The following is a 57,671-nucleotide window of genomic DNA, read 5'->3' as shown; positions in this document are numbered from 1 at the left end:
CGGCTTTGCCTTTGATATATTAAACCACACACTTTTTTGCAATCAAGAACAAATCCCTTTAACAAAAAAAGAACTTCTATTTTTAGAACTTCTAATCAAAAACTCAAATCGTGCAGTAAAATATGATGAATTTAGTAACTATGTATGGGATGGATATATGAGTGAAGATGCCCTACGTTCTATTGTTAGGGAGATTAGAAAAAAAACTACAAAAGAGAGTATTAAAAATATCTCTGGTATTGGTTATCAAGTTAATTTGGGAAAATGAATATGTTAAAAAATTTAATTATCATTTTAAATCTAATCATATTAAATTTATATGGTTCACAACATATAACTCCAATACCTAAAGAGATTAAATTTAACAAACAAAAAGCCTTATTAGGGAAAAAACTTTATTTTGATACAGTTTTATCAAAAGACAATTCTGTTTCTTGTGCAAGTTGTCACAACCTAGAACGTGGAGGTGTTGATAATTTACAGTACTCATATGGTGTCGAGGGACAAGAGGGTGATGTAAACACACCAACTGTTTTAAATGCTATTTATAACTTTAGACAAATGTGGGATGGTAGAGCAAAAGATTTAGCTCACCAAATTCAATTTCCTCTTACAAATCCAAAGGAGATGGGAAATAGTTTTGATAATATCATCAAGGCTTTAGAAAAGGACACTTCATACAATAAAGCCTTTAATGAAATTTATAAAAATGGAATTACAAAAGAGAATATTGGCGATGCCCTTGAAGAGTTTCAAAAAACTTTAGTAACCCCTAGTGCATTTGATGACTATCTAAGAGGTGATGAAAATGCACTAACACCAAATCAAAAAAAAGGTTATGAACTTTTTCAAAAAAAAGGATGTGTTTCTTGTCACAATGGTATTAATCTTGGAGGAGGATTATATGCGCGTTTTGGTTTGATTGATAATAGTATCACTGATAATTTAGAAAATAAAATTTATGAAAATGATAATCCCCATTTTGGTCTTTATAACGTAACAAAAAATGATTTTGACAAATACTATTTCAAAGTACCAACTCTAAGAAATGTAGCATTAACAGCACCTTATTTGCACGATGGAAGAGTTAAAACATTAAAAGAAGCAATTGGCTCTATTGCAAAAGCCCAGCTAGGATTAGATTTAACAGATGAAGAGATTTTTTTAATTGAAGAGTTTTTAAAATCTTTAAATGGTAAAGTCACTATTATTCAATGAAACAATATCTAATAAAAAACAATATTTATATAGTTTTAGTAACCTTACTAGTAGTTTTTTTATTTATGATTTATATAATTATAGTTCATAAAAAAAACACTCAAATTTTCTTTAATCATAATGACCAAATAAATATCATTACTGCTTTGAACAATAAACTAAACAACTATATCAAAGGAAATAGCGAAATTAACAATTTTGATATTTTAAATGAAGATATAAATTATAGTTTAAACTCATTGGAAAAATTAAAGACCGATGCAGTTTCTACAAAGTTCAAAAATCAATATATAAAAATTTTAGATGAATTATTAATTCAATTTAATGAAAAAGTTATCTGGCTAGAAAGATTTAAAGCCAGAAAAGCAGCAAATAAAAGAATAATATCAATTATTGTAGATAGGTCGTATAAAGAATTAGAACAATTAGATCAAGAGCTAAATGATAAACTTAATAATATTAGAATTGATATTCTTGAAAGTTTAGAGAATAATGGGGTTTATGATAAAGATATTATCAAATATTATGATTTAGAGTTTGATATAGATAATATTTTTATTAAAAATTTTATCCAAAAAGTAAAAGCCTTACAAGAGAGTATAAATTTTCAGTTGAAGTATCAAAATATTGCAATAAATAGTAATATTGATATATTATTAAGAGATGCGAAAGAATCTTTATTAAAACAAAGAGAATTTGCACAAAATAGTGTATATTTATCATTAAATATTCTTTTTGTTTTGGTTGCCCTCTTCCTCTCTCTTTTTACGCTATTTTATAGAAAACTAATAGCTTCGCAAAAACAACTACAAAACTTAACATACCAAAGTAAACTTGCATCAATGGGTGAGATGATAGGTAATATTGCACACCAATGGAGACAACCATTAACACATCTTTCATTTCTTTTAATGAATTTAAAAACTGCCTATGAAAAAAAGATGTTAACTCCTGAATATTTTGATAAAAAAACCACAATGGCAAATGCACAAATAAAATATTTATCAAATACAATTGATGATTTTAGAGATTTTTTTAGAAATACCAATAATAAAGAGATTTTCAACCTAAGTTCTTCTGTAAATGAAGTAATAAATTTATTAAAAGATAGTTTTACTCACCATGAAATTGAGATTGAAACTAATTTAAATAAAACTATAGAAATAAAAGCTTATCGAGGGGAATTTTTACAAGTTATTTTTAATATTCTAAACAATGCAAAGGATGAGTTTTTAAAAAGAAAAACAAAAAATCCAAAAATCATAATTAAAACTCAAGTTTCAAAAAATGAAATCAAAATAGAGATTGGAGATAATGCAGGGGGAATAAAAAATGAACTTCTTCAAAAGATTTTTGAGCCATATTTCACTACTAAAGACAAAGGTTTGGGTATTGGTCTTTATATGTCAAAAATCATAATTGAAAAAAGTGATGGTAAACTAGAAGCAACAAATACAAAATCTGGTGCTTTGTTTATTATCAAATTTAAAAAATAGAATAAATTTTTTAGCTTATTTTTATTTTCCCAGAATTTCCACATTTTTTTTCTTTAAAATTGTAATTATATTTCAAAGAGGAGAAAGAAATGAAAAAATCTATAATTTTGGCATCTGTTGTTTTCGCATGCTCAAGTGTTTTTGGTGCGGGGGACACTGATTTATTAGACCAAGCTAAAAAAGCTGGACTAAAACCAATTCCACAATCAAAGTTAGAAGTTCTAAAACTTGTTGATAATCCAAAAAACCCTATTACTGATTGTAAGGTTGAACTTGGTAAAAAACTATACTTTGATCCAAGACTTTCTAAGTCTGGAATTATTTCATGTAACACATGTCACAACCTAGCAATGGGTGGTGTTGATGGAGTAGGAGCAGCAATTGGACATAAATGGACTCCAAACCCTGCTCACTTAAACTCACCTACTGTTTATAACTCAGTATTAAACAAAGCACAATTTTGGGATGGTAGAGATCCACACCTAGAAGCACAAGCTCAAGGACCAGTTCAAGCAGGTCCTGAAATGGCAGCACCTAAAGGATTAGTACTTGATAGAGTTACTTCAATGCCAGATTATGTTGCAGAATTCAAAAAAGCATATGGTCCAGATGTAAAAATCACTTTTGAATTAATCACAGATACAATTGCAGTTTTTGAAAGAACATTAATCACTCCATCAAGATTTGATGCCTTTATGCATGGTAAAACTTCTGCATTAACAAAAGAAGAGAAAACTGGCCTAAAAGTATTCATCGATAAAGGTTGTGCAAGCTGTCATAATGATATTGGTTTAGGTGGAACAATGATGCCATTTGATGCTTCAAAATATGACTTAAATGTTGGTGGATTTACAGGAACAAAAGATGGAATGGTTAAAACTCCAACTCTAAGAAACATTGAAGAGACTGCTCCATATTTCCATAATGGTAATGTTTGGTCATTAGGTCAAGCTGTTAAACTTATGGGTGATATTCAATTAGGAATGAAACTAACAGATAAAGAGACTTCTCAAATTGTTACATTCTTAAAATCTTTAACAGGTAAAAAACCTGAAATCTCATATCCACAGTTACCAGTTATAACTGAAAAAACTCCAAAACCAGATATGAACTAAAAACTAAGAAGAGTCTAACTAATAGACTCTTCTTTTTGAAAAATTGATACAAAAAGAGACTACTAATTTTAAACTATACTTATATAAGTTTTATAAATATTTTTTATCATTCTTTTTAAGTAGAGTTAATCTAATATTTTCCTTATAAACTAAAAAAGGGAGATGGGGAAATGTTAAAAAAACTATTAGCTTTAATCTTTATTGCTTCAATGTTCTTAACTAATCTAAACGCAAATGAAAAAGGGAAAGTTACAGGTGGTTCTTACCATGAGTGGCCAAGTTGGTTCAAAGAAAGTTTCTTAAATATTGGGGAAGATATTGAAGAAGCTAAGGAAGAAGATAAGCATGTGATTTTATTTTTAAGTCTTGATTTTTGTCCATATTGTACAAAAATGCTTGATGATAACTTCAAAGAGGGAGCAAAAAACCAAGAATATATCCAAAACAATTTTGATGTAATTGGGATTAATATTAAAGGTAGTAGAGAACTAGCTTTAAATGAAGAACAAAGTATGACTGAAAAAGAGTATGCTGATTACTTAAAAGTTATGTATACACCAACAATTATTTTTCTAAACCAAAATAATGAACAAGTTGTTAGAGTAAATGGATATAGGTCAGAACCAAACTTTAAACTTATACTTGATTATGTAAAAAATAAAGAATACAAAAATATGGAATTAACAACTTATTTAGAAAAAGTTAAAAATAAAACTTTTTATACTTTAAAAGATAATTCTATGTATAAAGATATAAGTGATTTATCAAAAATAGATTCCCCTTTAGCTGTTATTTTTGAAGATGGAAGCTGTACTCAATGTGATTATATGTATAACACAACTTTCAAAAATAAAGATGTACAAGAAGAGATGGGTAAATTTACAGTTATTAGATTTGATGCAACATCAAAAGAAAAAATTATAACTCCAGATGGTACAACTACAACACCATATGATTGGGCAAAACAGATTTCTTTAGATTATAGACCGGGAATTTTACTTTTTGATGATAAAAAAGAGATAGCTAGAATTGATGCACTTTTATTTAGTTTCCACTTTAAAGAGCTATTTAGATATGTAAGTGGTGAATACTATAAAGAATATCCAACGTTTTTAGATTATTTAGGTCCTAGACAACAAGAATTAATTAATGCAGGGATTAATATTGACTTATCTGATAAAATCTAATTTTAATTCAAAGGAAATTATTTCCTTTGAATTTTATTTTAACGTGTAAACAACTTTACTATCTTCTATTTTTATATATTTTTTATTTACTAATATATTAATAAATTTATCAACCTCTTCTTTTTTCAAAGTTCTCATAAATATCGAATTTATTGTATTGGCTAAAGTTTCAATTTTTCTAGGTTTTGCGTTACCTCTTTTAACAAGATAATCAACAATACTTTCAACTTGTTCATTTTTATTTCCAAATTTTTTTAAAGCAGGGATATCATTTACTTGGGGATATCTATTTATTAATACCTTCTGTTTTTTTAGATATTTAATTAACAAATCAAAACCTGTATCTTTTGAAATTATATGAAAAAATCCATCAGGATCCTTCTCCCAAAGCTTTCCAATATAACAAGTTATGTGAAAATCTAATGCATTTTTTCCACTCCCTTCAATAGGAATATATTCAGCATTCAAACCAAGCTTTTGAATTGAGGTTACTAATTCAATAGGGATTTTAGATTGATTCGCTCCAATAAAAATAAATACCTTAAAAAGATATTCTTCTGGTAAATTAAAAGAAGTAGGCTGTACATTTTCATAATCTACAAATATATAATTAATTCTAGTACTCATATAACCTCTTTTTTATAATGATTCATATTATAGTAAAAAAATTATTAAACTCTTAGATTTCTATTTGCTATATTTTCTATTAAAACAGTTGCATAAGAAGCTTTAGGAAGTGTAAATTTAACTTTACACTTTGAAGTTTCATTATCAAATTTAACACTTATATCTGTTGGATAAACGATTGCATCTCGCCTAAAACCTTTTTCTTGAATATACGTATCATCAAAATTTTCTTCAATTTTTCTTGCTTCACCAATAGCTCGAAAAGCTTGTCGTCCTGGAAGTAAACCAGTTGGAACTATTTTTTTATTTTTAAAATCTTCTATAATAACATCAGTTAAATTTTTAGGTGTAAAAAACTTATCAGTTTTATAAACTCTAAATACATCCCCAGATAATAGTTTAAACTCGTCCTTTGATAATTTTAATCTTTGAACAAGCCATTTATTAAAAAAATCACTTTGGTATTGAGCAACTAACATCTTAGAGATTTTTTTATCTTTAATAATCAAGTCTTCATAAATATATTTTCTTGCTTTATCAAGATTTTCATCTCCATCAAAGCCAAATCTTTGATAACCAAAATAATTAGGCATACCGATTTTACTTATTTGCTTTAATAACTTTTCAATTTTGTAAACATCCTCTTCCTTGACTTCATGTAAATTAATCTCAAATGAATTTGAGACTAAATCTCCTATATTTAGTTTAGTACTATGTAAAAAAGTCTCTAAAATTTCAATTTTTGGATGTTTAAATTTTTTTAAATCTTTAACATACTTTCTAGGAATTGAGATATATTGAGTTGTAGTTGCATTTTTATCTTTTAAACCTGCATAACCCAACTCACTTTCATAAACCTTTAATCCTTTTGCCAAAGAATCTAATAAATCCCAAGTTCCAAGATTTCTCTTTTTAATTTTCATAATAATAAAATTGCCACGATTTGTAAACCTAATTGGCTTTTCTAAAACTTTAAAGTCATCTTCATTTTGATAAAATTTAAAATCAATTGCTTTATGTGTTTGGGTAAATTCTCTTTTTGTCATCATTTTTCTTTAGTTCAATTTTCGCTATTATACAATCATACTATTTCAAAGGCTTTAAAATGGATATGGAAAAGATAGAAGGTGTTATCAAAAAATTCTCACAGCAGAGAGATTGGGATAAATTTCATAACCCAAAAAACCTTTCAATGGCACTTAGTGTTGAAGCTTCAGAACTTCTAGAAATATTTCAATGGCTTACTTTAGAACAAGCCTCATCTTTAGATGAAAAGAAAAAAGAACACGCAAAACAAGAGATTGCAGATATTGCTATTTACTTAATTAGAATTTGTATGGATTTAAATATAGATTTAGAAGAAGCAATATTAGAAAAAATGAAATTAAATGAAAAAAAATATCCACTTTTTGATGAAAATGGAGAAAAAATAGAATATGGTAAAAAAAAGTAAAAGTGAAAATAAGATGAAGAAAATATATTTAGCTGGTCCAGATGTTTTTGAAAAAAACTCAATTGAACTTGGGAAACACTATGTTAAGTTGTGTGAAAAATATGGATATGAAGGATTATACCCCCTTGACAATGTAGTTAATTTCAATCAAGAGAAACAAAAAATTGCACAAGATATTTTTTTGGCAAATAAAAAAATGATTGATGAGTGCGATATTGTAATTGCAAACTTAGACTCTTTTAGAGGAAAAGAGTGCGATAGTGGTACAGTTTGGGAATGTGGTTATGCCTATGCATTAGGTAAAGAGGTTTATGGCTATTTATCTAGAGGGAAAAACTATATAGATCAATTTAAAGAAGAAGAAAAAGTACTTGAAAACAATACATACTATGATAAAGATGGAAGAATCATTGAGGACTTTAATTACCCCTTAAACCTTATGCTTTCTTGTTCGATTTCTAAGATTTTTCATGGAGATTTAGAAGATGTTTTAAATAAAATTAGATATAATTAGTTTAATTATAAACAAGGGGCAATAATCGACTCTAAAACTGTCATAAAAAAAACGAAAATAAAATATCTTATCATTTTTTTAATTCTTAGTTTTTCTACCCTTTATTTTTTGGAATTTGTAAAAAATTTAAATAAAGAGAAGTTCTTGTATGAAAAAACATTTAATTATACAAAAGTTTATAAAATCATATATGAACAACATCAAGAATTAGCAAATATAATATTTTCTGGGATATTAAATAATACTAATCTTGATAAAAAACTTGATAATATCCAAGAAAAATCGAAAGAGGAAAAAGATCATTTAAGAAAACTTGTTTTTATTGAAACACTTGGAAGATTTAAAACTTTAAAACAAAAACACGTTTCAAATATTGAGTTTATGCTCAAAAATGGGACAATGTTTTTAGATATGAAAAACCCTTTAAATAATGATTATAAAATCTCTGAAAATAGAATATTGTTTAAAAAACTTAAAGATACTAATCTTCCACAAAGTACCTTTGAGATTAGAGATAATTGCTCAGGTTTAAAATTTGCTTTTCCAATAATAGAAGAAAATAAATTTTTGGGTGCAATTATTATTACTTTTAATGAGCAGGCAATAAGTTCTTTATTAATGAACCAATATGATGTTATAGCAAATATTATCCTAAGAGAAGAATTCTTTGACAAAGAGTTTTTAAAAGGCTCAAAATTATATAAAAATGCTCATAAGAAAGGTTTTTTACATAATACACTTATTTTAAAAGAGATTAAACATAAATTTTCAAAAAATGTTGATGTATTAAAACCCGAAGATAAAATTACCAATATACTTTATAGTATTGGGGGAAAAGAGATACCTAAATCTTATTATATTGAAGATAAAAAAACAATCGCAACAATAATACCTTTGATTAATAGTATAACGAATGAGAATCAAGGATTTATTTCAATTTTAACAAAGGGTTCAACAATTGGATTATTTAATGATAATTATGAAGCCTTTTCAACCCTTTTTATCTTATTTTATTTAGCATTAGTTTTATTGTTTTACCAACAAAAAGTAACAAATATTCTTGATAAAGAAAAACTCCGTGAGATGATGCAAAAAGATAAACAAATTTTAGAACAAGCTAAGTTAGCTCAAATGGGTGAGATGTTAGGAAATATTGCCCACCAATGGAGACAACCACTAAGTGCAATAAGTACTGTTGCTAGTGGATTAAAAATAAATTATGAATATAATATCTTAGATACAAAAGATATCCCTAAACAGATGGATTTAATAGTTGAAAACACAAAACATCTATCAAAAACAATTGATATTTTTAGAGATTTTATAAAAGAAGGAAAGGCTTTAAAAAATATTAATATTCAAGAAAAGCTTGATGAATGTATAAATATTGTTAGTGCTACAATCTCTAGTCATCATATTAAATTAATAAATGAAATAGATTATGATAATCCAGTAACATTAAAAATGATTAGCGGCGAACTTTCTCAAGTTGTTATAAATTTAATAAATAATTCAAAAGATGCAATAGTTCAAAATAAAATCAAAAAGGGATGGATTAAAATCATTCAAAAAACTGAAGCGGAACAATTACTTATAATAATTGAAGATAATGGTGGAGGTATTAGTTCAGATATAATGGCAAAAATTTTTGATCCATATTTTACAACTAAACATCAATATCAAGGGACTGGACTAGGGCTTTATATGAGTAAAACAATGATTGAAAAACACTTAAACGGTAAACTTGAAGTTAAAAATGGAAAAGAGGGAGCTATCTTTACAATAAGACTAAAACTTTCTTCATCAGCTATAAAATCTTAGTAAACTCGCAGTATAAATTATCACTTAAAGAGTTTTCCAATTTTAAAACAGTTTTTATAGGTTTATTTTCTTTATACTCTACACAATTTGCTAAACCTAAATAGATAAATGGTTGAACTTTTTTATCTACATGGGAAAACTTTCTAATAAAAATATGAAGCTTCACCCCATATTTTTTATTATCACATAACCTTTGACCATCACCTTTTTCTTGGGAATGGGAAGGTTTACTTACATATGAAAAGTGTTGTTTATCAAAAAAGGTATTTATATATTTTGATGCCTTTGAATATTTGTCTTTTTCTAAAGTTATAAATAAAAAGAAATCGTTATTAAACTTTAAAAAGCCACTTCCCCTAAAAGAACTATGTATTTTATTAAAATTACATAATTGAGCAATATTTAACATATTATATTTTTCATAAAGTTTTAAAAATGGCATCCCATAATCTTTTATCCCAAAAGACTCTTCATAACTTAATATTCCATAATTTAAACTATCTTCAATAAACTCTTTTTTTCTTTTATCTTTTAGTATCTCTTCAAACTCTTTAGTTTTAAAAAGTTTTTTATCTTTTAACTCTACAAGTTTTAAAAATCTTGAGATTTGAGCTGAATCAAAATATTCTTGATTTAAAAAAGAAAAAGCATGTTCAATTGTTTTTTTCGAAACTTTCTCTAAATATTTATTTATAAATTTACTTATATTTTCAATATCACATGACTCATTTGAAATCAGATACTTTAAAATAACAAATTCATATACCCTTTTAATCGGTAATAATCCTTGTAAAAACCTACTTGCTTTTAAAAAGTTTTCATCATCACAAAGTAGTTTAAAACTTTCATCTATTTCCACTTTTTTTAAAAACTCAATATATGATTTAGAATCACTAATAAAATTAAGAGGAGAAATAAATTCATCAAAATTTATATAATCAACTAATATAGGGATTTTATTTCCCAAATTAGCTTTAAACTCATAATACTGCTCTTTTAAATATTTTGAAGTATTAAAATTCTCTTTATTAATTTGTTCTAAAACCCTATTTTTAGAGATTTCATCCATTAAAATATGGGCATTTTTCATATTTGCAAAATCATTTAAAATAGAAAACTTTATACTCTCTTTATCAATTATTCTATTACCATTTAAAGCAATTGCTATTAAATATGCTCTATTGTGATTTCCTATAAAATCTAAAAGTGTTAAAAACTCTTTCCCCTTTGCTTTTCGTAAACCCCTTCCTAATTGTTGGGTAAAAACAATGGGTGAGTTTGTGGGTCTAAGCATTAAACATGTGTTAATAGAAGGAATATCTACACCTTCATTAAAAATATCAATGGAAAAAATCACCTCTAAAGAATCTTTTTCATCTTCTAATCTTTCAATGATTTTTTCTCTATGTAAAATATTATCATTACTTGTAAGATATGTTGAGTTTATCCCTTTTTTATTAAACTCTTCACTCATAAATTTTGCATGCTCTTTTGAAACACAAAAGCCTAAAACTTTTCTTTTTTCACCTGAATATCCATAAAAATTCATCTTTTCTATAATAAAATCAACCCTTGAATTTACCATTAAAAGTTTTGCTAAACTTTGGATATCATTTAAGTTGATATTTGAATAATCAATTGTATTTATATCACTTATTCCAAAATAGTGAAAAGGACTAATTAAATTAAACTCTAAGGCATCATTTAGTCTAATATCACAAGCAATATTTTCATCAAAGATTTCATATATTGAAGTTTTATCCATTCTATTTGGTGTTGCAGTTAATCCTAATAAAAATTTTGGATTAAAATAATCCATAACTTTCTCATAACTTGGGCTTGCAATATGATGAGCTTCATCAACAATTATATATTCAAATTCATCTTTTTTAAAATTTTTATAATATGTACTAAGGGTTTGTATAGTTGCAAAAAGATAATCGCTATTTTCTTTTTTATTTCCAGTAAATAAACCACATGAGAAATCACTTATCAGAGATTCAAAGCTTTGTTTTGCTTTTAATAATATATTTTCTCTATGAACAATAAATAAGATTTTTTTAGGCTTAAAAGCTTTTACATCAAGGGCAGAAAGATGAGTTTTTCCAGAACCTGTTGCCGCAATAGCTAAAGCTTTAGTTTCACCTTTTTTTCTTAAAAAATTTAATTTTACTAATGCCTCTTCTTGCATTGAATTTGCAAAAATCTGTTTTTTTGAACTAAAACTTTTAAAACTATTTTGAATTTGTTTTTTATAATCTTTATAGGAGTTTAAAAAAGTTTCATCAACCATTGTTGATTGTTGCCAAAGTTGATTAAACTCATTTAAAATCTCATTTGCAAACTCTTCATCTTTTTTTTGTATGGTTTTTAAATTCCACTCAATATTTTTTTTAAAGGCACTAGAGGTTAAATTTGAAGAGCCAAGAATAATTTTATATTCATCTTTAAACTCAAATATATAAGCTTTTGCATGAAAACCAATCTCACTATTATCATATATTTTAAGTTCAATATTTTTAAACTCTTTTAATTTTTCTAAGGCCTTTACCTCTGTAAAATTTAAATATGTAGAACTTAGGATTTTACCCTTTATCCCTTTTTTATCAAGTTGTTTAAAAATATCTAAAAGTAGTTGTACCCCTGAAAAGTTTATAAAAGCAACATTAAAAATAAAACTATCACACTCTTTTAACAAAGAAGATATATGTTGGTAAAAATTTGAGTTTTGATTATTTGTAATTAATTTCAAATATATTTATCTTTAAACTAATTTATCAAAGGCATATCTAGCACTACCAATTAAGGCTGTCTCTTGATTAAGGGATACTTTAAGTTCCATCATTCTAAGTAAATCTTCAAATCTACCTTTACTAAAAAAAGCATTTAAAAAATACTCACTTTTTATAATTGGTAAGATTTTTGGAGCAATACCACCACCAATATAAACTCCTCCCAATGACATAGATTTTAAGGCTAAATTTCCTGCTTCTGCGGCATAAATTTCTGCAAATATTCTTAAAGCTTCTAAACATAAGGGATCATTTTGTTCTAAGGCACACCGACTTACCATTGCACTTTTATCTACATCATCTTCTAAATTTAACATAGCTTGTGGTTGTGGTGCAAAATTTGTTTCAACTAAAAACTCATATAAAGTATAAATTCCTATTCCAGAAACAATTCTTTCATAACTTACATGTCCAGGATATCTACGTCTTAGCCAAGTTAGAAGTTCATCTTGTTGTGATGTAATTGGTGCAAAATCTGTATGTCCACCTTCAGTTCCAATTGGATTATAACCTTTTCCATCAAAATATAAAATCGCTTCTCCAAGTCCAGTTCCAGCAGCAATAACTGCTATATTTCCCTTTTTCTTTCTTCCTGTTGGATTTAAACTTATAAACTCTTCTTCCTCTAAATAAAGCATCCCATAAGCAGTAGATTCAAGGTCATTTAAAAGTTTAACACTACTTATTCCAAACTCTTGTTTTAGTTCACTTGCTTTTATATCCCAAGGAAGATTTGTAGTCCTACACCTTTCATCAATAATAGGACCTGCTATTCCTAAACATAAAGCATCTATTTTTTTAATAGAATGTTTCTGTTTAAAAGTTATGATTAAATCCATAAATTTTTCATAATTTTTACTAGCAAACTGTTCTTGAACAATAGTTTCTAACTTTCCATCAACTAACTCAAATAAAGCAAGATTTGTTTTAGTCCCTCCAATATCACCAGCTAAAATCACCTTTTATCCTTTAATGTTAGTAAATGCATAAAACTTTCAATAAAAAACTCATCTGTTTTTTTAGGTGAAAGTTCATAAAAGGCACTCCATGCTTGACCTTTTTGCTCATCATAATTTTCATTTTTATGATTTTTTTGCCAAGCTAATCTTACTGCATGTCCAATTAATACATCAATCAAAATATCTGAATCAATTTTAATTTCAGGATTTTCTTTAAAAACTCTAGATAAAGATTGTAAGGCTTCAATATTTAATTGTCTATATTCAGGGGCTTTTATACTTTGAAGTAAAGAATCAACCCTTAATTCAAAATTTCTCTCACCTGCTGTTGTGTCAAGGGTTAAATCAGAGCCCATTCTATTACACTGATTATATTTATCCCCAATAACAAGACCATTACATTGTTGAAGTAAATACCAAACACCTTTGTAAAATTGTGAATTTGTACTTCCAATCATACCTATATTTTTTCTCCAAATAGCCCAATCTTTATCCATCTCAATTTCAACTTTTTCATGGGGAGTTGTAATATTTTGAATATTGTCTACTCCAGAAGCATGGATATTTTCATTTTCTTTCATCATTCCAACTTCATTTGAAAATGACTCTAAAATATTTCTAATGCTATCATAAACAGCATGGGGTGCTAAAGAGAGAAGATATTCATAGGCATCTCCAATGGCAACACTATTTTCTCTACTAATATTTGATACTAGAAGTTGAACTAAATACCAAGTTCGAATTGTAATCATATTTTCAAAAAGATTAGGTTCAATCCTAATTAAATGCCCAATATGTAAAATTATCTCTTGGGTTAAAACATTCTCTGCTGAATTTCCCCCACATGATTCTTTTATAGTTTTTAAGATATTAAAACTCTCAAGGGGTTTTGAAAATGTTGCACTTTCACTATATGCCCTTCCAACTGCCAATCTTTTTTGTCTAATAACAACTTCTAAAAGCGAATCCTCTAACCTATCATCAAATATCTCTAAAATATCTGCCATTTTACGTACTACAGTCCAGTTATGGCAGTTAGATGCATTTTTATAATAATAATGAGCCAATGATTTTAAATCTATATGTTTATCTTCACTTAAAATTTTATAATCAAAGCCAAATCTTGAATATAAAATCTCAATAATATGTGCTTTTGCATTTAATGATATATTTTGATTAAGTAAATTTTGTAATTCATTTTCATCTTTAATATTATATAAATATAAATTTTCTTCACTGCTTTTAACATCACAACCCAATAAAGAAGCACTATAAAAAGTTTTATTATCTGAATTTATTTCAAAACTTTTTAACTCAAATCCGTGAAGGTTTTGAACCCTTTCAACAGCAGCAGTATTTAAAAGTTGTCCCAATGGAGCAGTTTTTATCTCAAAACCTTCAAGACTTCCATTTTGAAGTTCATTTAAAAGCTTTAATACTTTATCCCTATTGATATCATTTAACATATCTTCCCTAATTAAAAAAGGCAATATAGGTTGTCCTGCTTGGTCCCAATGATTTGCCAAAAATATTAGTGAGGATTTAAACTGCTCAACTAAAAATTTATTGTCATGGCTAAAATAAAACCCTTTAGGATTAAAATAATATGGTAAAAACACTATTTTTTCACCAGCTAAAATATGTAATCTTGCAGTTGTTATAGATCGTGGAACCCATGATGGTCTACCAGTTAATCCTAGCTTATCATTTTTTCCAATAAGATTTTGTACCTCACATAACTGTGAAGCATGCATTATTTTTAAAGGTTTCAAATCTTCAAAGGTTTCACTTTCAAAACCTAAGTTTAATAATTCTTGTTTAACAATCTCATTTTCACTTAAAAAAGTAACCATTGGATAAGTTTTTCTTTTATGGCCAATTCTTTTTCTTCTATTTAAAGGGTCAATATCACTTGGACTTAATAAATCATTTTGAATCATATCTGATAGTAAAAATAAACTTTGTGCCCAAACTAAAGGAATATTTTCATTTGGAACTCTTTTTTGGCTTCCTGGATTTTCCTTTTCTGCATCTATTGAATCTTTTGGGACTATATAAAGTTCTGGTAATAATTTAATTCCATCAACTTCAACAAATAAAGTTTCAAGCTTTTCTCTCCAAAGTTTTGCTTCCTCTTTATCCCCTTGCATCAAAGAATCTAGAAGTAAATATGTAAAGAATAATGGCCACTCAGATTCAATATTTTCAAACTCTCTTAACTCATCAACTTCATAATGTAATCTTGTATGGTCCTCTAAAAAGCTTTGGTGTCCATCAAGTAAGAATCTTTTACAGCCATAATTTCCAACAAGTTTTTTAAGGATTTTGTCTTTTGTTTTTTTCACAATTTGTTTGTCTTCAATTGCATAAGCAGGAAATCCAATGATACTTAAAAGTGCTGCATCTGTTTCTTTAGAACTTGATTCCCTTGGTAATAGATTATATAAAGTAAATCTAGACCTTGCTACATCACTTGGAATAACATGAATAATTGATTCTTTTGAAGAAACATTTCCAAAAAGATTAAAACCATTTATTGCTTCAAGTGCTGCTTTTGCCATACCAACTGAACTGCAATTAATCTCTGCATTACCAGTATTAATTTTATGACCTCTTTCCCAAATACCAAAATCAGGAGTACAATATGTTCTACTAATATAATGCACTAAGTTTTGAACAAAATTAACCTCATCAATACTATATACTATTTTTAATCCCGAAGCGATCATTTGTGCTAGCATTAAAATAAAAATTGAGGTTGCATCAAGCTGTAAATGACCCCATTCATCATCACCTACAACAGGAAGCCCTGTTTTTGTACCATATTTAGCATGAAGTGCATCAGTTGGATTTAGTGTGTATTTAAATTTCTCTACTTTGTCAGCTTGTCTCATCATAGATAAGAGTAAACCTCGCATTAGTTTTACAACACTTTGTCCTAAATAGTATGTTCTAAAATGGTCTGGGTCATATTTTTTGTATGAAAGGCTAAGACCCCAAACACAAAGTATACTGTATACATTGTCTCTAACCCAAGCATCAGTATAATCGCCATGGGCAGTAATGGCTGTGCTAGCTGGAAGTAGACCAGTTATTGGATCTTGTCTTGAAAGAATGATTTTTTCTATAGAATTGAAATATTCATCTAACAAAAAATCGTTATTTTCAGCATTCATATAAAATTAGCCTTTTTTATAAAATAACTAAATTATACGCAAATAATACTAAAAATATTTTTGACTTCTGAATAATAATTATACTATTTAATTGAACTCTAAAAAACGCTTATAATAAGGCTTTTATCCACTCTTTTAGTTTATCAAAACTTTGTTCATCTTGATTTGATAAAAAAATACTTGGTTTATTTTTTCTACTTTCATAAACATCTTTTTTGTAACTTTCTAAATCAACATTTACATATGGGCAAAGGTCAATTTTATTTGCAACTAAAAGGTCTGAAAAAAGTAAACCTGCACCTTTTTTTCTTGGTATATCAGCACCTTGTGCTACATCAATTACATAAAGATAATAATCAATTAATTCATATGAAAAAGTAGCACTAAGATTATCCCCTCCACTTTCCACAAAGATAATATCAGGATTGAATTTTTCTTGTAACTCTTCTACAGCTTTTTGATTCATAGAGATATCATCTCTAATTGCTGTATGGGGACAACCACCTGTTTCAACTCCAATAATTTGGTCATTGTTTATATCTAATTTATTTTTTAGATAATTTGCATCTTCTGTTGTATATATATCATTTGTAACAATACCTAAAGAGTGTTCATCTTTTAACATATTTGTTAGTTTTTCAATAATAGAAGTTTTTCCACTTCCTACTGGTCCTGCTATTCCTATTTTAATACTCATAAATAAAATTCCTATAATTAATATTTTACATTTAAAAGCTTATATCAATCACAACGAAAACGGCTTCGTGGTGGAACCTCGAAATTAAAATTTCGTTCCAGCCACTGCAGAGGTTTTCTTTTGTAATTAATATAAACTTTCTTTCCCAAAAAATAAACTCAAATAATTGTTAATAAAACCTCTGCAACTTTAGGGTCAAAATCTTTGATTTTGGGGTACCCAAAGTGAAGCCGTTTTAGAAATAATAATATTGAGTTTGTTTAGGTTGCAAATAATTTAGGTTCAAGATTTAAATGACTAAAGATAACTTCTTCAAATAAAGGATTGAAGTTACTTATGTTCTTTGAATCTGAACTAATTTTCTCTTCTAAAATCTCATCAAACCAAAATAAAATTTGTTGTATCTCAGTTGGTTTAATCCTAGATATCTTTAAACTTGCACTTGCAATATTTATCAAAGACTTTTTTGTCCAAAAAAGTAAAAATGTATCACATACAAGTCCCAATTCATAAGCATAAGCACTTAAAATAAAAAGTTCATTTCCAAAACTTTTTTTATTTTTTACAAGTTCAAAATACTCTTGAACAATCTTTTCTTTTATATCAAAATTTATATGTTTTAAATAGTTTTCACCTAAATCCTTTGAAGCTTTGGCATATTCCAAACTAAGCATTGAAGAAAACTTTTCATCCTCTTTTACTAAATGATTTAATCTATTTTCTTCTAATAGTTTATATGTTTTTTTTACAGCTACAAACTCTAAATTTTGATATTGGTCTATAATTATATTTTCTAGATATTGTTTTAAAGATTCTTTATCACTTACAAAATCTAAAACAATATGAGGTTCTAATCCAAAAGAGTGAACAAATGCTCCAGATGGGAAGACCCCATCTAGAAGCTGTAAAAATCTACTTATAGCCTTTGCTTGATTTTTGCTGTTAGTGGCTGTGGTGTGCATTACCATTTGGTTTAAAAATACCCCTATGTTTTTTCACTTCTACTTTATCAATAGATTCACAAGCTTTTATGATATCTTGAGTTGAGATATCTTCTAAAATTGTGATTTTGTAATCCTCTATACAAACTGGCTGATGTCTATTTCCAATCTCATATGCAATTCTTGCAAAAGTGATATGGTCAGTAAATGTTAAAGTGTAAATATCATCTTCTGATTTAGAGATTTTAATTTTATGCCCATCTTCACAAACTAAAATATCATTTTCATGAAGATGAGTATATTTTGCTTTAACAATAAATTCTAATCCATTTTTGCTAATTGCACATAGATTTGGTTTTTGCATATCAAACCAATCTAGTAGTACCTCATCATCTGCTTCTACATCTCTAATAATTTCTGTTACTTTACAAATCATAATATTTATTCCTAAAACAAGAAGTATTTTTTTGCCATTGGCAATTCTTCTTGGTAACTTGAAGTTATAATTTCTCCATTTACTGTTACATCATATGTTTCAGGGTCAACTTGAATATCTCCAATAAAATCATTTAACTTCATATCTTTTTTACCAATATTTCTTGTGTTTTTAACAGGAAGCATCACTTTTTTTGTATCAAGTTTTTCTTCAAGCCCTTTATCAATTGCTAAATGGGATACAAACATTGCACTTGTATTAGCTGCTGCTTTTCCTAAGCTTCCAAACATAGGTCTGTAAACATTTGGCTCTGGAGTTGGAATAGATGCATTTGAATCACCCATCATAGCTAAAGCTATAAATCCACCTTTTATGATAATTTCTGGTTTAACTCCAAAAAATGCAGGAGTCCAAAGAACTAAATCAGCCATTTTACCAACTTCTACACTTCCTACATGTTCATCAATACCACACGCAATTGCTGGATTTATAGTATATTTTGCAACATATCTTTTGATTCTTTCATTATCACTTAAAGTATCATCACCCTCTAAAGCACCCCTTTGTTTTTTCATAGAATCAGCTACTTGCCAAGTTCTTGTAACCACTTCACCAACTCTTCCCATAGCTTGTGAGTCTGAACTTGTAATTGATATTGCTCCAATATCATGTAAAACATCTTCTGCTGCAATAGTATTCCCTCTAATTCTACTTTCTGCAAAACTTACATCTTCAGGAATTTTTGGACTTAAATGGTGACAAACCATAAGCATATCAAGGTGTTCTTCTATTGTATTTTTTGTATATGGCAAAGTTGGGTTTGTACTTGATGGTAAAATATTAGCAAGTCCTGCTACTTTCATAATATCAGGGGCATGACCACCACCTGCTCCCTCAGAGTGGAAAGTATGTATAGTTCTTCCACCAAAAGCATTTACTGTATTATCTACAAATCCTGATTCATTTAAAGTATCAGTGTGAATTGCCACTTGAACATCAAAATCATCTGCAACTTTTAAACAAGTATCAATAGCATTTGGAGTTGTTCCCCAGTCTTCGTGAAGTTTTAATCCCATTGCACCAGCTTCAATTTGAACTTTTAAAGCATCATAATTTGAACTATTTCCTTTTCCCATAAATCCAAAATTTAATGGCAAATCATCAACTGCTTCTATCATCTTTTGAATATTAAACTCACCTGGAGTACAAGTTGTAGCATTTGTTCCTGTGTTGGGACCAGTTCCACCACCAATCATAGTGGTTACTCCACTAGCTAAGGCTTCATCTATTTGACCAGGACTTATAAAGTGAATATGTGAATCAATTCCACCAGCAGTTATGATTTTGCCCTCTGCTGAAAGAATTTCAGTGTTTGCACCAATTTCTAAACCTTTTGTAATACCATCACAGTTATATGGATTTCCAGATTTTCCAATAGCCAAGATTTTTCCATCTTTGATTCCAATATCTGCTTTGTAAATACCTGTATAATCTATAATCACAGCATTTGTTATGATTAAATCAGCTGTATCAACGGCTAAAGGAGATTGACTCATTCCATCTCTAATAGTTTTACCACCACCAAATTTTGATTCTTCTCCATATGTTGTGTAGTCTTTTTCAATCTTTGCAATTAAAGAGGTATCTGCAAGTCTAAATCTGTCACCAGTTGTTGGTCCATACATTGAGGCATATTTTGATTTAGAGATTTTCATGATCTTTCTCCTATAAATGTTTCAAGGTTTTTCATAGCTTTTTCTTTAGTCTCTTCTTCATCTAAGTAACCATTTACTAAACCATTAAATCCAGCTATATATCTTTTCCCTTTAAAAGGAACTACTTCAATTAGTTTTTTACTCCCTGGTTCAAATCTAACAGAGGTTCCACTTGGAATATTTAATCTTTGACCATAAGCTTTTTCCCTGTCAAAATCTAAAAAAGCATTTGTTTCAAAAAAGTGATAGTGCGAACCAACTTGAATAGGTCTATCTCCAACATTTTCAACTTCTATTGTAGTAACTTCACTACCTTCATTTAATTCAATTTCTCCCTCATCAATAAAATATTCACCAGGAGTAATTTCAGTTTTGTTTACAGGTATTGGATTGTGAACTGTAACAAGTTTTGTACCATCATCAAAAGTAGCTTCTGTTTGAACCATATGCATCATTGAAGCAACACCTGGCATTACATCATCAGCTTTTAAAACTTTAGTAGCTTCTACCATAAGTTGGGCAACACTTTTCCCCTCTCTAGCACCTTCAAGTATAAATGAACTTATAATTGCGTTTGCTTCTGGAAAATTTAGTTGTAATCCCTTTTCTTTTCTTTCAAGTGCAAGCTTTGAAGCTGTATAAATCATCAATTTTTCTTGTTCACGATTTGTTAAAAACATCCAACACCTCCTTTGTTTTGTGCAATATTTTATCCAAAAAATATAGTTTACTATATTTACAATTGTTTACTTTATAAGCAGTTTTATAAGTTATTTAACTTAAATTCCTGTCTATATTTATGTAATAATGGTTCTGTATAACCCGATGGTTGAGCTTTTCCCTTAAATACTAAATCACAAGCAGATTTAAATGCAAAGCCATCATATAAAGGTGCCATATTTATATAAGATGGGTCGTTTTCATTTTGCTTATCAACAATAATTGCCATATTTTTTAAAGAATCCATTACCTCATCTTTAGTACAAATACCATGCTCAATCCAATTTGCTAAATGTTGAGATGAGATTCTAAGGGTTGCTCTATCTTCCATAAGTGCAATATTATTTATATCTGGAACTTTTGAACATCCTATACCTGCATCAATCCATCTTACAACATAGCCTAAAATACTTTGGGCATTGTTATCAAGTTCTTTTTTTATTTCATCTTTACTCATAATCTCATTTTCATCTAAAAGTGCAAGGCTTAGAAGTTCATCAATAGATGCTCTTTTTTTATTTTTTAATTCATTTTGAATTTCAAAAACATTTATTTTATGATAATGCATTGCGTGCAAAACTGCAGCAGTGGGAGATGGAACCCAAGCTGTATTTGCACCAGATTTTGGATGAGAAATTTTTTCAGTCATCATTTTTGCCATCTCATCGGGCATTGCCCACATCCCTTTACCAATTTGAGCTTTTCCTTGTAAACCACACTCTAAACCAATATCAACATTCCAACTTTCATAAGCTTTTATCCAAGTTTGTTCTTTCATTTTTGTTTTTGCAACAAAAGCTCCAGCTAACATAGAGGTATGAATCTCATCACCTGTTCTATCCAAAAATCCAGTGTTGATAAATACAACTCTTTGTTTTGCTTCTTTTATACACTCTTTTAGATTTATAGTTGTACGTCTCTCTTCATCCATAATCCCAATCTTTATTGTATTTTTAGGAATATTTAAAGCTTTTTCTACCTTTTCAAAAAGTTTAACGGCAAAGGCAACCTCCTCTGGCCCATGCATTTTTGGTTTTACAATATAAACACTTTTTTCTCTAGAGTTAGATTTAGAATTTTTTTGTTCAATATCTACAAGAGAGCATAAAACTGTAATCATACAATCCATAATTCCTTCAAAAACCTCTTCATCATTTTTATCTAAAATTGCAGGATTTGTCATAAGATGACCTACATTTCTAACAAATAATAAACTTCTTCCATGTAAAACTTTTTCTTTCCCATCTAAAGATTTATAAACAATATCATCATTTAGTTTTCTAGTAATTGTTTTACCATCTTTTAAAAAGCTTTCTTCTAAATCCCCTTTCATCAAACCAAACCAATTTCTATAAACTTCAACTTTATCTAGGGCATCTACTGCTGCAATTGAATCTTCACAATCCATAATTGTAGAAACTGCTGATTCTAAAACTATATCTTTGATTCCTGCAATATCAAGCTTTCCTATGAAGCTTTGTTTATCTAATAAAATTTGAATATGTAAATTATTGTTTTTAAAAATCAATGCTTTAGGGTTTGTTTTATTTGATATATATCCAAGAAATTTTTCTTTATTTATTAAATTTGTTGTTGAATTATCAGTTAAAATAAATTGAAGAGTATCTTCATAAATTTTAAACTCTTTTACATCTTTAAATGAGCCATTTTCTAATGGTATTGATTCATCTAAAAACTTTTTTGCATAGGAAACAACAGCCTCACCTCTTTTGATGTTATACTCTTTTGTTGGTGCTAAGTCACCCTCTTTTGAGATAACATCAGTTCCATATAAGGCATCATATAAACTCCCCCATCTAGCATTTGCTGCATTTAATGCAAACCTAGCATTTTTAACAGGAACTACAAGTTGTGGTCCAGCTTGAATAGCTATCTCCTCATCTACATTTAAAGTTTCAACTTCAAAACTCTCATTTGATTCAATTAAATAACCAATTTGTTTTAAAAAGTTTTTATATTCAACTAAATTGTTGGCATCATATTTATTATTTTGATGCCATGAATCAATTAGAGATTGTAAGGTATCTCTTTTTTCTAATAAATTTTTATTTTCTTGTGTTAATTCTTCAATAATATTTTCAAAACTAGCCCAAAACTTTTCTTTTGAAATAGTTGTTGTTGGAAGAATCTCTTCATTTATTAGATTAAACAAAGAGTTTTCTACTTTTAGATTTCCTTGATAAATTCTATTTTCCATTTTCCCTCTTTTAATTAAAAGCTAATTGATTTTGTGTTTCTTTTTTTGATAGAACTAAATGTACTGTTGCCCCTAAAATTGCTCCAATTATCCATCCATATCCATTTAATGAACTTAAAGATTCAATCCAAACAGTGCAAATAGAAAATGTTGCACCTATTAAAAAAGCAATAATTGAACTATTGTTCCATCCATTTTCATAAAAATATTCACTATCTTGTGACTCATCATATAAAGAATCTATATCTAAAGTTTGTTTTTTAACTAAAAAATAATCAATTACTAAAATTCCATATAAGGGAGCTAAGGTAGCACCTAGAGTATTAACTATTGGACTAATTCCAACTTGACTAATAAAGCTTACCCAAAATCCTCCAATTATAAGTGCAAATAAAGAGGTAATAAGCCCTGATTTTTTAAATGATAGTTTTTTAGGTGCTAAATTTGAAATACCATTAACAGCAGGAATAAAGTTTGCTACTAAATTAATTCCAACTGTTGCAGTAAAAAATGTAATTGCCGCAACTAAACTTAAGATTGTACTATCTGCTTTTTCAACAATATCCATAGGGTTAGTAAGTTTTTCACCAAATACAACAACAGAACCAGCTGTAATTAAAAGGGCTAAAGCAGAAAATAAAACCATATTAAAAGGAAGTCCTACAAGATTTCCAACTACCATTGATTTATTATCTTTTGCATATCTAGAAAAGTCACTAAAGTTAATCATAACAGCTGCAAAATATGCAATCATAGTTCCAACAATTGCAAAAAAACCATTAATCTCACTACTTAAACTTGATTGTTCATTTGAAAATATATTATTTGCGGCACTAAATAACTCACCACCTGATTTACTCCATAAAACAATTAATAAACCAATCATAATTATATAAACAAAAGGAGCTGCAAAATTTAAAAACTTAGAAACCCAATTCATACCCTTTGAAAAAATAACCATTTGTAAAACCCAAACTACAAAAAATGATAACCATCCAATAGCATCAATTCCCAAATATGTTGTTTCTAATTTAATTCCTGTTAAGGCAGTAATTAAAAGATGAAGTGCTGTAGAAGCAAAATATGTTTGAACCCCAAACCAAAAAACAGCGACAATTGCCCTAATGATTGCTGAAAGTTTTGCTCCTTTAATCCCCATACTAGATCTTGCTAATACAGGATATGGAATCCCATAATCAACCCCCGCTTTTCCTGAGATATTAACTAAAAATGTAACTAATAAACCTGCTACTATAAGTGCAAAAAAAGCAGTCCAACCTGTAACTTGATAACTTATAAAAAGTGATGCCACAAGGGTATATCCAAATAAACTTTGTATATCATTTGCCCAAATATTTGACACCTCAAACCATTTCCATTTTTTTTCACTCTTTAACGTTGGAGCCAAAGAATCATTATTAATATTCTTAATCATTGTTATTTTTCCCTTTTTATTTAAATACATTTATAAACATTCCCCAAATAACCGGCTCTCTTTAAACAACTTTTTACGTTGTTTTTTTTATAATCACATTGCCCGTATGACTTTTTTGTGAGAGCTTAAAAGTCATCTTCAAGGTGGACTTTTTATTTTCAAAAATTTCATTTTATTTATCCAATACTTCTATTTTTGTATCAATATTAATTTCAATACAATCTTCAAGTTTATTTTCTTTTTTACCTAAATCGTTTCTATCAATTACGATAAATTGTTCATTGTCTTCAATTGAGATTAAAGGGAAATGCCAAATTCCCCTTTTATAAAAAACCCCTTGATTTCCATTTGTTTTAAAAACCTTCAAAGTACTTAAATCTGGTTTTTTATCGCCCAAAGCAACTACCACTAAAAAAGGTTTATTATCTCTTGGCATAAATGTTTGAGAAAAATATGGATGTTTTTCTAACATATTAATAACTAAAGGAAATTCCCTTTTTTTAGCTATATAAATATGCAGTGTTGAAACTCCATTTTTTTCAGTTGCATCCATATCGCAAAGGTTGTAATGTTTTTGTGCAAAACCATCGTTTATGATTATAGAATTTGTGTTTTCAACACTTATAACTTTTCCATAATCTTTAAAAGACTCAGATGCTAAATCAATAGGCTTTAAAACTAGACTCATAATTAGGCTTTCTTAACAAATTTTCCATACATTTTAAGTCTTGAAATACCACCATCAGGAAAGATATTCATCCTTATATGTGTTACTGGTTTATTATGTAAGATATATGAATTATCAAACTCATGTTGTGAATCCATTTGTAGTTTTTGTTTAGATACTAACTCTTCCCAAAACATACTTTGAGTAACTACTGCACTATCAGTAGTCTCATCTAAATATGCGGCACAAATAGAAAATGAATCAGCATAATTTCCTTTAAAGAAATTTGTATCAACCATTATATTATCAATAATTGCTGGCTGTGCTAACTCTATAATCCCCCAATCATATCCTGGTTCTCTCCTTCTTCTAGTTTCCCAACCATCTCCCATATTAATTGCAACATTATCTTTTAAGATATTTTTTAATGGTCCAAAGAATTCATTATTTGCATAAACTGCCCTTGCCCCATTTCTCATTGAAGTTACATTTACATTTTCTTTTCCATATAGCTGTTCATCAAAACATAAAGTACCAAATGCTTTAAATCTAGCAATTCCACCATCAGGATAAATATCCATTCTTAAATGAGTTAACTCTTCATATGAATTACAATCAAAATAGTGTTTTGAATCACCCTTTAAGTTACTCTGTTCTAATAATTCAATCCATTGAAAATCATCTTTTTTTGAAATAAACTCTTCATCATTTACACCTTTTGCACTACATCCTTTAATAGAAACGGCTAAGGGATAGTTTCCTCTAAAATGTGAAGTGTCAACTAAAAAAGATTCAATTTTTGATAAGCCACCAAGTTTAATAATACAATGGTCATTTCCTTCAACTCTTTTTCTTCTGGTTTCCCAACCATCCATCCAGTGACCATTTTCATCATACTCATCTTTAAAAACAGCAGATGTCTCTGCTAACATTCTATTTGCAGCTGCAAAGAATTCATCCGTTGTATAAATTACATTTGCTCCAAGGTCAATACTTGCTACATTTGTTAAGTTATTCACTTCATTATTAGTTGTCATTAATATTCCTATATATTGAAATTTTTGTGCCAATGGTTGGCTATATCTATTCTTTTACAAAACCATACATCATCAAATTGTTTTACATATTCTAAAAATCTTTTGATAGCTTGAAATCTTCCAGGTCTTCCTAAAATTCGACAGTGCATCCCTATATTCATCATTTTTGGACTAGTTTGCCCCTCTTCATAAAGACAGTCAAAACTATCTTTTAAGTAGTTGAAAAACTCATCGCTATGATTAAATCCACCAAATACAAATCGCATATCATTTGTATCCATTGTATATGGAATTACTAAATGTTTTTTACTTGAAAGTTCAGGGGAAAAGTAAGGCAAATCATCGTTGTAAGCATCACTATCATATAAAAATCCACCCTCTTGAACTACTAGTTTTCTAGTATTTTCACTATCACGTCCAGTGTACCAACCAAGTGGTCTAGTACCAATCATTTTTTCTAATACTTCAATACTTTTATATAAGTGGTCTCTTTCAATTGATTCTTCAATTGTTTGATAGTTAATCCATCTATATCCATGGGAACAGATGTCGTAATTGTTAAGGGCAAGATATTCAGCTAGTTTTGGATTTCTTGCAATTGCCATTGCAACTGCAAAAATTGTTACAGGGATATCAAAATCTTTAAACAGTTCTAATAATCTCCAAACCCCAACTCTTGAACCATATTCATATAAAGATTCAATGGATTTGTGTCTTTGATTATAAAAAGCTTGTGGATTATTCATTTCTGATAGAAAAACCTCACTAGCCTCATCACCATGTAAGATGCAATTTTCAGCACCCTCTTCATAGTTTAAAACAAACTGTAAAGCTATTTTTGCATTGTTAGGCCATTTTGGATTTATAGGCTCATTTGAATAACCGATTAAATCTCTTGGATAGTTTTCATAAATCATTTTTTTCTCTCATAAAAAAAGTCAAAAAGACTTCTTAATTTATTTATAAGAGAATTTTAGCAGATTGTCTACAATGATTGTCTACAATTTGTGTCTATTTTTTATACAATTGTTTTTTTAATAAAAAAGTAGAATTAACTAAGTTGGAGAACTACTTAGTTAGCAAAAAGAAATTTATTCTTTTTATTAGTTATATCAAAATCTAAAACTTCAAGACAATGATCTAAATGTTCTAACATAACATTTTTTGCATTTGAAACATTTTTGCTTTTAATTGTTTCAATTAAAACTCTATGTTCATCATATGAAGAGAACTCAGTATTTTCATCTTCATAAATTAATGCGGCAAGAATACTTAATGGGATTAAAGGTTTTAGGGCATTAATTAAAAACTCATTTTCACTTAATGCTGCTAAATTTAGATGGAAATCACAAGATGATTTAACATATTCTCCATTTCTATGAGATAGTTTTAAATACTCTTCAGTATCAATATTTTCTAAAAGTGAGGATAAATCTAAATTTTCTTTTAAATGTCTTTTTGTAACAATTTCAACAATACCTGCCTCAATTATTTTTCTTGTAGTAAAAATATCTTTTGCATTCTCTTCACTAATCCAAACAACATGAAACCCTTGATTCTTTTTATAACTTAAGATTCCCATCGTTTGTAGTTTACTAAAGGCTTTTCTTACAACATCCCTACTTGTATTTAACTCTTTTGCTAAAACACTTTCTGATAATTTAGTACCTGGCTGAAGATTTTTTGTAAATATTGCATCAAATATAAAATTTACAATATTATCTTCTAAAGTAAATAAATCATTTTTGTCCATTAAAAGTTTCTCCCACTTTTTTCTTTTTATACTAGTTTATTATATTATAATTTACATTCTAGTTTCTGTAAACAATCTATTAATTAAATAATTCAAATGGTAACCATTAAAGTTTCATCATTTTTCAATAGGGTATGCATACGCATTTATTTTACTAGTTTGAAGTTTTGCTCCAACCATACTTTCTGCCATCTTAATTGCACATAAAACTCCATCAACAACTGGAATATTACATCTTTTTGATAACTCAATTGTTAAATCAGCCATCCCTGCACAACCTAAAATAATAGCTTCACAATTATCTTCTTTAACTGCTTTTAAAATCTCATTTTCAATTTTTTCCATTGCATTGCAAGTTCCATCTTCTAAAGCAAGTACAGGAATATCTGCAGCTCTTACTTTTCTACAAAACTTATCCATACCATATTTATGACTTAACTCTTCAATAATTGGAACTGACCTATTAAGTGTTGTAACCACAGAAAAGCTTGAAGATATAATTGATGTCATATGCATAGCTGCTTCACAAATTCCAATAACTGGACCATCAACTAACTCTCTAGCTGCTTCTAATCCAGGGTCATCAAAACAAGCAACAACATAGGCCTCTGCACCCCACTCTTTTGCTTTTTTGATTTCATCCATTAAACCCATTAATGATTTCACCTCATCAAAATGACCTTCTATACTTTTTGGACTATTGCTTGGATTTGAAGCCCAAATTTGGGTATCTGGGTTTTTAAACTTTAAAGCAACCTCTTCACACTTTTTAGTCATTGATTCCGTAGAATTTGGATTTATAATTGCTAGTTTCATTAATGGCTTCCCCCTAAATATAGTTCAATTATTCTTTCATCATGTATTAAATCTTTTGATTGACCACTTAATAATACTTCTCCTAATTGCATTGCATAGGCTCTATTAGAGATTTTAAGTGCCATTCTTGAGTTTTGCTCCACTAAAATAACAGATACTTTATCCTCTTTATTAATTTGAACAATTGAACGAGCAATATCTTGAACTAATTTTGGAGCAATTCCAAGGCTAGGTTCATCCATAAGTAAAATTTTTGGTCTTGACATAAGAGCACGACCAATTACCATCATTTGTTGCTCCCCTCCACTCATAGTACTTGCTTGCTGTTTGAATCTCTCTTTTAATCTTGGAAATTTATCAAGTACTTTTTCTAAATCTTCTTTTATACCATCTTTATCTTTTCTAGTAAATGCTCCCATTAAAAGATTATCTTTTACACTCATGTATGGGAAAACTCTTCTTCCTTCAGGAGTCATAGCAATTCCCTTTTCAACTATTTTTGATGGACTCATTCCATTTAAGCTTTCACCATTAAATAAAACTTCCCCAGAAGTTGGCTTTTTAAGTCCTGTAATTGCTTTTAAAATAGAAGATTTTCCTGCACCATTTGCTCCAATTAAAGTAATAGTTTCCCCCTCTTCAAGGCTTAGATTTACTTTTTTTACAGCTCTTACTTGGTCATAGTTTATTTCTAAATCTTTACACTCTAATAATGCCATTTTATATCCCTAACTCTTCATCTTCTACACCTAAGTAAGCTTCTATTACTTTAGGATTTTTTTGGATTTGCTCAGTTTTTCCCTCAGCTATTTTTTCTCCAAAACTAATAACAACAATTCTGTCTGATATCTCCATAACTGCTGGCATATCATGCTCAACTAAAAGTACTGTAACTCCAGAATTTTTAATCTGTTTTACCATCTACATACATCTTTTTGTTTCATCATGATTCATCCCTGCAAAAGGTTCATCAAGTAATAAAACCTTTGGTTTACAAGCTAAGGCATTTGCAATACCTAAAGCTCTTAATAATCCATGGGGTAAATTTGAAGCAAGTTCATCTCTAACCTCACTAAGCCCTAAAAAGTCAATAATCTCATCGGCAGATTTACCAAATCTTTCATTATCTTTTCTTGCTAATTTTGTATTAAAGAAAAACCCTAAAAGATTAGATTTTGCTTGTAATTGGTGGGCAATAATTATATTATCCCTAACATTCATACTTTTAAAAACAGTTGTTTCTTGAAAAGTTCTAACAACACCTTTTCTAGCAACTAAGTGGGGTTTTAATCCAGAGATTTTTTCACCATTAAAAACAACTTCGCCAGAGCTTGGTCTTAAAAATGATGAAATCAATTTAAAAGTTGTTGATTTCCCTGCTCCATTTGGACCAATTACAGATAAAATCTCACCTTCATAAACTTCAAAGGTTACGTCATTTACTGCATATAAAGAACCAAATTTTTTACTTAGGTTATTTATCTCTAAAATTCTTTTTCTCATTTTTTAAACCTTAAACTTAATATCCCATTTGGTAAAAATATCATCAGTAAAATCATGATTCCTGAATAAATAAGTAACTGATATTCTTTGAATATAAACAGTAAATCCCAAGAAAAATATAAAACAAATGCCCCTAAAATAGGTCCAAACACATATGCCAATCCACCTAAAAATGTATAAAGCATATAGTTAATTGAATCAGCAACTTGGAAAGTTGTTGGATAAACTGATTGAGTTAAATTAATAAAAATAGCTCCTCCAACTCCACCAAAAAATGAAGCAATTGCATAAGATATAACCCTTAGATAAGCAATGTTAACTCCAAATGATGAAGCCAATTCTTCATTTTGTTGTAGGGATCTTAATAAAATCCCCATTCTAGATTTTGTAAGTCTATACATAATTGCAAAGGTAATAATCATAGCAATAACAGCAAGGTAATAAAATCCAATTTTACTATTTTCCATTGTTGCAAAGTCTGGAATAATTGTTAATCCAAATATACTTAACTCTCCTGGAACTGGTATATTTGTAATTCCTCTAGGACCATTTGTTATTGGAACTAATGCAATAGCTAATAGTTTTGCAACCTCTGTTAAAGTTAAGGTAATCATTGAAAAATACACACCCTTTAATCTTAAGATTGGTAATCCAATTAATATACTAAAAAATGCTGCCACAAAACCTGCTACAAAAATAGATATCCAAAAAGAAAGTTCTAATTGTGTAACTAAAACAGCTGTTGTATATGCCCCAATCAAAGCGTATGCACCTTGACCTATATTGATTCTACCCATATAGAAAGTTAACCAAACACCTGAACTAATCATTGCTAAAATTGCAACTGATGTAATTCCATAAAGATAATCATTTCTTCCCATTGAAATTAAAACAGTAGGAATTAAAACCAAAAGAAATACTAAGGCTATTGATACTTGTATTATAAATTTTTTATTTTCCATAAATCACCCCCAAGGTTTACCCATAAGTCCTTGTGGACGTAAAGTAAGGAATATCATTAGACCAACAAAGATTACAAGATAAGTTATATCTCCAGGTAAATAGTAAAGACCAAAAGCTTCCACTAGTCCTAAAATAAATCCACCTAAGATGGCACCTGAAATAACTCCTGCTCCACCAATCATAATCATAGTAAAAGCTTGTATAGAAATACCTCCACCAATACCAGAATTTACACCTGTAATTGTTACAAGTAAACTTCCAGCTACACCTGCAAGCATAGCTCCTAAGGCAAAACCTATTAAACTATATCTATCTAAATCCACACCCATAAGTTGAGCAGCTGTTTTATCTTGAGCTAAGGCTCTCATCGCTCGACCTGGTTTTGAATATTGCATAAATAAAATAAATGAAACAATCATCACAACTGCAATAATTTCTATTACAACTCTATTGTATGGAATGATAATATCTAGTCCAAACTCTTCACCCCAAAATACTCCATCAACAAGTGCTGGAACACTTCTTTGTTTTTCACCAAATACAATAAGAATTAAAGCATCTAGAAAAAATGCAGTTCCAGCAGCAAGAAGCATTGAACTTTCTTCCCTAACTGAACGTTTTAATACGGTGTTAAAAAGATATTTTTCAAATATCGCACCTATTAGTGCTAACGTTAAACCTGAAGCAATAACAGCTACAATAAAAGGTAATCCTAATTTTCCATAAACATAATAAGTTACAAATGCACCTAAAACATACATTTGTCCATGGGCAAAATTAAGAATACTCATAAGTGAAAAAATAAGAGTTAATCCAAGGGCAATCAAAGCGTATTGAGAGCCAGTAATTAAGCCATTAAGTAATATTTGTTCCATAAAGTTTTTCCCTAAAAAAATTAATTGATTGAGGCATCATTTGATGCCTCATTTAAATTAGTCTGCTGAACCAACAAATAGTGTTTCAAACTTTCCGTCTTTATAGATTTTTGGAGTTAATGGAACACCTAATTGTCTATCTTGACCAAATGTTGTAGTACCTACAAATTTTAATTTTGCATCTTTGTCTTTGAAAAATTTATTTGGAGCTTCCCAACCTGCATCAACAGTTTTAAGGAACTCATCTGCATCATTAATAGCTTTTGGGTTTGATTTCATAACTTCTAAAATATATTCAAGTGCGAATACTTTTGTGTTTGATTCATCATTATATTCACCAAATTTTTTAGTATAAGTTTCAACCCATTTTTCCATAACTTCAGATTGGATTGAAGCATCTGCTCCACCTTGACAAATAAATCCATTTGCAGCATCCCCAGCACCTTCTTTTAAGATACCAGCATCAAGTGCAGTTCCAGCTGCCATAAATCCTTTAAATCCTAATTGTCTAGCTGTTTTAATAATAAGTGGCGCAGTTGCAGGAGAAACCCCTGAAAGAACTAAAAGGTCAGGTTTTTTCTTAATTATTGGTGTAATTACAGAAAAGAAATCTCTAGTATCAGCTTTATATGTTGCTTTTGCTTCAACAACATCTAAACCTAAATCTTGTGCGATTTTAATACCATTATCTCTTTGGTTTAGTGGGTCAGCTGCATTAGCTGCAAGAAATGCAATTGTTTTAACATCTTTATTATCTTGAAGCCATTTATAAACTGCTGGTTCCCATTGATATGAAGCAATCATTCCAAAAACTGCATAATTAGCTGGTTTTTTATAAAGAGTTTTATTAAACGCATATGGGAAATATACAATTTTATTTTTTTCTGCAATTGGTCTAACTGCAATAGCTTGGGCATCATCATTTGGTCCAATTACATACTTGATTTGCTCTTGAGCCATTTTTTCCATACCTGCAACTGCAATTTTTGGATCATATGCATCATCAAATGGAATTACTTCAACTTTATATTTTTTTCCACCAATTTCAACTCCACCTTGTGCATTATAAATATCAGCAGATGTTTCCATTGATCTTACATTTGAAGTTCCCCAAGCTGCATTTGCACCTGAAAGTGTTCCCACAAAACCAATTTTAATTGTATCTTGTGCTAAAAGTGTACTACTTAGTAGCCCAGCTACTAAACTAAGTTTCATAAACCTTTTCATTTTCTCTCCTAAATTTTAATTAGTATTTATCATTGATAAATCATGAAAAACATGTTAGCACATTGTCTACAATAATTGTTTACAATTTATACAATTAAACAATTTTATTTTTCAATTTATTTTTTTTCAACTTAGATAATATTCTTTAATATCCCTATAAATGGCTATATTAAATAGTTTTAGAATATAATTTTTGTTTTATATGTAGAGATAATATACAAATATTTGTTAACTATTTAGACTCAAAATTTGCTTTAGTTGTATTATTAGAGCAATAGCATATTAAAACTATCTTAATATTGAAATTCTAAAATCATCATTCTAAAAAATATTAAGTAACCATTTAGTTGTAAAGATATACAATATTTTACAATTTTATTAAATTGTTTTCTTAAGTTTAAATAAATAAATCATTCTAAGGAATTCGTTATGAGATTAAATTCAATTTTTAAAAGTGCTCTAATGTCAACACTTTTAGTATCTTCTGCTTTACAAGCTAAACCTGCGTATGTTGCAACAACTGCAATTGTAGAACATCCAGCGCTAGATGCGGTAAGAGATGGAATCAAACAAACATTAAATGATAATGGTTATAGTGGTGATAATCTTAAATTTACCTATGAAAGTGCTCAAGGGAAACCTGATATTGCTTCACAAATTGCTAGAAAAATGGTAGGAGAAAATCCTGATATTATTGTTGCAATTGCAACACCATCAGCACAAGCAGCAGTTACGGCTACAAAAACAATTCCAGTTGTATTTTCAGCTGTAACTGACCCATTAGCAGCGAAACTTGTTCCAAGTTTAGAAAAACCAGGTGGAAATGTTACAGGTTTATCAGATATGGCTAATATTAAAGAACATTTTTCTTTAATTAAAGAGTTTGTACCTAGTCTTAAAGTAATTGGTGTTCCATACAATCCAGGTGAAGCAAATTCAGTTTCAATGTTAAATAGTGCTAAAGATGTAGCAAAAGAAATGGGTATTAAAATTGTAGAAGCAGCTGCACCAAAATCTTCTGATGTAATGATTGCCGCAAAACAATTAGTTGGTAAAGCAGATGCTATTTATTGTCCAATTGATAATACTATTATCTCAGCTGTTGAATCAGTTATAAAAGTTGGTATTGATGCACAAGTTCCAGTTTTTGCAGGGGATACAAGTACAGTTGAAAGAGGAGCAATTGCTGCTGTTGGTTATAACTACTTTGATTTAGGGAAACAAACTGGAGATATTGTTATAAGAATTTTAAAGGGTGAAAAACCAGGTTCAATTGATGTAAAAATGGCAAAGGGAACTGACCTTTATGTTAATCCAAAAATGGCTAAAAGAATGGGTATAGAAGTTCCAAAATCAGTACTTGAAAAAGCTACTAAAATTATCAAATAATTAAAAGTTGTTAACTTGTCACTTTATGCTTTTTTAGGAACACTTGAAATAGGGTTTATTTATGGTTTAGTTGCAATGGGAGTTTATCTTACTTTTCGTATTTTAGATTTTCCAGATTTAACTGTTGACGGAAGTTTTACATTAGGAGCAGCTGCAACTGCTGCTCTAATAGTATCTGGCGTAAATCCTTTTTTAGCAACTTTATTAGGTACACTTGCCGCTGCAAGTGCAGGTATTGTTACAGCTTGGTTAAATTTACGGTTTAATATTCTTCATTTACTTGCAAGTATTCTTACCATGACAGCTTTATATACAATAAATCTTCGTGTAATGGGAAAACCAAATCTAGCTTTAATTATGGAGCCAACTATGTTAACTCCATTTGAAGATTTAGGAATACCAGCTATGTATTTAAAAGTTATATTTGTAGCTGTTTGCGCAATTATTGGTGGATTATTATTGGCATGGTTTTTATATACACAATATGGTTTAGCAATGAGAGCAGTTGGTTCTAATAAAAGAATGGCTCAAGCAAATGGTATTGTTGTAAAAGAGAAAGTTTATGTAGGACTTGCTTTATCAAATGGTTTAGTAGGACTTGCTGGAGCTTTATTTGCACAAACAAGTGGTTTTGCAGATTCAACAATGGGTATTGGAACTATTGTTGTAGGTTTGGCTGCTGTTATTATAGGAGAGTCTTTATTTGGAACAAAATCTATGCTTGTGGTTGTATTAAGTTGTATTATTGGTTCACTTTTATATAGAATTGCAGTTTCAATGGCACTTAATGCAGACTTTTTAGGCTTTCAAGCATCTGATTTAAATCTACTTACGGCTGTACTTGTAACCTTATCATTAATATTCCCAAAATTACGTAGTGAATATAAAGCTAAAAAAGCTAAAAGGAAAAGAGTATGATTTGTTGCAAAGATTTACATGTTACTTTTAATCATGGCTTAGCAACTGAAAAGTTAGCTTTAAGGGGTGTAGATTTAACTATACCAACAGGAGAGTTTGTAACAGTTATTGGCTCAAATGGTGCAGGAAAATCAACCTTACTTAATACTATAGCAGGTGATATTGAAGCAACTCATGGTCAGATATTTTTTAATGATAGAGATGTAACTGCTTTACCTGCAACAGGTCGTACAAAAGATATAGCTAGGGTATTTCAAGACCCACTTGCAGGAACTTGTGGTGATTTAACTGTTGAGGAAAATATGGCTCTTGCCTATGGTAGAGGTAAAAGGGGTACATTATCTTTTGCACTAAATAGTAAACTTAGAAAACTTTTCAAAGAGCAATTAAGTAGGCTTAATCTAGGATTAGAAGATAGATTAACTTCTCAAATGGGACTTTTATCAGGAGGTCAGAGACAATCAGTTAGTCTTTTAATGTCTGCTTTACAACCAAGTAGTATTTTACTTTTAGATGAACATACAGCAGCACTAGACCCAAAAACAGCAGCGCTTATTATGGATATTACTTCACAAATTGTTGAAGAAAAATCATTAACTGTAATGATGGTAACCCATTCTATGAGACAAGCGCTTGACCATGGAAGCCGAACTATTATGCTACATGAAGGTAAAATTATCTTTGATTTAGAAGGTAAAGAAAGATCTTCTTATGAGGTGAAAGATTTACTTAACTTATTTGCCCTTGCCAAAAAAGATGGTGAAGAATTGGATGATGATAAATTATTATTAGACAAATAAAAAAGATGGAGATTTATCTTACTAGATAAATCTCTTCATCTTTCATATTATATTCCACTTGTTCAACTATTATTTTTTCCTCTTTATTTAAACCTGCTCTATCTAAAACAATAAACTCTTCTTTATCTTTTACGCATATTAGTGGGAAATGCCAAACTCCCCTATTGTAATGAACCCCTTGGTCACCATTGGTTTCAAAGATTTCTAAAGTTGATAAATCTGGTTCTCTACCACCTAGGGCAACAACACAATAAAATGGCTCTTTACTTCTTGGAATAAATGTTTGAGAAAATAATGGATGTTTTTCTAACATATCGATATGTAAAGGAAATTCTCTTTTATTTCCTATATAAATATGCAAAGTTGTCATACCGCTTTTTTCATTTGTATCCATATTACATATTTCATAAAATTTTTGAGCAGAATCTCTATTTATACTTATTGAATCTCTACCCTCTTTACTAACAACTTCACCAAATTTTTTAAAAGCTTCTCTTGTAAGAGGTTTTGGTTTTATTTCAAGCTTCATATAACACCTTAATTATTTACAATTTTTTAAGAGTCTTTTATTGTTTACCTAAACAAAATTCCTCTTTATTTAGTTTTTCTCTATAAAGAATCCATATCTTTTTTTGCAATTTTTTTATTTCTATCATACTATTTGCACTAATTGAACCTAAAATCATCTTTTTTGATTTTGTAAAAGTAAAAGAATCAAAATCATTACTATGAAGTTCCTTTAAAAATTTATCATTATCATTTGTTTTAATATAAATTTTTAAATAGATATAATTTTCACTTTCATGCCGTTTTATATAATCTTTTAAATCCTTACCTAAAACTTCAAAGTTTTCAAAATATTCAAGTTTTTTTTCACAAAAAAATTTATTTCTTACTAACATAGAATCAAAGTCAAAGTGTTCGTAACTTCTACCTTGTGTCAAAATATCTGAATAAAAAAAAGTTGAATTTTCATCAGCATTAAGCCTTAATATTTGAAGAAGTTTTGAATCTTTATATAAAATCAATTCATCATTTAAAACTTCTAAATTCGAAGATTTTAAATCGATATTTATATAGTTTATACCAAATTCTTTTTTTGAAGGATAAACTTTTGTAGCACTTTCAGTAGTTATTATTGCAGTTGAATCTTCTAATTTGATATATGTTTTGATTTTGTCTTTTGGAAAAATCCCTTCCCCTATACTTAATAACTTAACATAGTTTTCTGTATCGTTAAAGTAGTAATGTCTTGTGGGAAGTTTTAGTTTTTCTAATGAAAAAACATCTTTTTCAAAACCTATTGATATACTCATTTTTACCCTTGCAAAATATATTTTTTAGTATATCAAAAAATAAAAGATTAATATTTTTACATTTGTATAAAACTTATACTTTTATACAGATAAATATTGCTCTACTATTTCATCACTTAGATTTTCAATCTCCCCATTAGCTACAACTCTACCCCTATCAACAAGATAAAAATCATCACCATGACGTCTAGCAAAAGGAAGTTTTTGTTCAACTAAAATAACAGTTATTTTTTCCTCTTTAGTAAGATAATCTATAACCTCTCCAATTTGTTGTACGATATTTGGTTGAATCCCTTCTGCGGGCTCATCAAGAATCAATAGTTTTGGTTCTAAACAAAGTGCCCTAGCAATAGCAAGTTGTTGTTGCTGACCACCACTTAAGTCACCACCTTTTCTTTTTAACATCTCTTTTAAAACTGGAAAAAGTTCATATATTTTATCAGGTACTTGTTTTAAGCCATTTCTATTTCCAAGTAATCCAATATCAATATTCTCTTTAACAGTTAGTTGTGAAAATATTTCCCTACCTTGTGGTACATAACCTATTCCTAATCCTGCTCTTTTTTCACTTCCAAGTTTTGAGATATCTTTTCCTTCAAAAAGCAATTCACCACTTTTTATTGGAAGTAAGCCCATAATTGATTTCATAAGTGTTGTTTTTCCAACACCATTTCTTCCCATAAGACAAGTACATCTTCCCTGTTTTATTTCAAGGTCTAAATCCCATAAAGTGTGACTTTGTCCATAAAATTGATTTAATTTTTTAATTTCTAACATCTTAGTTTCCTTTTAAATTGTCCCAATTTAAAAGGGACAAATACATATTTAACACTTTTTGGCACAATTTGTGAAAAATTGTTAAAAGTGAGCAAAATCCTAAAGAGCAAACGTGTTTGCTTTTTACTCACCGAGGTAAACCTTACGTACTTTCTCATTTTCTTGTACATCTTTCATAGAACCCTCAGCTAAAACAGAACCCTCATGTAAAACGGTTACTTTTTTTGCAATACTTCTAATAAATTCCATATCGTGTTCAACCACAACAACTGAGTGTGATTTTGATAATTCTGTTAGAATTTGTCCCGTTTTTTCAACTTCACCGGGAGTCATACCTGCTACTGGCTCATCAACTAAAAGTAACTTTGGGCTTTGCATTAAAAGCATTCCTATCTCTAGCCATTGTTTTTGACCATGTGATAAAATAGCCGCTTGGGTATTATAAAAATCTTTTAAACCAATTAATTCCATCGTCTCTTCAATACTATCTTTTTGTTCACCATTTAATTTTGCAAAAAGTGTTTTGAAAAATCTTTTATCATCTTTCATTGCAAGTTCTAGATTTTCAAAAACTGAATGCCCCTCAAAGACTGTTGGTTTTTGAAACTTTCTTCCAATCCCGATTTCGGCAATACTTGGCTCATCCATTTCAAGTAAATTTACAGCTTTCCCAAAAATAACTTGCCCTTTATCAGGACTAGTTTTCCCTGTAATAACATCCATCATTGTTGATTTTCCTGCTCCATTTGCTCCAATGATACATCTTAACTCTTCATATTCAATAGATAAAGATAAAGAATTTAAAGCTTTAAACCCATCAAAACTAACTGTTACATCATCTAAATAAAGGATTCTATCACCTTTTTTTAAATCTCCTACATTTTGTTCATTTTCATGTTTAAGCAGTAGCATTTTGAACCTCACTCTCTTGATTCTTGTTGTCTTTATTTAATTTGTCTTTTATTTGTGAAATTAATCCAACTACACCCTTTGGTAGAAATAAAGTTACCACTACAAATAATCCACCTAAAGCATATAACCAAACTTCTGGAAGTGCTGATGTGAAATATGTACTTGCATAATTAACTATAAAGGCTCCAACAATTGCACCATATAAAGTTCCACGTCCACCAATTGCAACCCAAATAACAAGTTCAATTGAAAACAATGGTGAAAAAACACCAGGGTTTATTATTCCAACTTGTGGTACATATAAGGCCCCTGCAATACCTGCCATACAGGCACTAACTACAAATATAAATAGTTTATATTGTTCAACTCTATAACCTATAAACCTAGTTCTACTTTCACCATCACGAATTGCTATACAAACCCTTCCAAGTCTTGAATTCATAATAAATCTAGCTACTAAGTAACCACCTGTTAAAGCTAAAAAGGAGATAAGCAAAAGAGCGATTCTAGTGCCATCAGCTTGCAAGTCAAAGCCTAAAATATCTTTAAAATCTGTAAGACCATTGTTCCCACCAAATCCCATGTCGTTTCTAAAAAATGCAAGCATAAGTGCATATGTCATAGCTTGAGTTATAATTGATAAATAAACCCCAGTTACTCTACTTCTAAATGCTAAATATCCAAAAACAAAAGCTAAAAGACCAGGTACAAACATAATCATGATAAGGGTGAAAATAGGATTATCAAAACCATACCAAAACCATGGTAACTCTTTTAGATTCATAAATACCATAAAATCAGGTAATTCAGGATTTCCATAAACCCCTCTATCACCTATTTGTCTCATTAGATACATCCCCATAGCATAACCACCAAGGGCAAAAAATGCACCATGACCAAGGCTAAGGATTCCAATATAACCCCATACTAAATCAAGGGCAAGGGCTAAAAGTGCAAAGGCTAAATATTTACCTAAAAGTGTTACAGTATAAGTTGAGATATGAAATGTTGAACCTGCTGGTAATACTAAATTTGCAAAAGAAACATAGATTACTACTAAAGCTAAAACACCAAGAACTATTTTCCCGCCAAGGTCATTATTTAAAATTTGTAAAATTATTGGTTTTCTTTTTATATTTTCCATTTTTATACCTTAATCTTGAGCATCTCTTCCCTTTTGTGGGAACAGACCTCTTGGTTTCTTCTGAATAAATAAAATTATAAATACAAGGATAATTACTTTTGCAAGAACTGCCCCAGCAACTGGCTCAATAAATTTATTGATCTCACCTAGTGTAATTGCACCAATTAGTGTTCCCCAAAGGTTACCAACTCCACCAAATACAACAACCATAAATGAATCAACTATATATGCTTGTCCTAGATTTGGTCCAACATTTGTAAGTTGAGATAAAGCAACACCAGCAATACCAGCAATACCTGAACCAATACCAAAAGTCATTGCATCTATCCATGAAGTTTTGATACCCATAGCTTGTGCCATTTGTCTATTTTGAGTTACAGCCCGCACTTTAAGTCCTAAACTTGTTTTATTTAAAACCATTAAAACCCCAATAAATACAAGTAGTGCAAAAATTATAATATATAATCTGTTATATGTTAAAGATAATGCACTATTTATTTCCCACGCACCACTCATCCAATCAGGGGTTTTAACCTCTTGATTTAATGGAGAATATATTGTTCTTACAATTTGTTGTAAGATTAAACTAATCCCAAATGTTGCAAGAAGTGTTTCAAGTGGTCTTCCATAAAGATGTCTAATAACAAGTCTTTCAATAATAATACCAACAATACCACTTACAATAAAAGCAGCAGGAATAGCAACTAAAATTGAATACTCAATAAGTCCTGGCATAACTTGTTGTAGAGTATAAGTTGTATATGCTCCAATCATCATCATCTCACCATGAGCCATATTAATTACTTTCATAACACCAAAAGTAATAGCAAGTCCAATTGCTGCAAGCAATAAAACAGACCCCATACTTAAACCAAAAAATGCTTTTTCTAAAACACCATAATATGATCTAATAGTTTCAACAGTAGAGATTGAGCTTTTTACAGCTTTTTTTAATTCACTTGAAATATCCTCTTTACTGTAAAGGTTTTTTAAAGTTGCTAAAGTATCTGAAGAGATGAAATCACTTAAATCTTTAACTGCTTGTAGCTGTTCTTCACCACTTGAATACTTTGCAAGAATGATAGTTTTAGCTTCAAGTAACACCTCTTTTACATCACTATCTTTCTCTTTTGATAATGCTTTGTTGATTAACTCTTTTGAGTCTTCATCAACATTTGAAAGAATATTTTTTGCTGATTTTAGCCTTACTTCTTTTTTCTTAGAAAAAAGATTCATTTGAGCTAAATTTGATTTAATAACACTTCTTAATCCATTATTTGTTTTTACTTTGTTAAACTCTTTTTTATTTTGAGGTTCTAAAACTTTTCCTTCTAAAAAAGTTTTTGTATGATAAGTACTCCCCTCTTTTTTTTCTAAGATTACAAACGTTCCCTCTTTTTTTGTATAAAAAAGGTCACCATCAACCATTTTTTTTAAAAGAGTTTCTGTTCTTTCATCATCAGAGTATTTTTCAACTAGTTCATTAATAACTTGTTGTTTCTTTTTAAAAGATTTTGTTTTTAATGCTTCAATATCAGTCTCAAAAGAAGCAAAAAGTGAAGTTAAAAAAAATAAATTAAGAAAGATTATTTTGATTAAATTTGATTTTTTCATAAGAATGCCTTGTGGGATAAAAGAAGAGAGAAAACTCTCTTCTTTAGATTTTCTATTAGTAGTTTTGACCTGAACACTTTTTAGTTACAGTGTTATAGTTACCACAGTTAATTGGTGCTGTCCAATCAGAGATTACATCTTTAGATGAAGGTAAGAAGTCTGACCATGCATCACCTGCTACTTCACCATCAGTTGACCATACAGTTTCAAATTGACCATCTTCTTGAATCTCACCAATAAGAACTGGTTTTGTTAAGTGGTGGTTTTTAAGCATTTTTGCTGTTCCACCTGTTAAGTTAGGAACTTCAAGACCAATAATTGCTTTTGAAACAGCATCTACATCAGTAGTACCAGCTTTTTCAACAGCTTTTACCCATAGGTTGAAACCGATATATGTAGCTTCCATTGGGTCGTTTGTAACTCTTTTATCATCTTTGATAAATTTTTTCCATGCAGCGATAAATTTTGTATTTTCATCAGACTCAGCAGATTGGAAGTAGTTCCATGCAGCTAAGTGACCAACTAAAGGTTTAGTATCTAACCCAGAAAGTTCCTCTTCACCAACAGAGAAAGCAACAACTGGAATATCTTCTGCACCAATACCTTGGTTACCCAATTCTTTATAGAATGGAACGTTAGCATCACCATTGATTGTTGAAACAACTGCTGTTTTCTTACCTGCACTACCAAATTTTTTGATATCAGATACGATTGATTGCCAATCAGAGTGACCAAATGGAGTATAGTTAATCATAATATCTTCAGCTGGTACACCTTTAGCTTTTAAGTAAGATTCTAAGATTTTGTTTGTAGTTCTTGGATAAACATAGTCAGTACCTGCTAAAACCCATCTTTTTACACCAATTTCATTCATTAGATAATCAACTGCTGGAATTGCTTGTTGATTTGGCGATGCACCTGTATAGAATACATTTTTAGACGATTCTTCACCCTCATATTGTACTGGGTAAAATAATAATCCATTTAACTCTTCAACAACTGGAAGAACAGATTTTCTAGAAACTGAAGTCCAACAACCAAAAGTTACATCAACTTTATCTTTAGTTAAAAGACCTCTCATTTTTTCTGCAAATAAAGGCCAGTTTGAAGCTGGGTCAACAACAACAGGTTCTAGTTTTTTACCTAAAACACCACCTTTTTTGTTTTGCTCTTCAATTAACATTAAAACTGTATCTTTTAATGTTGTTTCACTAATTGCCATAGTTCCAGATAATGAGTGTAGAACACCAACTTTAATTGTATCAGCAGCTTGTGCTACAGTTGCCATTGCAACGATTGCAGCAACAGACAATGATTTAGCTATAAATTTCTTCATACGATCTCCTATTAGATTTAATACCAAACTAAAAAATTCGCGTTTTTTTAGTTTGATATTTTCTTGAGATGAAGTATAAAAAAGAAGTGTTGTTTTAGTGTTGTTTTTTTAAGTAACTATAAAATTTATTTGTATATTTAATATACATTGAGATTTATATCCTTTGCTCACAAACTTTTACAAGTGCCTGATAATCAAACTCTTCCATTAAGTTTTTTATATGAAGTTTACTTTTGTTGTCAATTGAGCTTTTTTCTAGTAATTCATATATTGAGCTATTATCCATTTGTAAAGCAAAGTTTTTTAAACTAATAAAAAACTCCTTTGAAAGATTTGTAAAAATTTCTTCATCTTGTTTTTGTAAATCTTTTTTTTCATCAAATTTAAGTTTTACATTAAGATATTTTTGAAGTATCTTAATTAATTGTTTCTCATCTATAGGTTTTGCTAAAAAGTCATCAGCACCATTTTTAATAGCTTTTTGTTTGTCATCATCAAAAACATTTGCAGATAGAGTTATAATTGGAATATCTTGTTTTTTTAATTGATTTTTTATCACCTTTGTAGTTTCGTGTCCATCCATTCCGGGCATTAGAGTATCCATAAATATCAAATCAATGTTGTTTGATTTAACAATATTAATTGCTTCTTCACCTGAAGAAGCACAACATGTTTTAAATCCATATTGCTGTAATATCTGAATTACTAAATCTCTATTTTCTTTTATATCATCAACAACTAAGATTGTACTATCTTCAACTTTTTCTATCCCTACAATATCTTTATCAAAACCTTTTTCTTCAACTTGTGATTCATTTGAAGCTTCATAATCAACACTAAAATAAAACTCACTTCCTGTGTTTACAAAACTTTTTACATAAATTGAACCACCCATTAAGGTAATTAACTCTTTTGTGATTGATAATCCAAGTCCTGTACCATTTGATTTATAATCATCTTTTTTAATCTGTTCAAAGGGTTTAAAAATCTTTTTTTGATCCTCTTTTTCAATACCAATCCCAGTATCTTTTACTTCAAAAAACAATCTTTTGTTTTTTTCATAAATATTTAGTGTGATTTTTCCCTCTTTTGTAAACTTTAAGGCATTGCCTAAAAGATTAATTAAAATTTGTCTTAGTCTTTGTTCATCTGCTTTTATGATATTAGGAATATTATTATCAACATTTAAATGAAAAGTTAAACCTTTTGATTCACATCTAAAGGCAAACATAGAATCAATATCTTTGATTAGTTCAGGCAATTGAAAAGCTTTGGGGTTTAGTTCTATTTTCCCTGCTTCAATTTTTGATAACTCAAGAATTTCATTGATAATATTTAAAAGATGTTTTCCACTTCTTTTTATGGTATCAAGATTCTTTTTTTCTTGTAAGTTGATATTTTCTGATTTATTTAATAAATTTGTAAATCCCAATATTGCATTTAAAGGTGTTCTTAACTCATGGCTCATTCTTGCTAAAAATATAGATTTTGCTTTATTTGCGTGGGTTGCTTCTTGCATCGCTTTTTTAATTTGCTGTTCACTCTCAATTAGTTTTTCAGTATTGTCTTTGAAAATTTGCACTGCACCAATCATATCCCCAACTTCATCTTCATATTTGTTTTTTTCAACCTCTACACTCATATCATTTGATGATAATCTAACCATGGCAATACGAAGTAAATCTATAGGATAAATGATTCTAAAAAGTATAATAAAAAAAGATAGTAAAAATAAAAGTACAGAAAAAAGAACAATAACATTTACATTGAATTCTTGTTTTTGTAGCACTATTTTTGCATCATCAACCTTTTGTTTTGTTCTACTTTCAAAGGCTTTATAAAAATCATCAAGGGGTTTCATAATTCTAATTTTTGCTTTATGGTATTCATCTCCATGCATAATCTCTCTAGCTAATTTAAAATCAGGTTCACCATAAATAGTATAATTTCCATTTTCATCTTGAAAAATCCCTTTTACTGCATTCATCGCTTTATGTTCAAGGTTTGTTAAATCATCAGATTCTTTTTGGGATTCAAAAAGCATATTTAGCTCTTCTTCTGTAAAGTTTGCTTTTATCATCAAATCTCTTAGGGCAATTTTTTCACCTTTGAACTCAGGTTCTTTATCCCCTAAAGTAAAGAAGTCCCAAAAGATTCCATTGTATCTTTGGGGTCTTTGCTTTTGGCCATTTCTAATATCAAGAACTGTTTTAAACTGCTCTTCAAACATAGGATTTCCTGTTATTACATAGGTTCTTGCCATCCTTGTTAGGTCATCACTACTTTGTCTTAACTCTTGGGCTAGAATCAAAGATTTATATTGCATTTTATATGCATTTTCCAATTCTATTGTTGCCTTTTGATATTTATTAATCACAATTGCAACACAGATAAATGAAACTGTATTTAAAATAAACAGTAACATGAAGAGTCTTTTTAAATTCACTAAAAATCCTAAATATCTTTTTACATTAATTATTCTATAATCTTAACAAACTAGGATGTTTAAGAAGATAAATATATGACTAAAAACTACACAGTGCTTATAATTGATGACAAAAAAGAGAACTTAAAATATCTAAATGAGATATTAAAAGATGAAAACTATGAAATAAAAGCTTCCATAGATGCAAAATTTGCAATAGAATCATCAAAGAACAACCCTCCACATCTAATCTTGCTTGATATTAAAATGCCAGAATTAGATGGTTTTGAAGTTTGTAAGATAATAAAAAAAGAGGAGAACTTAAAAGATATCCCTATTATTTTTATTTCTGCACTAGATGATATAGATAGTAAGGTTAAAGCTTTTAGCCAAGGTGGTGTTGATTATATTACAAAACCCTTTGAACCAAAAGAGATTAAAGCACGGGTTAGAAATCAACTTGAGATATATAAAAGTAAAATAACAATTGCTTCTTTACTAGAACAACAAGATTTATTTGTAAAAAAGATTATGCATGAGATGAACACTCCTGTTTCAATAATATCATTAAATACTGAGTTAATTGAACAAAAGTATGGTTTGTCAAAGGAGATTGAATCTATAAGAGCCTCAAGTAAAACACTTAGTTCCATATATGGAGATTTATCCTATAAAGTTAAAAAAGAAAGCCGTGAATACAAAATCACCAAAATAAATCTTTTAAAGTTTATTAGTTCAAGAATACAATTTTTTGATGAGTTAGCTAATACAAAAGATATTCATATAAATCTTGAATATTCTGATGAATTGGAGGTTTTTATAAATAGCTATGAATTTGAAAGATTAATAGATAACACAATTAGTAATGCTATAAAATATAGTAAAGAATCATCTGAAATAGATGTATTTTTTGGAGTTGAAGAGAATAAAACCATAATAAGTATTGAGGATTTTGGTATTGGTATTGAAGATACTGAACTTATCTTTGAGGAGTACTATCAAAAATCAAATAAAAAATTAGGCTTAGGTTTAGGGCTTAATATAGTAAAAGAGATTTGTGATAAATATGAAATAGTAATTGATATAAAAAGTGAAAAAAATCGCGGTACAAAATTTACTTTTGATATTGAACCAATAACAAAGAAGAGTATATGAAGATATTTTTACTAGAGGATGATTTTTCTTTAAATAAGTTGATTAGTAATGCCTTGGAGAAAAAAGGTTTTTTTATTACAAGTGTAGATAATGGTTACGATGCAATGACAAATATTCTAAACAACAATTATGATTTGTATATTTTAGATATAAATGTGCCAGGATTTTCTGGTCACGAAGTTTTAGAAGAGATTAGAAAAAGACATGAAGATTTGCCAGTTATAATAGTGAGTGCTGAATTAGATATTGATAATATTTCTAAGGCTTATGAACTTGGATGTAATGATTATTTAAAAAAACCATTTGAACTTGAAGAACTTCTTTTACATTTAAAATATCATATTAAAACAATTTTGAAAAATGATATAGATAAAGATGTTATTGAATTAGGTTTTGGGTATAAATTTAATTTAAAAGATCAAAATCTATATAAACATGACCATGAGATTGTTTTAACCCATAAAGAAAAACTGCTATTAACTCTTTTTGTAAATAATCTTGATAAAACTGTAACTTCTGAAATGATTCATGAATATGTTTGGGATAATAAAGCTGTTGAAGCTGTAAGTATGAGAAGTGTTATTCATAAACTACAAAAAAAACTAAAAAATGGCATGATTGCAAATATTAGAGGTGTTGGGTATAAATTTATAAGTAAAGATATTTCTGGATTTTGATGATTTGGTTGCGGGAAATGGATTTGAACCATTGACCTTCGGGTTATGAGCCCGACGAGCTACCTAGCTGCTCTATCCCGCGATTTGAAAGATTTTATCCAAAGTGGATGGGGTAACAGGATTCGAACCTGTGAATGACGATACCAAAAACCGTTGCCTTACCACTTGGCGATACCCCAGTTCAAGATAATATGAAATGCTTGTTTTTATAAAGTGGTGCGGATGAGAGGACTCGAACCTCCACACCGTGAGGCACCAGATCCTAAGTCTGGCGTGTCTACCAATTTCACCACATCCGCAACATTAAAAAAGTGTCTTCAAGAAGACAAAAAAAAAGATTCAGTTGAAAAATCAACTCAAATCTATAAAAGTGGCACGCCTGAAAGGATTCGAACCTTTGACCGCACGCTTAGAAGGCGTGTGCTCTATCCAGCTGAGCTACAGACGCAATAAATAAAAAATGGGGTAAGTAATGGGATTCGAACCCACGGCCCTCGGAACCACAACCCGATGCTCTAACCAACTGAGCTATACCTACCACTTACAAAAAATGGTCGGGGCGAGAGGATTCGAACCTCCGGCCCCCTGGTCCCAAACCAGGTGCGCTAACCAGACTGCGCTACGCCCCGAACAGTCACTCTTTCTTCAAAAAGTGGACGGAATTATACTATGTTTTTTTTACATTGTCAAGGGTTTTTTGTGGAAAGTAGGATTTTTTTTCAAAATTCCTACTTTTTCACTAAAATTGGATTAATCCATCAACAGGTGAACTTGCTGTTGCATAAGGTTTTTTAGGGATCCTTCCCGCTTTATAACTCAATCTTCCAGCAATAGTTGCATATTTAAAAGCTTCAGCCATTGCCATTGGATCTTGTGCTTGTGCAATTGCAGTGTTTGCTAAAATACCATCTGCCCCTAATTCCATTGCATATGAAGCATCTGATGCACATCCTAATCCAGCATCAACTAAAACTGGTACAGAAACGGCATCTCTAATAAATGCAATATTATATGGATTTTGAATACCTAATCCTGAACCAATAGGTGCAGCTAAAGGCATAATCGCATCTGCCCCTGCACTTTCTAATTGTTTTGCAATAATTGGATCATCTGAAGTATATGCCATAATTGTAAAGCCATCTTTTTTTAACACTTCACAAGCTTTTATTGTCTCAATAACATCTGGGTATAAAGTTTTTTGTGCATCACCAATAACTTCAAGTTTAATAATATCAATACCAGTTGCTTCTCTCATAAGTCTAAAAGTTGTAATTGCTTCTTCTGCTGTAAAACACCCTGCACTATTTGGAAGTAGTTTTACATTTGTATCTTTAAAATAGTCTAATAGGTTTTCTTCGTTTGGATTTGTAATATTCACTCTTCTAATTGCAACAGTAATTAATTCACTTCCTGAAGCTAATGTTGCATCTTTAGTTGTTTGAAAATCTTTATACTTTCCAGAACCAACAATTAACCTACTATTAAATTCGTATTCACCTATTTTTAGGATATCACTCATTTTTATTTTTCCTCCATTTAAACTGTTTTAACAGTTTTCACATATAAATTTCTTGTAATCTTTACTTAAATTTTCCATTTTTATACAGATAATTTCCGGTACATCATAGCTATGTAATTCTTTAATTTTGCTTTTGATTTTTTTGAAGTTTTCTTTTTTGGTTTTTATGTTTAGAAGCACCTCATCATCATTACAAAATTCATCTTGCCATTTATAAAAAGACTCTATTTTACTCATTTGTACACAAGCTGCCAGAGACTCTTCAATTAGAACTCTTGCAATTTTTCTTGCTTCACTTTCATCATGGCATGTAGTTTGAACAACTATTGGTTTCATAACTTTTTAACCTCTTCAACTAAATCTGATGGGATTAAAGAATAATTGTTCTTTTTATAGTTGTTTGCGGCAATTGTATGGGCAAGGCTTGCGCTTATTGCTGCATCTAAGCAACTATAACCTTGAGTTAATAATCCAGCTACAAGACCACTTAAAACATCTCCACTTCCACCTTTACTTAAAACTGCACTTCCAAAGCTATTTACATAAATATTTTTATCTTGTCCTATTAAAACATTTGCACCTTTTAAAAGTAATACTACTTTTGGATATTTAGTACAAAATTCACTTAAATATTTAAATCTATCTTTTTGTAATGTAGGCACATCAATATTAGCTATACCAGTAAGTTTTAAAAGAGCACAAAACTCTTTAGGATGAGGAGTTAAAACAACATTTTTATCTAAAGCTTTTAAAATCACATCTTCATAAAATAAATCAGCATCTATTATTGTTGGGATGTTAGATTCTAAAATTACTTCAATCTCTTTTTCTTCATAATTACCAAGTCCCATGCCAACTGCAATAGCTGTACAGTTTTCACTTAATTTATGAGTTTGCATAATATGATATGGTAAATCTATACACTCATGGCAAATAACACTTACAAGCCCTGCTCCAAAACCAAAGGCTGCTTTAGCTGCAATTACTCCTGCACCCTTTTTTGACCCTGCTACAACATTTAGATGTCCATATGTTCCTTTATGGGCATCTTTTTTATCTCTAAAAGGAAGTTTCATATCCTCTTTATCAAGTAAGAAAAGAGTTGAATCCTCTTCATAAATTTCCCTTTGAACTCCAAGGTTTGAGACCTCAATTTTACCCACATAATCTTTTGCCATATCAGAAAACAATGAAACCTTTAATGCTCCCATAGTAATTGTTATATCTGCATTAAAAGCAACAGTTGTAATCTCTCCTATTGAACTTATTCCGCTTGGGATATCACAAGCAATTTTAAAAGCATCAAGAAGATTTAGATTTTCAATTAATTTTTGAGAACTTTTGTCTAAATCTTTATTTAAACCACTTCCAAATAAACAATCAACAACAATATCACATTGGCAAATCTCTTCAACAATATCAATTCCAATTAAATTTACCCTTTTTAATTGTAATTGTGCCATTTGTGATTTAACACCATAAGGAATATATAGTTTTACATTAAACCTTGAATAAAGTAATCTAGCTAAAGCAATCCCATCTGCACCATTATTTCCAACTCCACATACAATTAAAACTGTTTTATCATTTTCAAAATTGTTTTCAATATAGCTAGCCATTGAAGAACTTGCATGTTCCATTAGTATATCTTCAGTAAGGGCAAACTTCTCATAACATCTTTTATCCAAAGAGTTTACCTCATAAAAAATTTTTTGCATAGAAAATCCTAATTTCTTTTTTTCTTTAAAGCCTCAAAGAGTATTCCTTGTAATATCCCAGCAATTAAAATATTTGTCAAAAAAATCACACAAAATAAAACACCAAAATAATCAATCATAATTGGTATAAAAGGTATTTTAACTGCCCTTGTAAACATAAAAGTAACTAAAAGCCCATCTTTTAATCCATTTTCTCTTAATTCACTTATCATTGGATACCAAGCATACATAGGGCCGTGACTAATAACTCCCCCTAATGTTGCATATATCCATCCTTTAATCCCACTATCTTTTCCAAAATGTTTCATTATTGCTTTTGGTTTCAAAAAATAATTTATCAAAGTTGTCATTAATATAATTACAACAAAAATAGGTAATAGCTTTAATAATACTTCATAGCTTTTTGTAAGAGCTAAACTACTATTAGTTTTATCATACAAAAATATAAATATATGAATGATTATAACAAAAAAAAGAAATTTAATCCCTTTAAACTCTAGCCCTTTTGTTTTCATTAGGCAATCCAATTTAAAGTTAAAACAGTTGAAAATGAGATGAGGATTATAAATATAAATGTAAGTAAAGTTCTTAAAAAAGTAAATCTTAAACCAAAAATTTCCACCTCAGCAGGTAGTTGAACAATTCCCAAAGAAACCCATGACAAAATAAATGCTGTTACAGCAAATAAAGATACTCCTGCAGTAGTTAACTCACCACCAAGAATATAGCTAATCATAGGGTTTCCAGTTAAAACTGCACCCATACTAGTACCAATAACTGTGTCAAAAAAGTAGTTGGAAGTAAATAACGAAATTAAAATTTCATTTGTGATATAGGTATCAAAAAGACCTAAAAGAAGAATGATTGCAAAAAGTATAGGAAGCATTGAAGTAAAACCTTTAAGGGCTTTGTAAAATGCTTCTTTTATACTTTTTTTATTTTTCATATTATTTTAGTGTGATGTACACGTTCCTTCGTTTTGAAGTTTTGTTAATTTTCCATCAATAAACATTTCAATAGAGTCCTGAACTTTTTTACTCTCTTTGTCAAAATACACATCAAGTCCAGCTTCATAAAAACCTCTTGCTGGGTTAGCTCCAATTCCACTTACTATAAGTGCATCTGGGTTTAATGCCATAATATTTGTTACTGCACCAGAACAAGCTCCAGAATGACCTGCATTTTCTACAACCTCAACATCAGATATCTTTTTATTATCTAAAGTTATAACTGTATAAAATTTTGCCTTTCCAAAATGTGCACCTCTTTTACTTAAATAACCCATATTTTCATTAGTAGGAAATACTAATCTCATCTTTTTTCCTTTTTATAAACTAATGATTAATTATACATATCTTTCTAATAGTAAAATTATATTTACTTATTTATTAAGAATAGATTATATTAGATATAAGTAAAATTTATATTATTTCCTGAATTTCCAGTTTTCTTTTTCTAAAACTGATTTAATTTTATCTTTTACATCACCTTGAAGTTCAATCCATTCATTATTTATACTACCACCACAAGCAAGTTTTTTCTTCAAAAGTTTCAAAACTTCTTTTTTTTCATTTTCAGGAATATAAAATCTTCCAACTAAAGTTACTGGTTTACCTTTTCTTTTTTCAAAAGTAAAAACTAATTGGTGTTGGTTTTTAGGTAATATCTCAGATGAAGATTTTTTTGGATTTTTTTTCTCCTCTTTTTTTGTATCGTGGGTATCACCATCTAAAGTAGCACCCATATTTTGAGCTAATAAATCTGCTAAACCACCCATTTTAAAACCCTTTTAATCTTGTTTGTACATCAATATCTTCAACAGTCACAAATTCATTTATCTTGTATTGTTCAACTGCTACACGACCTATCATAGCGGCATTGTCAGAGCAATATTTCAATTCACTTAAAAATAGTTTTGTGTTGTTTTTAGAACACAACTCTTCAATTGCAGTTCTAAGTCTTATATTTGCACTTGCTCCACCAACTATTGCTAAGTTTTTTGGTCTATTAGATTTAAAATATTTTTTCATCTTTTGCATGATATGAGCAACTGCTGTTTTTTCAAAGGAAGCACAAATATCACAAATATCTTCTTCTGTCAAACTTCCTTCATTTTCAAGTTTTTCTATTTGCATTCTAACTGCATTTTTAAGTCCACTATATGAAAACTCTATATTTGGACTCTGTCTTAAAGGAACTGGAAAATCAAATCTATTTTCATTCCCTTTTAATCCTTTTTCTTGAACAATTGGTCCACCTGGATAACCAAGATTCATCATTTTTGCTACTTTATCAAAACTTTCACCAAAACTATCATCAAGTGTTGAAGCTACTAATTTCATATCATTTAATCCATTTGCCTCGATTATTTGAGTGTGTCCCCCTGAAACTAAAAGGATAGTTGTTGGAAAATTTTCTTCTTTTTCAATAAATAGTGAATAGATATGTCCTTTTAGATGATTTACAGCTATTAATGGGAGATTTAAACTAATGCTTAAAGCCTTTGCCATAGTTACACCCTCCATAAGGGTTACTGAAAGCCCTGGGGCATTTGTTACAGCTATTGCTTTTAGTTTTGGAAAATATTCTTTACACTCTTCAAGTATTTTTGGAAGTGCTTCAACATGAAGTCTTGCAGCTAATTCAGGTACAACTCCACCATAAACACTATGTTGTAATTCTTGAGATATTTTTTTGTGGTAGATTAGTTTTTTTGATTCAATTTGGGTAATTGCAATTGAACTATCATCACAAGAAGATTCGATTGATAAAATCATTTATCTATTTTCCTCACACTCATCAACTCTATTTAACCACTCTAAAGCACAATCAAGTTTTCCATAACCAGAAGCAGCATTTATATGTCCAGCATCTTCAAGTATTTTCATTCCAACTCTTATTTTACTACTTAATCTAATAGCCTCTTCAACTGTAATATATGGGTCATTTGTAGAAGTTGCCATAATTACTTCAACTGACTTTAAATCTTCAGGAAGAGGATAAGGGAAAAATGTTGGAGCATCATCTAAAACTTTATCTCTAACTGGTGCAACTAACATTAACTTATCTAATTTTATATCTAACTCTTCGCAAGTGTGAAACCATAAAAGATTTGCTAAAGAATGACAAACAACTATAGTTGGTTTAAAATGTTCAATCTCTTTTTTTAAAAACTCTTTCCACTCATTTAAATCTGGATTATCTCTATTTGGCAAAGTAGGAAATGACACCGGAGTATTTTGTTCAATTAAATCCCTAGCTAAATTTGCTTGCCAATGGGGAAAATCACTCCCACCTAAACCATGAAGTATTAAAACTCTTTTTTCTTTCATTAATTAATATCCCTTACACATCTTACAAATTTCTTTTTATGACGACTGTCATAATATGGCGTTCCACTTACAAAAAACATATAATCAGCATAAAACCAAAATGTACGCCAATGGGCTTTGCTTGCCCAATATCCAACGGGCATATTAAATTTAAATGCCCTATTTATATAACTTCTTTCATTTGTCTTATCCACAATAAGTTCAAACTCTTCTATTGTAGGTAGTCTCCAATTATCATATCCAGCATAAGATAAGCTTTCACAATAATCTGTTGCATCACTGTGATTTAATCTATTTTTTACATTTGAAAAATTATCAATCCACATTAATTTTGCAGTTGAATCAACTACAACTTTTCTTATTCCGTCTCTTCTAAAATCGTTAGAAAAACTAAAACTAATCAAGAGTAAGACCAAGAATAAATATCTCATCATTTATCCTTTAAAGTAAACTTTCCTCTTTGAATTTGTGATTTCACACTTTCATCAAGAAGTTCCATAGTTATATTATACTCTTCTTTATAAATTAATCCAACAAGCTCTTTACATGGTTTTTCTTTTCTATCATTTGAACTATCGTGTTTTTTCCATTCATCAAATTTTTTCTCATAAATATTCACAACATTTTTTTCAAATTTCGTTCTTGTATAAATTAAATATATTACCAAAGCTAGTAATATTCCAAAGGGAATCAATAAATCAAGACTCACAAAAACCCCTAACTTGTTTATCAATCTCAAAAATATCATCTATATTTTGAGGTTTTACATTATTGAATTTATTTAATGCATTTAATGTTGTTTTTGAAATATCTAAAAATCCTATTTCCCCATTTAAAAACTTGTAAACACCCACTTCATTTGCTGCATTTAAAACAACTCCTAAATCTGGATTTTTTAAAATCTCATCTTTTACTTCCCAAATTGGATATCTTGAAACTTCAATCTCTTTGAATTCTAAACTTCCAACTTGCAGCAAATCTACAGGTTTTAAAATTGGTTCATCACAACGTCCAAGTATTGCATAGGCAATGGGAAGTTGCATTGAAGCATTTGCAATATGAGCTGTTGTACTTCCATCGGTAAAATTTACCATTGCATGAATAAGTGATTTTGTTTCAATAATTGCGTCTAACTTTGAAGTATTAAACAACCATGCAGCTTCTAAAAGCTCGAACATTTTGTTTGTCATAGTTGCACTATCAATAGTGATTTTATTTCCCATTGACCAGTTTGGATGATTTAAAGCTTCTTTTATTGATACATTTTTAAGTTCATCCAATGGATAATCTCTAAATGAACCACCACTAGCAGTAATTGTCATAGAATCTATTTTCTTATCTTGTAGTAAATACCATAATCCAAAATGTTCACTATCTATTGGACTTAATTTACTTTGGTCAATAAATTTCCCAGCTACAACAAGTGATTCTTTATTTGCTAGGGCAATTTTTTTACCACACTCTATTGCTTTTAAAGTTGGTTTTAATCCTAAAAAACCCACAAGTGAATTTACAACAGTCTTAGCTTCACTTTGTTCAATTGCATCTAAAATGGCATCTTCACCAAAAGATACATTTGGGTGATTTACCTTTGAGATATCATCTTTATTAGCGATTACTACTTTTTTAGGTTTAAACTCCGCAATTTGTTTATTTAAAACTTCAATATTTCTACCAGCAACTAAAACTTCAATATTTAGATTAAATTTTCTTGCAATATTTAGGGTATTAACCCCAATTGAGCCAGTACTTCCTAAAACTATCACATTATTGCTCGTAAAAGAACTAACATTATAACTCCGCCAAAAAGGTACCCATCTGTTCTATCTAAAATTCCACCATGGCCAGGTAAAATATCTCCACTATCTTTTACCTCTGCTTCTCTTTTTAAATAGCTTTCAAATAAATCTCCAAATACAGAAGCTAAAGCAACAATAAGAGAAATAACTATTGCTCCAAATGTTGATAGATTATCAATTGAAAAAATAGTTCCTAAAATAATTGCAACAACTAAACCTCCAATAACCCCTTCAATAGTTTTATTTGGACTTGTTTCACAAAATTTTGTTTTCCCCATACTTCTTCCTACAAAATATGCCCCTATATCTGCACCTGCAACAATTACAAGTAACCATAATAAAGACATAACTCCATATTCAATATAAAGTGAGAATAAGAATAAAAAAGAAGCTGTTGGATATAAAAGAATTAAAAAAGCTTTTGTATCAATACTTTTTTTATAAGCTAATACTGAAGCGTAAACAATAGCTAATACAAATATTAAATCTTCTGGATTTGGATAAAAATATGCTACAAACCATAAGACACCAGTGTATAGATATACAAAGTCAATTTCTGTTTTATAGAGCTTTTTTGATTCACTTATTGAAATTACAAGAAGTCCTCCAAATAAAAGCCACATTATAAAAAATGAGTCAATATATCCTATAAGTAAAACTGCTAAAATTAGAATTACACCTGTTTTGATTCTAGTACCACTTGATTTTATTATCTCTGTCATATGAAACCTAGTTCTTGGAATAAAGCTTGATTATACTAAAGTTTGCCTTTTCTTAAGTTTTTACTACAGTAGTTGTATAAGGGTTATATAAAACATTTGCTCCATTTTGTATTTTTACATTTCTTCTTTGGGTATAATCAACCTCATAAGTTCCACTATGATCTGTTGAAAATTGTGCGCAAATTATTGCTGCTTTTTCAATAACATTATCAGGCAATGATTTTTTTGTATTTTGTACAATTACATGGGATGATGGTCTATCTTTTAAATGAAACCAAAAATCACTTGCTTTGCTATTTTTAAGCAAAAAGATATTTTCCCTTTCACTAGTTCCTAACATAATTTTATATCCTTCAAAAAAGAAACTTTCATACATCTGTGATTTTTTTGTTTTTGTTTGATTCTTTTGTTTCTTAGGATATAAAAACTCCATTTCATCTATAGACTTTGAATTATTTAGATTTAAAATCAATTTATTTAAAAACTCAATTTTCTCTTCTAAATTATCCTTTTCTATTTTTATATTGTTTGCTTTATGTTTAGCTCTTTTCGCTTTTTTAAATAGTTCATTTGAATATGTTGAAGCTTGAAACTTTTCATCTAATGTAACTTCCACTTCATTTCCAGAAAAATCATAAGTTTTAAAACTTTTTTGATAAGGCTTAATCATATGTAAGTTTGCAAGAATTAAATTTGCTTTTTCATAAAGTTTAGTTGATTCTTCCTCTAAGTCCTCTTTTTTTGGTAAAGATTTTAC

58 protein-coding genes and 6 tRNA genes (2 of these 64 cut by a window edge) are annotated in these 57,671 nt (G+C 29.3%); 13 read left to right on the top strand and 51 right to left on the bottom strand.

What is annotated here, in order from left to right; translation table 11 throughout:
- The 5 genes from FDK22_RS06810 to FDK22_RS06790 form a co-directional block, all read left to right on the top strand.
- Positions 1-268, top strand: the end of a protein-coding gene (locus FDK22_RS06810; RefSeq protein ID WP_138152154.1) for a response regulator transcription factor. The gene continues 407 nt to the left of window position 1, outside the view; the window shows 268 of its 675 coding nt (coding positions 408-675); the start codon falls outside the window, past its left edge; it ends in the stop codon at positions 266-268.
- A gap of 2 nt (positions 269-270) precedes the next feature.
- Positions 271-1,218, top strand: coding sequence for a cytochrome-c peroxidase (locus FDK22_RS06805; RefSeq protein ID WP_138152153.1), 948 nt, complete (start codon positions 271-273; stop codon positions 1,216-1,218).
- A 65-nt stretch (positions 1,219-1,283) separates the two neighbouring features.
- Positions 1,284-2,714, top strand: a complete 1,431-nt coding sequence (locus FDK22_RS06800) for a sensor histidine kinase (protein WP_212744990.1) — start codon at positions 1,284-1,286, stop codon at positions 2,712-2,714.
- An 89-nt stretch (positions 2,715-2,803) separates the two neighbouring features.
- Complete coding sequence (locus FDK22_RS06795; RefSeq protein ID WP_138152151.1) at positions 2,804-3,829, top strand: cytochrome-c peroxidase; 1,026 nt, start codon at positions 2,804-2,806, stop codon at positions 3,827-3,829.
- Between the two features lie 170 nt (positions 3,830-3,999).
- Complete coding sequence (locus tag FDK22_RS06790) at positions 4,000-5,016, top strand: thioredoxin family protein (protein ID WP_138152150.1); 1,017 nt, start codon at positions 4,000-4,002, stop codon at positions 5,014-5,016.
- Between the two features lie 33 nt (positions 5,017-5,049).
- Here the strand turns inward: FDK22_RS06790 and FDK22_RS06785 are convergent, their stop codons facing one another.
- Complete coding sequence (locus FDK22_RS06785) at positions 5,050-5,643, bottom strand: PIN domain-containing protein (protein WP_138152149.1); 594 nt, start codon at positions 5,641-5,643, stop codon at positions 5,050-5,052.
- 44 nt (positions 5,644-5,687) lie between these two features.
- Positions 5,688-6,689, bottom strand: a complete 1,002-nt coding sequence (locus FDK22_RS06780; RefSeq protein ID WP_138152148.1) for a tRNA pseudouridine(13) synthase TruD — start codon at positions 6,687-6,689, stop codon at positions 5,688-5,690.
- 65 nt (positions 6,690-6,754) lie between these two features.
- On the opposite strand from FDK22_RS06780, the gene FDK22_RS06775 reads away from it, so the two are divergent.
- The 3 genes from FDK22_RS06775 (at position 6,755) to FDK22_RS06765 (ending at position 9,431) form a co-directional block, all read left to right on the top strand.
- Positions 6,755-7,096 (top strand): nucleotide pyrophosphohydrolase, encoded by a 342-nt coding sequence (locus FDK22_RS06775; RefSeq protein WP_228711645.1) that lies wholly within the window; start codon positions 6,755-6,757, stop codon positions 7,094-7,096.
- Positions 7,097-7,109: 13 nt separating this feature from the next.
- Positions 7,110-7,610 carry a nucleoside 2-deoxyribosyltransferase gene (locus FDK22_RS06770; protein WP_138152146.1) on the top strand — a complete coding sequence of 167 codons (501 nt, stop codon included), beginning with the start codon at positions 7,110-7,112 and terminating at the stop codon, positions 7,608-7,610.
- A 144-nt stretch (positions 7,611-7,754) separates the two neighbouring features.
- Positions 7,755-9,431: a sensor histidine kinase gene (locus FDK22_RS06765; protein ID WP_138152145.1), complete on the top strand. Its 1,677-nt coding sequence runs from the start codon at positions 7,755-7,757 to the stop codon at positions 9,429-9,431.
- On the opposite strand, the gene FDK22_RS06760 is transcribed toward FDK22_RS06765, so the two are convergent.
- The 21 genes from FDK22_RS06760 to FDK22_RS06665 form a co-directional block, all read right to left on the bottom strand.
- Complete coding sequence (locus FDK22_RS06760; protein WP_138152144.1) at positions 9,418-12,183, bottom strand: DUF3427 domain-containing protein; 2,766 nt, start codon at positions 12,181-12,183, stop codon at positions 9,418-9,420. The two genes, FDK22_RS06765 and FDK22_RS06760, sit on opposite strands and share 14 nt — an antisense overlap.
- 12 nt (positions 12,184-12,195) lie before the next feature.
- Entirely contained in the window at positions 12,196-13,182 is a 987-nt protein-coding gene (gene glk, locus FDK22_RS06755; RefSeq protein ID WP_138152143.1) for a glucokinase, read from the bottom strand.
- On the bottom strand, positions 13,179-16,358 hold the full coding sequence (locus tag FDK22_RS06750) for a phosphorylase b kinase regulatory subunit alpha/beta (RefSeq protein ID WP_138152142.1): 3,180 nt from the start codon (positions 16,356-16,358) through the stop codon (positions 13,179-13,181). Before FDK22_RS06750 ends, glk begins: the two co-directional genes overlap by 4 nt.
- Positions 16,359-16,467: 109 nt before the next feature.
- The gene (gene ureG / locus FDK22_RS06745) at positions 16,468-17,055 is read right to left on the bottom strand and encodes an urease accessory protein UreG (RefSeq protein WP_138152141.1); all 588 of its coding nucleotides are present in this window, start codon (positions 17,053-17,055) and stop codon (positions 16,468-16,470) included.
- Between the two features lie 260 nt (positions 17,056-17,315).
- Positions 17,316-18,023, bottom strand: coding sequence for an urease accessory protein UreF (locus FDK22_RS06740; protein ID WP_138152140.1), 708 nt, complete (start codon positions 18,021-18,023; stop codon positions 17,316-17,318).
- The gene (locus FDK22_RS06735) at positions 17,998-18,432 is read right to left on the bottom strand and encodes an urease accessory protein UreE (RefSeq protein WP_138152139.1); all 435 of its coding nucleotides are present in this window, start codon (positions 18,430-18,432) and stop codon (positions 17,998-18,000) included. Before FDK22_RS06735 ends, FDK22_RS06740 begins: the two co-directional genes overlap by 26 nt.
- Before the next feature lie 11 nt (positions 18,433-18,443).
- Positions 18,444-20,147 (bottom strand): urease subunit alpha, encoded by a 1,704-nt coding sequence (gene ureC, locus FDK22_RS06730; protein WP_138152138.1) that lies wholly within the window; start codon positions 20,145-20,147, stop codon positions 18,444-18,446.
- The gene (ureB, locus tag FDK22_RS06725; RefSeq protein ID WP_138152137.1) at positions 20,144-20,827 is read right to left on the bottom strand and encodes an urease subunit beta; all 684 of its coding nucleotides are present in this window, start codon (positions 20,825-20,827) and stop codon (positions 20,144-20,146) included. Before ureB ends, ureC begins: the two co-directional genes overlap by 4 nt.
- Before the next feature lie 83 nt (positions 20,828-20,910).
- Positions 20,911-23,085 carry a malate synthase G gene (locus FDK22_RS06720; RefSeq protein WP_138152136.1) on the bottom strand — a complete coding sequence of 725 codons (2,175 nt, stop codon included), beginning with the start codon at positions 23,083-23,085 and terminating at the stop codon, positions 20,911-20,913.
- Between the two features lie 10 nt (positions 23,086-23,095).
- Positions 23,096-24,520 carry an NCS1 family nucleobase:cation symporter-1 gene (locus tag FDK22_RS06715; RefSeq protein ID WP_212744989.1) on the bottom strand — a complete coding sequence of 475 codons (1,425 nt, stop codon included), beginning with the start codon at positions 24,518-24,520 and terminating at the stop codon, positions 23,096-23,098.
- 172 nt (positions 24,521-24,692) lie between these two features.
- Positions 24,693-25,208: an ureidoglycolate lyase gene (locus FDK22_RS06710; RefSeq protein ID WP_138152134.1), complete on the bottom strand. Its 516-nt coding sequence runs from the start codon at positions 25,206-25,208 to the stop codon at positions 24,693-24,695.
- 2 nt (positions 25,209-25,210) lie between these two features.
- Entirely contained in the window at positions 25,211-26,224 is a 1,014-nt protein-coding gene (alc, locus tag FDK22_RS06705; protein WP_138152133.1) for an allantoicase, read from the bottom strand.
- An 8-nt stretch (positions 26,225-26,232) separates the two neighbouring features.
- Positions 26,233-27,141, bottom strand: coding sequence for an allantoinase PuuE (puuE, locus tag FDK22_RS06700; RefSeq protein WP_138152132.1), 909 nt, complete (start codon positions 27,139-27,141; stop codon positions 26,233-26,235).
- 155 nt (positions 27,142-27,296) lie between these two features.
- Complete coding sequence (locus tag FDK22_RS06695) at positions 27,297-27,977, bottom strand: GntR family transcriptional regulator (protein WP_138152131.1); 681 nt, start codon at positions 27,975-27,977, stop codon at positions 27,297-27,299.
- Between the two features lie 117 nt (positions 27,978-28,094).
- Positions 28,095-28,793, bottom strand: coding sequence for an aspartate/glutamate racemase family protein (locus tag FDK22_RS06690; protein WP_138152130.1), 699 nt, complete (start codon positions 28,791-28,793; stop codon positions 28,095-28,097).
- A complete protein-coding gene (locus tag FDK22_RS06685) occupies positions 28,793-29,512 on the bottom strand; it encodes an ABC transporter ATP-binding protein (RefSeq protein WP_138152129.1) in 720 nt (239 codons plus the stop codon). The genes FDK22_RS06690 and FDK22_RS06685 overlap by 1 nt, the downstream gene beginning before the upstream one ends.
- A gap of 1 nt (position 29,513) precedes the next feature.
- Entirely contained in the window at positions 29,514-29,714 is a 201-nt protein-coding gene (locus tag FDK22_RS15795) for an ABC transporter ATP-binding protein C-terminal domain-containing protein (RefSeq protein WP_212744988.1), read from the bottom strand.
- The gene (locus tag FDK22_RS06680; RefSeq protein WP_212744987.1) at positions 29,715-30,296 is read right to left on the bottom strand and encodes an ABC transporter ATP-binding protein; all 582 of its coding nucleotides are present in this window, start codon (positions 30,294-30,296) and stop codon (positions 29,715-29,717) included. It abuts the gene before it with no gap.
- Positions 30,293-31,258, bottom strand: coding sequence for a branched-chain amino acid ABC transporter permease (locus FDK22_RS06675; RefSeq protein ID WP_138152128.1), 966 nt, complete (start codon positions 31,256-31,258; stop codon positions 30,293-30,295). The genes FDK22_RS06680 and FDK22_RS06675 overlap by 4 nt, the downstream gene beginning before the upstream one ends.
- 3 nt (positions 31,259-31,261) lie before the next feature.
- A complete protein-coding gene (locus FDK22_RS06670) occupies positions 31,262-32,134 on the bottom strand; it encodes a branched-chain amino acid ABC transporter permease (protein WP_138152127.1) in 873 nt (290 codons plus the stop codon).
- Positions 32,135-32,191: 57 nt separating this feature from the next.
- Positions 32,192-33,361, bottom strand: coding sequence for an ABC transporter substrate-binding protein (locus tag FDK22_RS06665; RefSeq protein ID WP_138152126.1), 1,170 nt, complete (start codon positions 33,359-33,361; stop codon positions 32,192-32,194).
- Positions 33,362-33,790: 429 nt separating this feature from the next.
- On the opposite strand from FDK22_RS06665, the gene FDK22_RS06660 reads away from it, so the two are divergent.
- From FDK22_RS06660 to FDK22_RS06650, 3 genes are read left to right on the top strand one after another with little or no spacing between them, the layout of a single operon-like run.
- Positions 33,791-34,750 (top strand): ABC transporter substrate-binding protein, encoded by a 960-nt coding sequence (locus FDK22_RS06660; protein ID WP_138152125.1) that lies wholly within the window; start codon positions 33,791-33,793, stop codon positions 34,748-34,750.
- Between the two features lie 15 nt (positions 34,751-34,765).
- Positions 34,766-35,668: an ABC transporter permease gene (locus FDK22_RS06655; RefSeq protein ID WP_138152124.1), complete on the top strand. Its 903-nt coding sequence runs from the start codon at positions 34,766-34,768 to the stop codon at positions 35,666-35,668.
- Positions 35,665-36,468, top strand: coding sequence for an ABC transporter ATP-binding protein (locus FDK22_RS06650; RefSeq protein WP_138152123.1), 804 nt, complete (start codon positions 35,665-35,667; stop codon positions 36,466-36,468). The genes FDK22_RS06655 and FDK22_RS06650 overlap by 4 nt, the downstream gene beginning before the upstream one ends.
- A 13-nt stretch (positions 36,469-36,481) precedes the next feature.
- On the opposite strand, the gene FDK22_RS06645 is transcribed toward FDK22_RS06650, so the two are convergent.
- From FDK22_RS06645 to FDK22_RS06610, 8 genes are all read right to left on the bottom strand, one after another.
- A complete protein-coding gene (locus FDK22_RS06645) occupies positions 36,482-36,997 on the bottom strand; it encodes an ureidoglycolate lyase (RefSeq protein ID WP_138152122.1) in 516 nt (171 codons plus the stop codon).
- Between the two features lie 37 nt (positions 36,998-37,034).
- On the bottom strand, positions 37,035-37,784 hold the full coding sequence (locus tag FDK22_RS06640) for an urease accessory protein UreD (RefSeq protein WP_138152121.1): 750 nt from the start codon (positions 37,782-37,784) through the stop codon (positions 37,035-37,037).
- 81 nt (positions 37,785-37,865) lie between these two features.
- Positions 37,866-38,561 (bottom strand): urea ABC transporter ATP-binding subunit UrtE, encoded by a 696-nt coding sequence (gene urtE / locus FDK22_RS06635; protein WP_138152120.1) that lies wholly within the window; start codon positions 38,559-38,561, stop codon positions 37,866-37,868.
- Between the two features lie 123 nt (positions 38,562-38,684).
- A complete protein-coding gene (urtD, locus tag FDK22_RS06630) occupies positions 38,685-39,473 on the bottom strand; it encodes an urea ABC transporter ATP-binding protein UrtD (protein WP_138152119.1) in 789 nt (262 codons plus the stop codon).
- Positions 39,460-40,617: an urea ABC transporter permease subunit UrtC gene (gene urtC / locus FDK22_RS06625; RefSeq protein WP_171012933.1), complete on the bottom strand. Its 1,158-nt coding sequence runs from the start codon at positions 40,615-40,617 to the stop codon at positions 39,460-39,462. The genes urtD and urtC overlap by 14 nt, the downstream gene beginning before the upstream one ends.
- Before the next feature lie 9 nt (positions 40,618-40,626).
- On the bottom strand, positions 40,627-42,231 hold the full coding sequence (gene urtB / locus FDK22_RS06620; protein ID WP_138152118.1) for an urea ABC transporter permease subunit UrtB: 1,605 nt from the start codon (positions 42,229-42,231) through the stop codon (positions 40,627-40,629).
- Between the two features lie 55 nt (positions 42,232-42,286).
- Positions 42,287-43,567, bottom strand: a complete 1,281-nt coding sequence (urtA, locus tag FDK22_RS06615) for an urea ABC transporter substrate-binding protein (RefSeq protein WP_138152117.1) — start codon at positions 43,565-43,567, stop codon at positions 42,287-42,289.
- A 154-nt stretch (positions 43,568-43,721) separates the two neighbouring features.
- Positions 43,722-45,992 (bottom strand): response regulator, encoded by a 2,271-nt coding sequence (locus tag FDK22_RS06610; RefSeq protein ID WP_228711643.1) that lies wholly within the window; start codon positions 45,990-45,992, stop codon positions 43,722-43,724.
- 96 nt (positions 45,993-46,088) lie between these two features.
- Between FDK22_RS06610 and FDK22_RS06605 the strand changes: the two genes are divergently transcribed.
- Together FDK22_RS06605 and FDK22_RS06600 are read left to right on the top strand one after the other, a co-directional pair.
- On the top strand, positions 46,089-47,147 hold the full coding sequence (locus tag FDK22_RS06605) for a hybrid sensor histidine kinase/response regulator (RefSeq protein WP_138152115.1): 1,059 nt from the start codon (positions 46,089-46,091) through the stop codon (positions 47,145-47,147).
- Entirely contained in the window at positions 47,144-47,824 is a 681-nt protein-coding gene (locus FDK22_RS06600; protein WP_138152114.1) for a response regulator transcription factor, read from the top strand. Before FDK22_RS06605 ends, FDK22_RS06600 begins: the two co-directional genes overlap by 4 nt.
- Positions 47,825-47,829: 5 nt before the next feature.
- Here FDK22_RS06600 and FDK22_RS06595 read toward each other — a convergent pair.
- The 20 genes from FDK22_RS06595 to FDK22_RS06500 form a co-directional block, all read right to left on the bottom strand.
- Positions 47,830-47,906: transfer RNA gene (locus tag FDK22_RS06595), tRNA-Met, on the bottom strand.
- Between the two features lie 22 nt (positions 47,907-47,928).
- A tRNA-Gln gene (locus tag FDK22_RS06590) sits at positions 47,929-48,003 on the bottom strand.
- A 35-nt stretch (positions 48,004-48,038) separates the two neighbouring features.
- Positions 48,039-48,123, bottom strand: a tRNA-Leu gene (locus tag FDK22_RS06585).
- A 72-nt stretch (positions 48,124-48,195) separates the two neighbouring features.
- Positions 48,196-48,272: transfer RNA gene (locus FDK22_RS06580), tRNA-Arg, on the bottom strand.
- A gap of 13 nt (positions 48,273-48,285) precedes the next feature.
- Positions 48,286-48,362: transfer RNA gene (locus FDK22_RS06575), tRNA-His, on the bottom strand.
- Positions 48,363-48,375: 13 nt separating this feature from the next.
- Positions 48,376-48,453 (bottom strand) — tRNA-Pro (locus FDK22_RS06570).
- Positions 48,454-48,563: 110 nt separating this feature from the next.
- Positions 48,564-49,343, bottom strand: coding sequence for a thiazole synthase (locus FDK22_RS06565; RefSeq protein WP_138152113.1), 780 nt, complete (start codon positions 49,341-49,343; stop codon positions 48,564-48,566).
- 27 nt (positions 49,344-49,370) lie between these two features.
- Positions 49,371-49,679 carry a divalent-cation tolerance protein CutA gene (gene cutA / locus FDK22_RS06560; protein ID WP_138152112.1) on the bottom strand — a complete coding sequence of 103 codons (309 nt, stop codon included), beginning with the start codon at positions 49,677-49,679 and terminating at the stop codon, positions 49,371-49,373.
- Positions 49,676-51,061 (bottom strand): NAD(P)H-hydrate dehydratase, encoded by a 1,386-nt coding sequence (locus FDK22_RS06555; protein WP_138152111.1) that lies wholly within the window; start codon positions 51,059-51,061, stop codon positions 49,676-49,678. The genes cutA and FDK22_RS06555 overlap by 4 nt, the downstream gene beginning before the upstream one ends.
- A gap of 8 nt (positions 51,062-51,069) precedes the next feature.
- A complete protein-coding gene (locus tag FDK22_RS06550) occupies positions 51,070-51,576 on the bottom strand; it encodes a permease (protein WP_138152110.1) in 507 nt (168 codons plus the stop codon).
- Positions 51,576-51,947, bottom strand: a complete 372-nt coding sequence (locus FDK22_RS06545; RefSeq protein ID WP_228711642.1) for a permease — start codon at positions 51,945-51,947, stop codon at positions 51,576-51,578. The genes FDK22_RS06550 and FDK22_RS06545 overlap by 1 nt, the downstream gene beginning before the upstream one ends.
- 66 nt (positions 51,948-52,013) lie before the next feature.
- Entirely contained in the window at positions 52,014-52,376 is a 363-nt protein-coding gene (locus tag FDK22_RS06540) for a NifB/NifX family molybdenum-iron cluster-binding protein (protein ID WP_138152108.1), read from the bottom strand.
- Between the two features lie 111 nt (positions 52,377-52,487).
- On the bottom strand, positions 52,488-52,838 hold the full coding sequence (locus FDK22_RS06535) for an SUI1 family translation initiation factor (RefSeq protein ID WP_138152107.1): 351 nt from the start codon (positions 52,836-52,838) through the stop codon (positions 52,488-52,490).
- A 1-nt stretch (position 52,839) separates the two neighbouring features.
- A complete protein-coding gene (gene tsaD, locus FDK22_RS06530) occupies positions 52,840-53,838 on the bottom strand; it encodes a tRNA (adenosine(37)-N6)-threonylcarbamoyltransferase complex transferase subunit TsaD (protein WP_138152106.1) in 999 nt (332 codons plus the stop codon).
- Complete coding sequence (locus tag FDK22_RS06525; RefSeq protein ID WP_138152105.1) at positions 53,839-54,393, bottom strand: RBBP9/YdeN family alpha/beta hydrolase; 555 nt, start codon at positions 54,391-54,393, stop codon at positions 53,839-53,841.
- Positions 54,393-54,824 carry an Lcl C-terminal domain-containing protein gene (locus tag FDK22_RS06520; protein ID WP_138152104.1) on the bottom strand — a complete coding sequence of 144 codons (432 nt, stop codon included), beginning with the start codon at positions 54,822-54,824 and terminating at the stop codon, positions 54,393-54,395. Before FDK22_RS06520 ends, FDK22_RS06525 begins: the two co-directional genes overlap by 1 nt.
- Positions 54,824-55,102, bottom strand: a complete 279-nt coding sequence (locus FDK22_RS06515; RefSeq protein WP_138152103.1) for a hypothetical protein — start codon at positions 55,100-55,102, stop codon at positions 54,824-54,826. Before FDK22_RS06515 ends, FDK22_RS06520 begins: the two co-directional genes overlap by 1 nt.
- Positions 55,092-56,159 (bottom strand): 1-deoxy-D-xylulose-5-phosphate reductoisomerase, encoded by a 1,068-nt coding sequence (gene dxr / locus FDK22_RS06510; protein ID WP_138152102.1) that lies wholly within the window; start codon positions 56,157-56,159, stop codon positions 55,092-55,094. Before dxr ends, FDK22_RS06515 begins: the two co-directional genes overlap by 11 nt.
- The gene (locus tag FDK22_RS06505; protein WP_138152101.1) at positions 56,156-56,914 is read right to left on the bottom strand and encodes a phosphatidate cytidylyltransferase; all 759 of its coding nucleotides are present in this window, start codon (positions 56,912-56,914) and stop codon (positions 56,156-56,158) included. Before FDK22_RS06505 ends, dxr begins: the two co-directional genes overlap by 4 nt.
- 52 nt (positions 56,915-56,966) lie before the next feature.
- On the bottom strand, positions 56,967-57,671 hold the 3' portion of the coding sequence (locus FDK22_RS06500) for an NFACT RNA binding domain-containing protein (RefSeq protein ID WP_138152100.1). Its footprint extends 624 nt past the window's final position; 705 of the gene's 1,329 nt are visible here — the last part of the coding sequence; its start codon lies off the right edge, out of view; its stop codon occupies positions 56,967-56,969.

Source organism: Arcobacter arenosus (assembly GCF_005771535.1).
Taxonomy (GTDB): Bacteria; Campylobacterota; Campylobacteria; order Campylobacterales; family Arcobacteraceae; genus Halarcobacter; species Halarcobacter arenosus.
This window is presented reverse-complemented; position numbering and strand designations above follow the sequence as displayed.

What these genes read in the sequence shown, in the direction of transcription:
- FDK22_RS06715 (WP_212744989.1), bottom strand. Translation starts at nt 24,520, where the DNA reads ATGATTAAGAATATTAATAATGATTCTTTGGCTCCAACGTTAAAGAGT.
- ureG (WP_138152141.1), bottom strand. Translation starts at nt 17,055, where the DNA reads ATGAGTATTAAAATAGGAATAGCAGGACCAGTAGGAAGTGGAAAAACT.
- FDK22_RS06710 (WP_138152134.1), bottom strand. Translation starts at nt 25,208, where the DNA reads ATGAGTCTAGTTTTAAAGCCTATTGATTTAGCATCTGAGTCTTTTAAA.
- FDK22_RS06555 (WP_138152111.1), bottom strand. Translation starts at nt 51,061, where the DNA reads ATGCAAAAAATTTTTTATGAGGTAAACTCTTTGGATAAAAGATGTTAT.
- FDK22_RS06800 (WP_212744990.1), top strand. Translation starts at nt 1,284, where the DNA reads ATGATTTATATAATTATAGTTCATAAAAAAAACACTCAAATTTTCTTT.
- FDK22_RS06545 (WP_228711642.1), bottom strand. Translation starts at nt 51,947, where the DNA reads ATGCTTCCTATACTTTTTGCAATCATTCTTCTTTTAGGTCTTTTTGAT.
- FDK22_RS06535 (WP_138152107.1), bottom strand. Translation starts at nt 52,838, where the DNA reads ATGGGTGGTTTAGCAGATTTATTAGCTCAAAATATGGGTGCTACTTTA.
- FDK22_RS06695 (WP_138152131.1), bottom strand. Translation starts at nt 27,977, where the DNA reads ATGGACAAAAATGATTTATTTACTTTAGAAGATAATATTGTAAATTTT.
- FDK22_RS06780 (WP_138152148.1), bottom strand. Translation starts at nt 6,689, where the DNA reads ATGACAAAAAGAGAATTTACCCAAACACATAAAGCAATTGATTTTAAA.
- FDK22_RS06600 (WP_138152114.1), top strand. Translation starts at nt 47,144, where the DNA reads ATGAAGATATTTTTACTAGAGGATGATTTTTCTTTAAATAAGTTGATT.
- FDK22_RS06640 (WP_138152121.1), bottom strand. Translation starts at nt 37,784, where the DNA reads ATGAGTATATCAATAGGTTTTGAAAAAGATGTTTTTTCATTAGAAAAA.
- FDK22_RS06645 (WP_138152122.1), bottom strand. Translation starts at nt 36,997, where the DNA reads ATGAAGCTTGAAATAAAACCAAAACCTCTTACAAGAGAAGCTTTTAAA.
- urtE (WP_138152120.1), bottom strand. Translation starts at nt 38,561, where the DNA reads ATGTTAGAAATTAAAAAATTAAATCAATTTTATGGACAAAGTCACACT.
- FDK22_RS06680 (WP_212744987.1), bottom strand. Translation starts at nt 30,296, where the DNA reads ATGAGAAAAAGAATTTTAGAGATAAATAACCTAAGTAAAAAATTTGGT.
- FDK22_RS06650 (WP_138152123.1), top strand. Translation starts at nt 35,665, where the DNA reads ATGATTTGTTGCAAAGATTTACATGTTACTTTTAATCATGGCTTAGCA.
- FDK22_RS06670 (WP_138152127.1), bottom strand. Translation starts at nt 32,134, where the DNA reads ATGGAACAAATATTACTTAATGGCTTAATTACTGGCTCTCAATACGCT.
- FDK22_RS06660 (WP_138152125.1), top strand. Translation starts at nt 33,791, where the DNA reads ATGAGATTAAATTCAATTTTTAAAAGTGCTCTAATGTCAACACTTTTA.
- ureC (WP_138152138.1), bottom strand. Translation starts at nt 20,147, where the DNA reads ATGAAAATCTCTAAATCAAAATATGCCTCAATGTATGGACCAACAACT.
- ureB (WP_138152137.1), bottom strand. Translation starts at nt 20,827, where the DNA reads ATGTTTTTAACAAATCGTGAACAAGAAAAATTGATGATTTATACAGCT.
- urtC (WP_171012933.1), bottom strand. Translation starts at nt 40,617, where the DNA reads ATGGAAAATATAAAAAGAAAACCAATAATTTTACAAATTTTAAATAAT.
- FDK22_RS06690 (WP_138152130.1), bottom strand. Translation starts at nt 28,793, where the DNA reads ATGAAACTAGCAATTATAAATCCAAATTCTACGGAATCAATGACTAAA.
- tsaD (WP_138152106.1), bottom strand. Translation starts at nt 53,838, where the DNA reads ATGATTTTATCAATCGAATCTTCTTGTGATGATAGTTCAATTGCAATT.
- puuE (WP_138152132.1), bottom strand. Translation starts at nt 27,141, where the DNA reads ATGATTTATGAAAACTATCCAAGAGATTTAATCGGTTATTCAAATGAG.
- FDK22_RS06550 (WP_138152110.1), bottom strand. Translation starts at nt 51,576, where the DNA reads ATGAAAACAAAAGGGCTAGAGTTTAAAGGGATTAAATTTCTTTTTTTT.
- FDK22_RS06770 (WP_138152146.1), top strand. Translation starts at nt 7,110, where the DNA reads ATGAAGAAAATATATTTAGCTGGTCCAGATGTTTTTGAAAAAAACTCA.
- urtD (WP_138152119.1), bottom strand. Translation starts at nt 39,473, where the DNA reads ATGCTACTGCTTAAACATGAAAATGAACAAAATGTAGGAGATTTAAAA.
- FDK22_RS06750 (WP_138152142.1), bottom strand. Translation starts at nt 16,358, where the DNA reads ATGAATGCTGAAAATAACGATTTTTTGTTAGATGAATATTTCAATTCT.
- FDK22_RS06795 (WP_138152151.1), top strand. Translation starts at nt 2,804, where the DNA reads ATGAAAAAATCTATAATTTTGGCATCTGTTGTTTTCGCATGCTCAAGT.
- FDK22_RS06605 (WP_138152115.1), top strand. Translation starts at nt 46,089, where the DNA reads ATGACTAAAAACTACACAGTGCTTATAATTGATGACAAAAAAGAGAAC.
- FDK22_RS06805 (WP_138152153.1), top strand. Translation starts at nt 271, where the DNA reads ATGTTAAAAAATTTAATTATCATTTTAAATCTAATCATATTAAATTTA.
- urtB (WP_138152118.1), bottom strand. Translation starts at nt 42,231, where the DNA reads ATGAAAAAATCAAATTTAATCAAAATAATCTTTCTTAATTTATTTTTT.
- cutA (WP_138152112.1), bottom strand. Translation starts at nt 49,679, where the DNA reads ATGAAACCAATAGTTGTTCAAACTACATGCCATGATGAAAGTGAAGCA.
- FDK22_RS06735 (WP_138152139.1), bottom strand. Translation starts at nt 18,432, where the DNA reads ATGATTTGTAAAGTAACAGAAATTATTAGAGATGTAGAAGCAGATGAT.
- FDK22_RS06520 (WP_138152104.1), bottom strand. Translation starts at nt 54,824, where the DNA reads ATGAGATATTTATTCTTGGTCTTACTCTTGATTAGTTTTAGTTTTTCT.
- alc (WP_138152133.1), bottom strand. Translation starts at nt 26,224, where the DNA reads ATGACAACTAATAATGAAGTGAATAACTTAACAAATGTAGCAAGTATT.
- FDK22_RS06790 (WP_138152150.1), top strand. Translation starts at nt 4,000, where the DNA reads ATGTTAAAAAAACTATTAGCTTTAATCTTTATTGCTTCAATGTTCTTA.
- FDK22_RS06685 (WP_138152129.1), bottom strand. Translation starts at nt 29,512, where the DNA reads ATGGCATTATTAGAGTGTAAAGATTTAGAAATAAACTATGACCAAGTA.
- FDK22_RS06785 (WP_138152149.1), bottom strand. Translation starts at nt 5,643, where the DNA reads ATGAGTACTAGAATTAATTATATATTTGTAGATTATGAAAATGTACAG.
- FDK22_RS06775 (WP_228711645.1), top strand. Translation starts at nt 6,755, where the DNA reads ATGGAAAAGATAGAAGGTGTTATCAAAAAATTCTCACAGCAGAGAGAT.
- FDK22_RS06525 (WP_138152105.1), bottom strand. Translation starts at nt 54,393, where the DNA reads ATGAAAGAAAAAAGAGTTTTAATACTTCATGGTTTAGGTGGGAGTGAT.
- FDK22_RS06565 (WP_138152113.1), bottom strand. Translation starts at nt 49,343, where the DNA reads ATGAGTGATATCCTAAAAATAGGTGAATACGAATTTAATAGTAGGTTA.
- FDK22_RS06540 (WP_138152108.1), bottom strand. Translation starts at nt 52,376, where the DNA reads ATGAGATTAGTATTTCCTACTAATGAAAATATGGGTTATTTAAGTAAA.
- FDK22_RS15795 (WP_212744988.1), bottom strand. Translation starts at nt 29,714, where the DNA reads ATGGTAAAACAGATTAAAAATTCTGGAGTTACAGTACTTTTAGTTGAG.
- FDK22_RS06720 (WP_138152136.1), bottom strand. Translation starts at nt 23,085, where the DNA reads ATGGAAAATAGAATTTATCAAGGAAATCTAAAAGTAGAAAACTCTTTG.
- FDK22_RS06675 (WP_138152128.1), bottom strand. Translation starts at nt 31,258, where the DNA reads ATGGAAAATAAAAAATTTATAATACAAGTATCAATAGCCTTAGTATTT.
- FDK22_RS06505 (WP_138152101.1), bottom strand. Translation starts at nt 56,914, where the DNA reads ATGACAGAGATAATAAAATCAAGTGGTACTAGAATCAAAACAGGTGTA.
- FDK22_RS06740 (WP_138152140.1), bottom strand. Translation starts at nt 18,023, where the DNA reads ATGGTAATGCACACCACAGCCACTAACAGCAAAAATCAAGCAAAGGCT.
- FDK22_RS06665 (WP_138152126.1), bottom strand. Translation starts at nt 33,361, where the DNA reads ATGAAAAGGTTTATGAAACTTAGTTTAGTAGCTGGGCTACTAAGTAGT.
- urtA (WP_138152117.1), bottom strand. Translation starts at nt 43,567, where the DNA reads ATGAAGAAATTTATAGCTAAATCATTGTCTGTTGCTGCAATCGTTGCA.
- FDK22_RS06610 (WP_228711643.1), bottom strand. Translation starts at nt 45,992, where the DNA reads ATGTTACTGTTTATTTTAAATACAGTTTCATTTATCTGTGTTGCAATT.